This window comes from Flavilitoribacter nigricans DSM 23189 = NBRC 102662, assembly GCF_002646595.1.
Taxonomy (GTDB): Bacteria; Bacteroidota; Bacteroidia; order Chitinophagales; family Saprospiraceae; genus Flavilitoribacter; species Flavilitoribacter nigricans.
Genome location: NZ_PDUD01000036.1, coordinates 1 through 57,671 on the forward strand (window position 1 = coordinate 1; position 57,671 = coordinate 57,671).

General features: G+C 52.9%; 41 protein-coding genes (1 of these 41 running past the window's edge). 19 read left to right on the top strand and 22 right to left on the bottom strand.

From position 1 onward, the window contains the following. Positions 1-236 precede the first annotated feature (236 nt). A complete protein-coding gene (locus tag CRP01_RS29800; protein WP_099153724.1) occupies positions 237-839 on the top strand; it encodes a 3-keto-disaccharide hydrolase in 603 nt (200 codons plus the stop codon). Between the two features lie 650 nt (positions 840-1,489). Here the strand turns inward: CRP01_RS29800 and CRP01_RS29805 are convergent. After that, on the bottom strand, positions 1,490-2,947 hold the full coding sequence (locus CRP01_RS29805) for a sulfatase-like hydrolase/transferase (protein ID WP_170110600.1): 1,458 nt from the start codon (positions 2,945-2,947) through the stop codon (positions 1,490-1,492). 361 nt (positions 2,948-3,308) lie between these two features. Here CRP01_RS29805 and CRP01_RS29810 point away from each other — a divergent pair, with 361 nt between their 5' ends. Continuing rightward, complete coding sequence (locus tag CRP01_RS29810; protein WP_099153726.1) at positions 3,309-4,094, top strand: OmpA/MotB family protein; 786 nt, start codon at positions 3,309-3,311, stop codon at positions 4,092-4,094. A gap of 74 nt (positions 4,095-4,168) precedes the next feature. Here the strand turns inward: CRP01_RS29810 and CRP01_RS29815 are convergent, their stop codons facing one another. Then, positions 4,169-4,603, bottom strand: a complete 435-nt coding sequence (locus CRP01_RS29815) for a response regulator (protein ID WP_099153727.1) — start codon at positions 4,601-4,603, stop codon at positions 4,169-4,171. A gap of 284 nt (positions 4,604-4,887) precedes the next feature. On the opposite strand from CRP01_RS29815, the gene CRP01_RS29820 reads away from it, so the two are divergent. The 3 genes from CRP01_RS29820 (at position 4,888) to CRP01_RS29830 (ending at position 8,102) form a co-directional block, all read left to right on the top strand. Continuing rightward, on the top strand, positions 4,888-5,577 hold the full coding sequence (locus CRP01_RS29820) for an arylesterase (protein ID WP_099153728.1): 690 nt from the start codon (positions 4,888-4,890) through the stop codon (positions 5,575-5,577). A 53-nt stretch (positions 5,578-5,630) separates the two neighbouring features. Next, the gene (locus CRP01_RS29825) at positions 5,631-6,740 is read left to right on the top strand and encodes a lectin-like domain-containing protein (protein ID WP_099153729.1); all 1,110 of its coding nucleotides are present in this window, start codon (positions 5,631-5,633) and stop codon (positions 6,738-6,740) included. A gap of 273 nt (positions 6,741-7,013) precedes the next feature. Then, positions 7,014-8,102 (top strand): energy transducer TonB, encoded by a 1,089-nt coding sequence (locus CRP01_RS29830; RefSeq protein WP_233752796.1) that lies wholly within the window; start codon positions 7,014-7,016, stop codon positions 8,100-8,102. 70 nt (positions 8,103-8,172) lie between these two features. Here the strand turns inward: CRP01_RS29830 and CRP01_RS29835 are convergent, their stop codons facing one another. Further along, a complete protein-coding gene (locus tag CRP01_RS29835; RefSeq protein ID WP_099153731.1) occupies positions 8,173-9,462 on the bottom strand; it encodes a glucose-1-phosphate adenylyltransferase in 1,290 nt (429 codons plus the stop codon). 43 nt (positions 9,463-9,505) lie between these two features. Continuing rightward, positions 9,506-10,954 carry a glycogen synthase gene (locus tag CRP01_RS29840; RefSeq protein WP_099153732.1) on the bottom strand — a complete coding sequence of 483 codons (1,449 nt, stop codon included), beginning with the start codon at positions 10,952-10,954 and terminating at the stop codon, positions 9,506-9,508. A gap of 177 nt (positions 10,955-11,131) precedes the next feature. Here CRP01_RS29840 and arfB point away from each other — a divergent pair, with 177 nt between their 5' ends. Beyond that, entirely contained in the window at positions 11,132-11,536 is a 405-nt protein-coding gene (gene arfB, locus CRP01_RS29845) for an alternative ribosome rescue aminoacyl-tRNA hydrolase ArfB (protein WP_099153733.1), read from the top strand. A gap of 99 nt (positions 11,537-11,635) precedes the next feature. On the opposite strand, the gene CRP01_RS29850 is transcribed toward arfB, so the two are convergent. Then, positions 11,636-13,012 (bottom strand): FAD-binding oxidoreductase, encoded by a 1,377-nt coding sequence (locus CRP01_RS29850; RefSeq protein WP_099153734.1) that lies wholly within the window; start codon positions 13,010-13,012, stop codon positions 11,636-11,638. Between the two features lie 125 nt (positions 13,013-13,137). Continuing rightward, positions 13,138-15,306, bottom strand: a complete 2,169-nt coding sequence (locus CRP01_RS29855; RefSeq protein ID WP_099153735.1) for a T9SS type A sorting domain-containing protein — start codon at positions 15,304-15,306, stop codon at positions 13,138-13,140. A 231-nt stretch (positions 15,307-15,537) separates the two neighbouring features. On the opposite strand from CRP01_RS29855, the gene CRP01_RS29860 reads away from it, so the two are divergent. From CRP01_RS29860 to CRP01_RS29875, 4 genes are all read left to right on the top strand, one after another. Then, the gene (locus tag CRP01_RS29860; RefSeq protein WP_233752791.1) at positions 15,538-16,392 is read left to right on the top strand and encodes a ZIP family metal transporter; all 855 of its coding nucleotides are present in this window, start codon (positions 15,538-15,540) and stop codon (positions 16,390-16,392) included. 58 nt (positions 16,393-16,450) lie between these two features. Beyond that, the gene (locus CRP01_RS29865; RefSeq protein WP_099153737.1) at positions 16,451-19,486 is read left to right on the top strand and encodes a T9SS type A sorting domain-containing protein; all 3,036 of its coding nucleotides are present in this window, start codon (positions 16,451-16,453) and stop codon (positions 19,484-19,486) included. Between the two features lie 18 nt (positions 19,487-19,504). After that, a complete protein-coding gene (locus CRP01_RS29870; RefSeq protein ID WP_143473586.1) occupies positions 19,505-20,572 on the top strand; it encodes a TIGR03032 family protein in 1,068 nt (355 codons plus the stop codon). Between the two features lie 127 nt (positions 20,573-20,699). Next, positions 20,700-21,635: an alpha/beta hydrolase gene (locus tag CRP01_RS29875; RefSeq protein ID WP_099153739.1), complete on the top strand. Its 936-nt coding sequence runs from the start codon at positions 20,700-20,702 to the stop codon at positions 21,633-21,635. Between the two features lie 268 nt (positions 21,636-21,903). Here the strand turns inward: CRP01_RS29875 and CRP01_RS29880 are convergent, their stop codons facing one another. The 3 genes from CRP01_RS29880 to CRP01_RS29890 form a co-directional block, all read right to left on the bottom strand. Continuing rightward, entirely contained in the window at positions 21,904-24,321 is a 2,418-nt protein-coding gene (locus tag CRP01_RS29880) for an ABC transporter permease (protein WP_099153740.1), read from the bottom strand. A 195-nt stretch (positions 24,322-24,516) separates the two neighbouring features. Further along, a complete protein-coding gene (locus tag CRP01_RS29885) occupies positions 24,517-26,631 on the bottom strand; it encodes a M56 family metallopeptidase (RefSeq protein ID WP_099153741.1) in 2,115 nt (704 codons plus the stop codon). 5 nt (positions 26,632-26,636) lie between these two features. Continuing rightward, positions 26,637-27,056, bottom strand: a complete 420-nt coding sequence (locus tag CRP01_RS29890; RefSeq protein WP_233752792.1) for a BlaI/MecI/CopY family transcriptional regulator — start codon at positions 27,054-27,056, stop codon at positions 26,637-26,639. Between the two features lie 616 nt (positions 27,057-27,672). Between CRP01_RS29890 and CRP01_RS29895 the strand changes: the two genes are divergently transcribed. From CRP01_RS29895 to CRP01_RS29930, 8 genes are all read left to right on the top strand, one after another. Continuing rightward, positions 27,673-28,248, top strand: a complete 576-nt coding sequence (locus CRP01_RS29895) for a YdeI/OmpD-associated family protein (protein WP_099153742.1) — start codon at positions 27,673-27,675, stop codon at positions 28,246-28,248. 167 nt (positions 28,249-28,415) lie between these two features. Next, complete coding sequence (locus CRP01_RS29900; RefSeq protein WP_099153743.1) at positions 28,416-29,147, top strand: hypothetical protein; 732 nt, start codon at positions 28,416-28,418, stop codon at positions 29,145-29,147. 292 nt (positions 29,148-29,439) lie between these two features. Further along, positions 29,440-29,967 carry an RNA polymerase sigma factor gene (locus CRP01_RS29905; RefSeq protein WP_099153744.1) on the top strand — a complete coding sequence of 176 codons (528 nt, stop codon included), beginning with the start codon at positions 29,440-29,442 and terminating at the stop codon, positions 29,965-29,967. Next, positions 29,964-30,767, top strand: a complete 804-nt coding sequence (locus tag CRP01_RS29910) for a HEAT repeat domain-containing protein (RefSeq protein ID WP_099153745.1) — start codon at positions 29,964-29,966, stop codon at positions 30,765-30,767. The genes CRP01_RS29905 and CRP01_RS29910 overlap by 4 nt, the downstream gene beginning before the upstream one ends. Positions 30,768-30,882: 115 nt before the next feature. Continuing rightward, on the top strand, positions 30,883-31,752 hold the full coding sequence (locus tag CRP01_RS29915; RefSeq protein WP_099153746.1) for a DUF4097 family beta strand repeat-containing protein: 870 nt from the start codon (positions 30,883-30,885) through the stop codon (positions 31,750-31,752). A 60-nt stretch (positions 31,753-31,812) separates the two neighbouring features. Next, entirely contained in the window at positions 31,813-32,622 is an 810-nt protein-coding gene (locus CRP01_RS29920; RefSeq protein ID WP_099153747.1) for a DUF4097 family beta strand repeat-containing protein, read from the top strand. A gap of 188 nt (positions 32,623-32,810) precedes the next feature. Continuing rightward, positions 32,811-33,779, top strand: coding sequence for an aldo/keto reductase (locus CRP01_RS29925; RefSeq protein WP_233752793.1), 969 nt, complete (start codon positions 32,811-32,813; stop codon positions 33,777-33,779). Positions 33,780-34,008: 229 nt separating this feature from the next. Further along, the gene (locus CRP01_RS29930; protein WP_099153748.1) at positions 34,009-35,940 is read left to right on the top strand and encodes a sulfatase-like hydrolase/transferase; all 1,932 of its coding nucleotides are present in this window, start codon (positions 34,009-34,011) and stop codon (positions 35,938-35,940) included. A 33-nt stretch (positions 35,941-35,973) separates the two neighbouring features. Here the strand turns inward: CRP01_RS29930 and CRP01_RS29935 are convergent, their stop codons facing one another. The 6 genes from CRP01_RS29935 to CRP01_RS29960 form a co-directional block, all read right to left on the bottom strand. Continuing rightward, positions 35,974-37,428: a DUF1501 domain-containing protein gene (locus CRP01_RS29935; protein WP_099153749.1), complete on the bottom strand. Its 1,455-nt coding sequence runs from the start codon at positions 37,426-37,428 to the stop codon at positions 35,974-35,976. A gap of 98 nt (positions 37,429-37,526) precedes the next feature. Further along, on the bottom strand, positions 37,527-38,441 hold the full coding sequence (locus tag CRP01_RS29940; protein WP_170110602.1) for a bile acid:sodium symporter family protein: 915 nt from the start codon (positions 38,439-38,441) through the stop codon (positions 37,527-37,529). Between the two features lie 61 nt (positions 38,442-38,502). Beyond that, a complete protein-coding gene (locus CRP01_RS29945; RefSeq protein ID WP_099153750.1) occupies positions 38,503-41,352 on the bottom strand; it encodes a DUF1553 domain-containing protein in 2,850 nt (949 codons plus the stop codon). 264 nt (positions 41,353-41,616) lie between these two features. Further along, positions 41,617-44,358 carry a S8 family serine peptidase gene (locus CRP01_RS29950; protein WP_099153751.1) on the bottom strand — a complete coding sequence of 914 codons (2,742 nt, stop codon included), beginning with the start codon at positions 44,356-44,358 and terminating at the stop codon, positions 41,617-41,619. A 409-nt stretch (positions 44,359-44,767) separates the two neighbouring features. Next, complete coding sequence (locus CRP01_RS29955) at positions 44,768-46,570, bottom strand: S41 family peptidase (RefSeq protein ID WP_170110603.1); 1,803 nt, start codon at positions 46,568-46,570, stop codon at positions 44,768-44,770. Positions 46,571-46,688: 118 nt separating this feature from the next. Further along, complete coding sequence (locus tag CRP01_RS29960) at positions 46,689-49,097, bottom strand: TonB-dependent receptor (RefSeq protein ID WP_099153753.1); 2,409 nt, start codon at positions 49,095-49,097, stop codon at positions 46,689-46,691. Positions 49,098-49,230: 133 nt separating this feature from the next. On the opposite strand from CRP01_RS29960, the gene CRP01_RS29965 reads away from it, so the two are divergent. Next, positions 49,231-49,866 carry a MarR family winged helix-turn-helix transcriptional regulator gene (locus tag CRP01_RS29965; protein WP_143473587.1) on the top strand — a complete coding sequence of 212 codons (636 nt, stop codon included), beginning with the start codon at positions 49,231-49,233 and terminating at the stop codon, positions 49,864-49,866. Positions 49,867-49,879: 13 nt separating this feature from the next. Here the strand turns inward: CRP01_RS29965 and CRP01_RS29970 are convergent, their stop codons facing one another. The 7 genes from CRP01_RS29970 to CRP01_RS30005 form a co-directional block, all read right to left on the bottom strand. After that, entirely contained in the window at positions 49,880-50,476 is a 597-nt protein-coding gene (locus CRP01_RS29970; protein WP_099153755.1) for a hypothetical protein, read from the bottom strand. Between the two features lie 33 nt (positions 50,477-50,509). Beyond that, on the bottom strand, positions 50,510-50,884 hold the full coding sequence (locus tag CRP01_RS29975) for a hypothetical protein (RefSeq protein WP_143473588.1): 375 nt from the start codon (positions 50,882-50,884) through the stop codon (positions 50,510-50,512). 168 nt (positions 50,885-51,052) lie between these two features. Continuing rightward, complete coding sequence (locus tag CRP01_RS29985) at positions 51,053-51,460, bottom strand: hypothetical protein (protein ID WP_099153758.1); 408 nt, start codon at positions 51,458-51,460, stop codon at positions 51,053-51,055. A gap of 59 nt (positions 51,461-51,519) precedes the next feature. Next, positions 51,520-53,430, bottom strand: coding sequence for a membrane protein insertase YidC (gene yidC / locus CRP01_RS29990; RefSeq protein WP_099153828.1), 1,911 nt, complete (start codon positions 53,428-53,430; stop codon positions 51,520-51,522). Positions 53,431-53,936: 506 nt separating this feature from the next. Continuing rightward, positions 53,937-54,413, bottom strand: a complete 477-nt coding sequence (locus tag CRP01_RS29995; protein WP_143473589.1) for a hypothetical protein — start codon at positions 54,411-54,413, stop codon at positions 53,937-53,939. A 134-nt stretch (positions 54,414-54,547) separates the two neighbouring features. Continuing rightward, entirely contained in the window at positions 54,548-56,005 is a 1,458-nt protein-coding gene (locus CRP01_RS30000; RefSeq protein ID WP_099153760.1) for a DUF1501 domain-containing protein, read from the bottom strand. An 82-nt stretch (positions 56,006-56,087) separates the two neighbouring features. After that, positions 56,088-57,671 carry the 3' portion of a DUF1553 domain-containing protein gene (locus CRP01_RS30005; RefSeq protein WP_099153761.1) on the bottom strand. The gene runs 1,674 nt beyond the window's last position, so the window shows 1,584 of its 3,258 coding nt (coding positions 1,675-3,258); the start codon falls outside the window, past its right edge; its stop codon occupies positions 56,088-56,090.

A 57,671-nucleotide genomic window follows, 5' to 3' on the forward strand; every position in this document is an offset into this window, starting at 1 on the left:
ACCAGACGTATCCATTCTGGTATAGGAGGTATTTCTCCGAAAGAAATGTATTATCGATTAACTCAACTAAAACAGACAACCTAGCCCAATTCACTGTCCACTATTCTGAGGAGTTCCACATCACGAAGCCACGGACATTTAGTGCCCATTCACTTTTATGGCACGGTCTATCATGGAAGACACCCGTTCCGACGTCTTTTGAATAATCCTTCAACTCCACATTTAAAATGTATAAAATGAGAATCCAAATAGCCTTATTGCTGTTACTTTGTTTTGGTTGCGCGGTCAATAAGTCCGATAATCCAAAAATGAAATCCGTGTTCAACGGTAAAAACTTTGAGAACTGGATAGAACCGGAAAATAACATCTGGTGGACCGTAAACGACGGCATTCTGCACGTGAAAAATGGCCCGGATAAAAAAGGCTCCATCCTCTGGACGGAAGAGGAATTCGAAGACTTTGTGGTACAACTGGACTTCAAAATGGGAGATGGTACCGTAGATTCCGGCATTTTTATGCGGGGAGACGGGGCGGACGCTCCCCAGATCCAGATCGGAGAATCGGGCTCCCTGAAGCGGGATATGACGGCCTCACCTTACGTTCCCAAACAAAGCTACCCGGTAGAAGCCGAAGGGATCAAGGACATCCTGAAACCCAAAGACTGGAACACCATGAAAGCCCAGGCCATCGGGAATGTGTATACCGTCTGGCTGAACGGCAAAAAGGTCATGACCTATACCATGGAAAATGCGAAATTGAAAGGCCCCATCGGTCTGCAGCTCCACCCCAGCCGGGAGATGTCTATTTCCTTTAAGAATATTTCGGTGGCCAGGTTGTAGCACAAAATCGGAGCCCATAGGAAATCGAAACACCGATTCTAAATTTCGGTAATGCTGCGTTTTGGTTGCCAATTGTGGTTAGATTCTTTTGTGGCAGCGCACTGTTCAGATACAGGACGGTGCGCTGCACCTTGGAAAATTATAACTAACCAGGCTGAAGTGATTTCGGTGCGCTGCACCTCTTGAAACCTGATATTGATTGGGCTTTTGGAAATAGGACGGTGCGCTGCACCTCGGAAAATTATAACTAACCAGGCTGGAGCGATTTTGGTGCGCTGCACCTCTTGAAGCCTGATATTGATTGGGCTTTTGGAAACAGGACGGTGCGCTGCACCTCTTGAAACCTGATATTGATTGAGCTTTTGGAAATAGGACGGTGCGCTGCACCTTGAAAAAATTAACCTAACCAGGCTGGAGCGATTTTGGTGCGCTGCACCTTTTGTTTTTTAATTGTTGAATAAGAAATGTTTGCCATGGTGCGGTTAGTCCAAAATTGCCGGATCATCGTGGCAATTCACCCATCGCGTCATTAAAGCGAAAGGTGAGTAGTCTCCCGCAACACCAAACGTATACACGTTTCCACATTTCCACTGTTCCCGGGATTACGGCCTCACGATCAACCTAGTACCCAGCCGGGGACTAACCATCTTTCAATTACTAAACCCTTCCGGATGTAATTTCCGCCATTCACTTTTCAGTTTCTGGTTGCCCGTAGCCGGAGGCAGGTTCTCCCAATACGGTCCTTTAGCCTGGATGTCCTGCAGGCGATCGACTAGTTGTTGCCGGTATTGTTTCCCCATATCCAGGCTGGTATAATCGATATTTTGTTGTTGGCCAATATCGTGAGTGAGATTATAGAGTTCAAAATCTTCGAGGTCCATGGACTTGATGTAATCCATATCCGGCTGGGTGGTCGGGTGAGTATGGCGTGTGGTATCCAGATCTCTTCCGAGGATAGTATAATCTCCAATGCGCATGGCTATTTCCGGAGAAGTCCGGTAAAAGAACCAACTGAGCGGGCGCGTTCTTTCGAGCGTTTGCCCATTGATCAGTGGTACGAGGCTGGTTCCGTCCAGTGTATTGGTACGGGGGTGAGACTGTCCGCTCAACTCGCAGATGGTCGGCATGATATCGATGAGGCCGGCCGGTTCCGATACAGTTTGTCCGCCTTCGATCCGGCCTTTCCAGCGAAGAATGCCGGGTACCCGGATACCACCTTCGTACACAAAACTCTTACCGCCCAGCAGGGGACCGTTCGATCCATTCCGATAGGAGCCATTATCGGAAGCGAACAGGATCAGGGTATTTTCGTCTAGGCCCTTGTCCTGCAAGGTTTGCAGCAGGCGACCGATGGCTCGGTCCATGTTTTCAATATTGGCGAAGTATTCGGCGTCCGCTTTGGGGAATTCGCCGTATTGGGCCGTCAGATCCGGCGGAGAAGCAACCTTTTTGTGGGGTTCGTGAAAAGCCACGTACATCAGGAAAGGAGATGGATCGGCCGGAAGGGTGTCCATCCAGTTGATGGCTTCCTCTACCACGATATCACATGAATAACCGGCTACCTTCCCGAGTTCCTGTCCGTTGCGCACGAAGTTGACCGGATCCAGGTGGGATGGCTGAGCGTTGTTGCCCGTACCCAGGGAGTGATCGAAACCCTGATCGTGGGGTTGGGGCTGATTTAGTTCCGGATTTTGGGGCAGGCAACTGACGTGCCATTTTCCGAAATGCCCGCAGGCGTATCCCTTCTCCTGCAGGATCTCCGCGATGGTGATCTCTTCGGCCGGCAGGTGCATGGGGTGATTTTCGGCCAAATAGTTATACATACCCACCATGGAAGGAGAACGGCCCGTGAGTAGCCCCACCCTCGAGGGGGAACAATTGGGTGCGGCGGCATAAAAATCCGTAAAGCGCATACCTTCACGGGCGAGCTGGTCCAGGTTCGGCGTTCGGGCCGTGCCCCCGTAACAACTCAGGTCTCCGTAGCCGAGATCATCCGCCAGCAGAATAACGATGTTGGGCAGGTCGGTATTCGTCGACTCTCCACTTCGGGAGTTACAGGCCGCCAGCAGCATAAGTCCTGCGCTAAACAGTAAGATTTGACTTCTCATGTATTGATTTTTTTGCTTTCGTCTTGCCCTTTTGCTATAGCATATCCCGGGAATTTTGCCGGAATTCATGCCGGTGATCTCACGAAGAAGACGCACGGGGACTGGTGCGCCCTGAATACAGACCGGGGGATTCGGGTACCGGACGTACCGTGCTGTAATGGAGGGAACCATTCGACGAAAATCCTGCCACCGGGGTCAGATCGGGCAAAAGAATATTTTCGACGGCAATGGGGTTTAAAGTTTTGAACACCAATATTTTATTGCAGTAAGTTGTAATATGACAATTGGTGATTTTAACATATTCATACACTAAAAAGCCCGGATGGTAAGTTTTATAAGCCAAACCAGAGTTTGCATACTTATGAAAAAACAAATCATTTTCTACCTTCTCCTGGTGCTCTTCGGAGCCAGTTCCTGCGGCAAAAAGGTCAAGAACCTGGAGCGCGAACTAGCCCTTAAGGAAGAACAGGTGGAGCAACTGGAAGAGCAGATCCAGCACATGCAGTCGACCAATGCCGGTCTGCTGGACCGGATGGCGGATCTGTCCATTGTCAATAAATCCGGTGCGGAAAGTATCCAGCGATCCCTGGAGTCCATTTCCCAGCAATATTCTTTCATCCAGGACCTGACCACCAAAATTCAGTCCAAGGACTCCCTCAACCTGGCTCTGGTCATGAACCTTAAACGGTCTCTGGCCAATATAAACGACGAGGATGTCCAGGTGGAAGTGAAAGGTGGGGTGGTATACGTTTCGATCTCGGACAAACTATTGTTCCGTTCGGGTAGTTCCCGGATCACCAGTGAAGCGGAAGGTGTACTGGCCAAACTGGCGAGCGTCATCAATGATCACGATGATCTGAACGTGCTGGTAGAAGGCCACACGGACGATGTGCCGATCAATAATTCCTGTCTGGAAGACAACTGGGACCTCAGTGTGAAGCGGGCTACTTCCGTAGTGCGCAAATTGCAGGAGGACTACTACGTCAATCCGGAACGCCTGACGGCTGCCGGCCGCTCGGAATATCTACCGAAGGTGCCCAATACCTCTTCCGACGGGCGCAGCTCCAACCGACGGACGGAAATTATCATTACCCCGAAAATGGATCAATTCTTTAAGCTCCTGGAAGCGCCTCCGGTAGCGGATTAGCGCACCAGCTGCAATGAAGACTGAGGAACGGCCAGATCGTGATTCCCTCAGTCTTCATTGTTCCCTCTTTCATTTCATGCTCTCACCACACTGGGTACCACGTTGGCGTAAGTCCAGAAGTTGACGATAGCTTCCATGGCCCGGTCGAAATCCTCCAGGGTCAGCGGTTTTTGCACATAGGCGTTGGCGCCGTGCTGGTAACTGGAGAGCACATCCGTTTCTTCCCTCGAACTACTGAACATCACCACCGGTATCTGGCTGTACTGCTTTTGCTTACGCAGCAATTGCAGGATATCGATCCCACTCATTCGCGGCAGGTTCAGATCCAGCAGGATCAGTGAAAAAAGGTTAATACCATCTTTTTCCAGATAATCGAAAAACAGATCTCCGGTCTCGAAATGGAGCAATTCCGGGGAAGGGGACAACCTACTGATCGCGTATTGTGTTAGTTTAGCATCACTTAGACTGTCTTCCACTAAGATAATCTGTAACTTTTTAGGAGCTTGCATAATATTTGTTGGGACAATGTTGAATAAATTGTAATTGATGATCTAAGTGCTGCACCAGTAGTTGCCAGCGGGGTTAAATTTATTTATATTGTATGGGGTGGGGAAGGTACCAGTCAACAGTACTCAACCGAACAAAAATTATAGGGCTCTAATAAGAAAATCTATTCCTTTTGAATAATGGTTTCTGAAGTGTTGTACACGGTTGTGTGCAAATAGAAAAGACCTTGGTAAGATGGTAGGTGCTTCAAAGATATTGATTTTTCATTAATTTATTTATTTTATCTATGAAAGATAGATTTTTTTTCTTGTTGTTGGTGAGCCTGATATTTCCCGCCTGCGCCAATGAGGGAGCGGATAATGCGGATACAGCAACGGCTGCAGAGACGGAAATGGAGGCCGGAGTTGAGGAAAAACCCAGAAAGGTCATTTTTTTCGGAGATAGCCTGACGGCGGCTTACGGCCTGGATCCGGGAGAGGGCTTTCCGGCTATTATTCAATCCAAACTCGACGATGCCGGTTATAACTACAAAGTGGTAAATGCCGGTCTTAGCGGAGAGACCAGCGCCGGCGGCAACGAACGTGTCGACTGGGTGCTGCAACAAAGTGTGGATATCTTTGTATTAGAACTAGGTGGAAATGACGGACTTAGAGGGTTTGATCCCGAAGTAACCTATAATAATCTACAGGCCATCATTGACAAGGTAAAAGCCAAAGCGCCGGAGGCCCGCATCATCCTGGCGGGAATGGAAGCTCCGCCCAATATGGGGCAGGAGTACACGCAGGCTTTTCGCGGGGTGTACGGCCGCCTGGCGGAAACCAATGACTTGTCCCTGATCCCCTTCCTGCTGGATGATGTCGGAGGAATACCCGATCTGAACCTGCCCGACGGGATCCACCCCAACCGGGAAGGGCAGAAGATCGTAGCGGAAAATGTCTGGGAGGTTTTGCAACCTCTGCTGGAAGAAGTGGGCTGATGGCCTCCGGGATAAGCAGCCCACACCCTTTTTCGAAATGAAAACCAAGATATATGACCCGAATTTACCACTATCTACCGCTTTTGTTACTCCTCCAGACGACTTGGTTTTTATCCACACACGCACAATCCCGCCTCACCGCTGAGGATATGGCTAAATTTGTGCCGAGTGGGGATGCTTATATCAGCGGAGGAAACTGTTTTCGATTGACCGAAGCCATGGACTGGTCGCGCGGTTCGATCTGGTACCGCGAAGCGATCGATCTGAAATCCCCCTTCGTGATGGAACTCAACCTGGTACTGGGCTGCAAAGACCGGGACGGGGCCGACGGAATGGTGTTCATTTTTCATCCCTATCCAACCATGACCGGCCGGCCGGGTGAAGGCATGGGTTTCGGTGGTCTCCGGCCCTCGCTGGGCATCGAACTGGATACCTGGGAAAATGAACATCTGGGAGATCCGCCGCAGGATCACATCGCTATTCTTCAGGACGGCTCACCGGCCCACTGGTATAATCTGGCCGGTCCCAACATCGTACCCAATCTGGAAGATTGCCGTCCCCACCGCATCTATGTGAGCTGGAAACCGGACTACCAACTGTTGAGTGTGGCTATCGACGGCGTGGAGCGGATCCGCTACAAGGGGGATATTATCAATGAAGTTTTTGACGGTATTTCGGAAGTTTACTGGGGCGTATCCGGGGCGACCGGGCGGTATAACAACCGGCAGGAGATCTGTTTTGAGAAACTGGAGTTTGCGAAGGTGGCCCCCCTGGCTTACCTGATGCCCAGCCAGATCAGTCAGTTAAAAAAGCAGAACGGCCTATTGCTGGAACGTATCCAGTTCCCTTCCGGGCAGGTGCGCCTCAACGACGCCACTACCTTCGAACTGGATAAACTGGTGCGCTACCTCAAGGAAAACGATGCCTACGCAATCGAAGTAGCGGCCTTTACGGACAGTTCCGGCAGCGAGTCCGGCAACCAGCGCATATCGCAGGCCCGGGCGGAAGCCATCAAGCGCTACCTGATCGGTAAAGGAGTAGCTTCCAAACGGATATACGCCTTCGGTTACGGAGAATCCAATCCGATCGCATCCAATGCCACTGCGGAAGGACGTGCCAAAAACCGGCGGGTGGCCTTCAGCGTTTTCCGGATCGTACCCTGAACACTCTTCCGAGCTGTCCGAAAAGTTATCGAAAAGCAAATCATTGTTTCGTTGGGGGGCTTACATAAAAAATATAGCCCCTTATTTATGGATAATTGTACCTTTGCCATCCTTAGAGTCTATCCAAAAACCATCCTTTGGTCTTAAAATAACTACCTAAGGAACCTCATTTCGTCATTTTCGACATCAAAAACGGTTTCTGGATAGGCTCTTATTAGCTTTTGTTTTGAGATGACTTCACGTACTAAAAAGACAGAAAGAGTGGTGAAAAGAATGATCCATACCCTGTTCGCAATGGGGCTGCTGGTGTCCCTGCAGGCGCAAACGGCCGATACGACCGTTTATGTAGCCGTTGAAGAGATGCCGCGTTTTCCGGGCTGCGAAATGTTAGATACTACGGCGGCCGTCAAGGCGCAGTGTGCTTCCCAGGCCCTGCTTTCCTTTATGTACAGCAATATTCGTTATCCCCAACAGGCCCAGCAGGAAGGGATAGAAGGTACGGTTGTGCTGAGTTTCGTAGTGGAACCGGACAGTACCATTTCCAATCTGAGCGTGCGCAAAGATATCGGTGGCGGCTGTGGGGTTGAGGCCATGCGGGTAGCGAGTCAGATGAATAACATCGGAGTGCGCTGGTCTCCCGGTAAAAAGGGAGGTAAATCCGTTCGTACCCAGTTCAACCTGCCGATCCGCTTTAAGATCGAAGAGCCATTGCCTTATAACCTGGTGAACGGCGATACGATCTATATCCAGTTTGACGAAGCCTTGGCTTTTTCCGGTGGGCCGGACAGCCTTTCCAATTACCTGAACCGACGGCTCCGCTACCCGGCATCCGTGCAGGACACCTGCATTGTCGGTCAGTTGGAAGTAGACGTGTTGGTACACCCGAACAAAACCGTTCGTATTCTCAATATTACCGATTACAACGACCTTGGATTTGATTTCTGGTACGAAGCGGTCGCCGCTACTACTTCTACTTACGGTAAGTGGAAACCCGCGGTTTACGAAGGCCGTCAGGTACCGGCCTCCTTTACGCTGAATATGGCCTTTACGCCGGATACGGAGTCCTGCCAGTCTACCGTTGATCGCTACAACAAAGCGATGGCACTGGCTAATGAAGGCGCTCAGTTGTTCAACGACGAAAAACAGGAGGAAGGTCTGGCCAAAATGAGCGAAGCGGTAACGATGTTCCCGGATGATGCCAACCTGCTGATCCTGCGGGGGCAGGCTTATCTGGATATGAACCGAATGGAGGAAGCTTGTATGGACCTGTCCAAAGCGCGGGATATTACCCTGCTCGACTGGTACGATAATCTGTTGCCTTTTATCTGCCGGCCGCAGGAGGATACCGGCGCGAATAAATAATTGATCCGGATCCCGTTACCGGTTGGCTGTGCAGCTAACCGGTAACGGATATCCGGGATGCTGGCGCAAATTAAGCGCCCAGCCCTATCTTGGTGCCATTAGTGATGATCGCACCTTTCTTTACCACGATCACACCGTCGCGGATACAGTAAGTGTCTGTTTCCGTATCTCCCAGGGCCACACTACCGTGTATAATGACGTCACTTCCGATGCGGACATCCTTATCGATAATGGCATTCCGGATCTGACAGTTGTCGCCGATCCCCCGTTTGGGCGTGTTGCCCAGTTTTTCCATTTCATCCAGCGTTTCGTAACTGTCGTTACCCATAATGATCGCATTGGAGATCTCCGTATTGTTGCCGATCCGGGACCGGATACCGATGATGGAGCGTTCGATCTTTTTCGCGTGGATAATGGAACCTTCCGCGATAACGGCCTGATTAAACCAGGTACCGAAGATCTTGGACGGAGCCAGGAGCCGCGGCCGGGTATAGATGACGTTATCGTCGTCGAAGAGGTTGAATTCCGGAATGGCGTCCGTCAGGGCAATGTTGGCTTCAAAGAAAGAACGGATCGTTCCGATATCCTCCCAGTATCCGCCGTAGGGGTAACTGGCTACTTTGAAGTTTTGCTCGATTGCCAGAGGAATGATCTCCTTACCGAAATCGGTAGCATCGGGGTTCTCATTGAACAGTTTTTCCAGGAATTTCCGCTTGAACAGATAGATACCCATAGACGCCAGATAATGGCGGCCCTGTTTGGCGTATTTCTCTTCTACCGGAGAGGCCCATTCGGGTACGACCTCCAGTGGTGGTTTTTCGGTAAAGGTATCGATGAAACCTTTGTCGTTCACTTTCATGATCCCGAAGGCCGGCGCGTGTTTGTCGATCACCGGGATCGTGGCCACCGTCAGATCCGCTTTCTGCTTGATGTGGTAGTGGGTGAGTTCCTCCAGGTCCATCTGGTACAACTGGTCTCCGGAAAGGATCATCACGTAGTCGTGTTCGTGATTGGCCAGGTGGTGCATGGACTGGCGTACGGCATCGGCCGTACCCTGGAACCACTTGTCACTGGTCGGAGTCTGTTCCGCCGCCAGAATATCAACAAAGCCGTGCGTGAAGTGGTCAAAAATGTAGGTATTCTTGATGTGCTGGTTCAGGGAGGCAGAGTTGTACTGGGTCAAGACAAACATCCGTTTGATACCGCAATTCAGACAGTTGGAGATCGGAATATCGATCAGGCGGTATTTTCCACCGATGGGTACGGCTGGCTTGGAGCGCTGACTGGTCAGGGGGTAAAGACGGGTACCCGCGCCCCCTCCGAGAATGAGGGCTATCATCTTGATTTTGTTTGTCTTCATAATGCTGTGCTTAAAGTTCTTATGGAATAATTCGTTTTAAGTTCTAGGACTTAGAGATATTCATCAGCTCGTTGTATATGTTGTTATACTGAATGGCTGAATTTTCCCAGGAAAAATCAATCGTCATAATGTGACTGCGCACCTTTTGAAAGGCTTCCTGGCGTTGGTAGAAATCTACTGCCCGGTAGACGGCCAGGTGGGCGTCATCCAGATTGAAATGATCAAAACGGATACCCCGTCCGCTGCCGTCCGGCTCGCCAATATCGGGAACCGTATCCTTGAGGCCGCCAACGGAGCGTACAATGGGTAGCGTACCGTAGCGCATGGCGTACATCTGGTTGAGGCCGCAGGGTTCTACCTGGGAAGGCATGATCAGATAGTCCGAGCCGGCGTACAACTGATGGGCGAGGCCCTCATTGTATTCCAGTTTGGCGTCAAACCGGCCGGGAAACTCATAGGTCATCTCCCGCAGGGCATCGTGCAACCAGCGTTCTCCGGTACCCAGTACGGCGAAGGCCACGCGCATACCGCTGTAGAGGACCCGTTTGATGAGGTCGGGCAGCAGATCCGCGCCCTTTTCTCCCACCAGTCGGCCGATAAAAGTGATCAGCGGTAGTTGGGGATCCAGCTTAAAGTGCTGGAGTATGGCCAGTTTATTGTCCTGTTTGTAGGTGCCGACATCGTCCTTCAAATGATGCGGAATATACGGGTCCTTAGCGGGATCCCAGACCTGCTGGTCAATACCGTTCAGAATACCGCTGCATTTGAACTGTTCGTGGTACAGCAGAGATTCCATCCCATTGGCTTTCGTCTGCAATTCTTCGAGATAGGATGGTGAGACCGTCGTGATCCGCCAGGCACACTTGACGGCGGTAGCCATGGGGTTAATGTGGAAATGCCAGTTGAGCAGCCCGCGCGCTTCCTGGTCGAAGAAAGGCAGCAGGTAGAGTTTTTCCCAGCTGAATGCACCGTGGTACTGTCCGTTGTGAATGGTAAACACCGTTGGAATCCGGGCCAGGGACTGGTATTCCGGACAGTGCTTGACCATAAAGGGGATCAGCCCCGTATGGTGATCGTGGCAATGGAGTACTTCGGGTTTTCCCGGAGATTGTACGATCCACTGGAGAACGGCTTGTTGGAAACAGAGGGCCCGTTCTACTTCGTCTCCGTAAGGCTGCCCGTTATTGTCGGAATAAACACCCGGGCGATCAAACCGGCCGGGAATATTGGCAACAAACAGGGGAAATCCAAGGGTGTCCCCAACCTGTTTTTCGATGGTAAAAGCGTGGTAGTGATCGTGCAGCCGGACCGAACCCTTGTATACGGGGGTAAATTGCTGAGCCAACACCCATTTCGTATGGTACTTGGGAATGATCACTCCCGATTCCACTCCGATCTTATTAAGGTATTTAGGTAGTGCACCTACTACGTCCCCCAGACCACCGGCTTTGGCTGCTGGATAACATTCAGCACTAATGTGCAGTATCTTCATGCAAGTTTTGGATGTTTATCATGTTTGATGCCTTCGTTTTAAAGGTATTATTTTTGATTAAAATGTGAAAGTTTGTTTCTTTTTTTATCCATATTCGGATAAAATTTAGTGGATAGTTAACCTCAGTTACACCAATGACGGGAACTTTGACCTCCTTCCCTTTGTTTAAGCAGTGTTATGGATATTAATATTTTAAAAGCAGAACTCGATTTCCGGACCAGCCGCAGCTCAGGCAGCGGCGGGCAGCACGTCAATAAGGTAGCCACCCGCGTGGAACTCCTTTTCGATGTCGATGCTTCCCAGTTTTTGAACGATTCCCAGAAGGCGCGTATCAAGCGGAAACTGTACAACCGCATCACAAAGGAAGGGGTCCTGCTCCTGGATTGTTCGGAGACCCGCTCGCAGCACCGGAATAAACAACTGGTGATCGAGCAGTTCGAACATCTGATCCGGGAAGCCCTCCGGCCGCCCAAACGCCGGAAAAAGGTGCCCAACGCCCGGCAGGCAAATCCGCGGAAACGTCTGGAGAACAAACGCCGACATTCCCAGAAGAAAGCCCTGCGCGGCAAAGTAGAGTGGTAGATGACGCCATTCCGGGGAGGAATCAGAATCGGGATCCGGTAAAAACCGCGCCCTGACAACTACTCCCCGAAACCTTCACTTGTTCTTGGACCCTTCCTTTCAATCAATATCGATCACTTTACCCGGGTTCAGGATGTTATGCGGATCGAGTGCTTTTTTGATCGACCGCATCATGCCGATCGCTCCCCGCCCGAGTTCCATTTCCAGATATTTCTTTTTACCGACCCCAATTCCGTGTTCACCGGTACAGGTGCCCTCCATGGGGATGATCTTCCGCATCAGCTCATCGTTGATGGATTTCAACAATTCAATCTCTTCCGACTGTCCGACCATGATATTCGGTGAAATATGAAAATTTCCGTCGCCGACATGCCCGAAAAGCGGCAACTGAAAATCGATCTTTTCGAGGATCGCCTTCATTTCCAGAATGCACTCCGCCAGCCGGGATATCGGTACGCAGACGTCGGTCGACATCGTATCGCCGCCCGGCCGGATGGCCAGGATCGCGTGCGCCACATTGTAGCGGATCTCCCAGAGTCGGGCCCGTTCTTCCGGACTGGTCCCCCAGATCAGGTCTTTTCCGCCGTTCTCCCGAACGATCTGGTGGATGCGGCGCTGGTAGACGGGAGCCAGCTCTTCTTCCGTGTGCAGTTCCAGGAAGAGGGTAGGAGTTTCGCTGTAATCCGAACCGCTGAACCGGTTGATCACCTGCATGATGACCTCGTCCATAAATTCGAGCATGGCTAGCGGAAGGCCTTGCCGGATCATGGCAATGGCCGCATCGATCGCCTGCTGCACGGAGGCAAAGCTCACGACGGCCACTCCCGAAAACTCGGGCAGCGGGTGCAGAATAGCAGTCACCTCGGTAATGATCCCCAGGGTACCTTCCGAACCGACCATCAGATGGGTCAGGTCATAACCGGCTGAGGTCTTTTTCACCCGGCTGCCGGTCTTTACGATCTCTCCGGTCGCCGTCACCACCTGCAGGGCCCGGATGTTTTCCTTGGCGGTGCCGTAGCGTACGGCATTGGCCCCGCTCGCCCCCGATGCGGCGATACCGCCCAGACTGGCGTCGATGCCCGGACCGGCGGCAAAGAAAAGGCCATGCGGATCGAGTGCCTTGTTGAGTTGAAGTTTTTTGATACCTGCTTCCACCACGCAGTCGCGGTCGATGGGATGGATCGACCGGATCCGGTTCATCCGGCTCAGATCAATGGTAATACCGCCCCGATAGGGAATGATATGACCTTCCAGGGAGGTGCCGGCCCCAAAGGGAACTACCGGCGTTCGGTTGCGGTGACAGACTTTGAGGATCTCGGCTACCTCTTCTGTCGATGTAGGGTAACATACGGCTTCGGGCAGGCTGGCCGGATGCCAGGAAATGTCCCGGCTATGCTGGGCGAGCACTTCGTCTGTGGTTTGGACGTGCTCGCCCAGCATCCCCCGGAGCGTTTGGACCGTCTGGGTATTGGGCATGGCGTTGCAAGGTTTTACGATCTCCGTCCAGATGGGATCGTATGGCTAATACCGGACTAAAGTACGGAACTGCCCGCTCATTGAAAAATACTTTTTCGCAGCGCAAATACCCGATACCTTTGGGATCAGTACTTTACAAAACGCAGCTGTTCCCGCTTGCTTCCCTGTTGCAGATGCAGATAGTACATCCCGGCCGCAAGATCTTCCAGCGGGAGTTCAAACGTGCCGTTGGCCCCGTTGACCCGGTAGCTCCGGATCAACTGGCCGTGACCGTTGAACAGGCGAAGGCCGGCCATCTCATCCTGACCGGATGCCCAGGATGCCCGGATCAGATCGCGGGCCGGGTTGGGAAACGCCCGTAGCGCCCGGCTTTGCGAAGGAGCCACAAAGTCTACATAGATCACCGGATGGTATTCCACTTTTCCGTCTATGTCCACCTGGCGCAGGCGGTAGTAATTGGCGCCGTCCAGGGGAGACTCGTCAATGAATTCGTAATCCTGGGCTTCGGTGGTGGTACCGACGCCCGCTACCCGGCCGATCTCGCGGAACTCGAAATCGTGGTCGGCCCGTTCTACTGCCATATAATCATTATTCTCTTCGGTGGCCGTCCGCCACTGGAGTTCGATGACGTCATCTACGCGTTTCCCGGTGAAGGAAAGGAGTTGGATGGGAAACACCGCGGTAATCTCCAGATCACCCGAAGGCGCATTGTAATTCCCTACCGTTGAGGCGGGGGTGATACTCAGCCCCGGAGTGGGTGGCGTAACGAAAGTCGGTGCGGCGATCAGATCAAAAACATTGCCGATCGCGGGTGTATACGCAATGAATTCGGGGGCTACCGTTCCGTTGATGGTAGCGGTGCCGGTTACAATGATCTGATCGTAGATAAACAGATCTTCAATTTCCATGGAAAGGGTGCCGTAGCTGATGAAGTCTCCGACGATGACCAGCGTCCCGACCGAATTACCGGGCGCTACCGTTCCTTCGTTGATCAGCGCCTTGCCTTCCGCCAGTAGAATTCCCTCATCGTCCCCATCCGTATTATCAACCAGGAAGTGCCCCATCAGGGTGCCGAAATTAGTGAAATCACCACTGGTCCCCCTGAGGTCAACGATATCGATCAGGGCGCCAAAGGTGAGTATGGCTCCGCTTAATACATTGAAATCGATCGGTCCGGAATAGATCCCGCCACCGGTAAACGTTTGCAGAGCCGTGCCGTTAAAGTTGATCTCGCTGTTGGCACCGGTGCCCACCGGATGGCTGATGGTGCCTCCGGTATGCTCAAAATTCCCGGCGATATTCAAAATGCCGCTGTTGGATCCGTCGGAGATCGCTAAAGCCCCGGCGGACATGCTAAAGTTCGCGCCCACCTCGAAAGTGCGGGAGACATCCATAGAAGCCAACAGCAGGTTGCCACCGCTGAGGATCAGATCCCCGGGTACGCTGAGCTTTTCCTGATTAAAAGCTATCTGACCGGTACCGGTATTCCGGAACTCCAGATTACCCAGTAGTATCATTTCGGCATCGCCGAAGGGCAGGTCGCCGGTGACTCCGGCACTGTTCCAGATGAAGTTGCCGAAGGTTTGGTTGAGGCCGGTGGGCACATTTTCCGTTATACCGCTCAAAAAACAGTTTGAGGTGGCATCCCAGGTTGCGGTCGGGATGATCCCACCTTCCCGGGCGTGATCGTAGCTGCCGCCGGGGTTGAAAAGGAAGGCGGTAGCGAGGCCGTTAAAATCGATAGTATTCTGGTTCTCCATTGTCCCGTTCACCGTGATTTGGGCCGTTGCCGAGCCGCTTAGCGAACCACCGGTACCGATCAGGCATTTACCATTGATCACCAGCGTCCCGGCCAGGCTGAGGGTACCGTTGATCGTCAGGTCATTTTCATTGGTACCGTCATTTACGGTGAATTGGCGGCCGCTGCCGATGCTTAATTGGCCTCCCGATTCAATAGTTAAAGTAGTTACGGTCAGGGCCGGCCCTGTGGTGTTGGTGACGGAAGTGCCACTCTGGATCGTGATCTGTCCAGCTTCAGCTTTTGGCACCCCCTGGCCCCCTGTTGGTGTAAACCAGTCAAATCCGTCAAATCTTTGCCAGGTAGAACGGGAATTCCATTCTCCATCCTGAATAGACCGATAATCCCCAGTAGTCTGTGCGGACAAATTAATCGCAAAAGAACTCAAAAAGAGAAATGCCAGCAGGGGCAGGTAATTTTTCATCATCCGGTTTTGGGAACGTTGTGGCGTGGCTTTCCTCAGCAGAAAGCGGGACTCTAATTGTGTGGTTTTCATAATAAGGTGTTGAAAAGTTAGATGTATACTTAAAAATGATTCTTCAGTTGTGGAAATAGCCGTTTGCCCGATACCTGGTGACTGACCAGACCGATCCCGGGGGTTAAAAGCTGTTGTTGAGTAGTTTTAGTGTATTGGGCGGCAATACGGGAAGGAGGAGGATGAGGATGTCACTTTATCGGCCGGAAGTTATGTAAATTTTCCCTCAAGTAAAGAAGGCAGCGCCGAAAAATGATAAATTCTTTGTATGTTTCCCGTACGATGGAACAGATACAAGAACTTCTGGCGGGCCTGCATCCGGCCGAACAGGCACTGGCGGCTACTTTATTTACCTGGTTTGTCACGGCTCTGGGAGCCGGGCTGGTATTCTTTTTCAAGGGGATCAACCAGCGCGTGATGGACGCCATGCTGGGGTTTGCGGCGGGAGTGATGATCGCTGCCAGTTTTTGGTCCCTACTCGCGCCGGCCATTGAAATGAGCGAAGAGGTGAGTAGCCTACCCAAATGGGTGCCGGCTTTGGTTGGTTTTATGGGCGGCGGACTATTCCTGGCCGGGATTGATAAGCTGTTGCCCCACCTGCACCCCAACTTACCACTAACCGAAGCGGAAGGCCCCAGCACCTCCTGGCGGCGCAGTATCCTCCTGGTACTGGCCATTACCCTGCACAATATTCCGGAGGGCCTGGCCGTAGGCGTCGCATTCGGTGCGGTCGCGCACGATATGTCCTCCGCCACCCTGGGCGGTGCGATCGCTCTGGCCATCGGTATCGGACTGCAGAACTTTCCGGAAGGGACCGCCGTGGCCGTTCCGTTGCGGCGGGAGGGAATGACCCGGCGTAAAGCCTTTTGGTACGGCCAGCTTTCCGGCGTGGTGGAGCCCATTTTTGGTGTGGTCGGCGCGCTGATGGTCATCAGTATGCAGGAAGTATTACCCTATGCATTATCCTTTGCGGCCGGTGCGATGATCTTCGTGGTGGTGGAAGAGTTGATCCCCGAATCGCAGCATTCGGGCAATACGGATCTGGCCACGATGGCCACTCTCCTTGGGTTTTCGGTAATGATGACCCTGGACGTAGCACTGGGGTAAGCTGATTTTTCCCAAAATTCAATATCTTCGTCCCGTATTGTTTTAACCGATCTTTCTGATGAAAAATAAGACTTGTTTTAACTACCGTCAGGTACGGTATAATTTCCGTAAGCTGGCCGCGCGCCTGCACCGCTTGCTCAAAAGCGGACGATTTTTTTCCATTCCTTATCGACATCGTACTGCATTGCTCCGGCGCCTGTTGCGCTACGCCCGGCGTCTTAGTGTCCCGGCTTCCTTTTCCGTATTGTGTAATTTTAATCCGCTGACTGCTGTCGCCCAGCCCATTGCGGGGCCTGACTTTGTGGCGAATACCTACACCGAGGGTAACCAGGGGAATAGTGTATGTGGAATGGATGCGCAGGGGAATGTGGTGGTGGTCTGGCTGGGATCAGGCACCGCCAACGCCACCAAGGATGGTATCTGGGGCCAGCGGTTCTCTGCCCTGGGGGAACTGGTCGGTACGGAATTTCCGCTAAATATGCCGGGCGAAACCGGACATTCCGAACTGAAAATGGCCATGGCGGATAATGGTGATTTTGTGATTACCAGTACGCAATCCAAACCCTCCGGAGACCAGTTGGACATCTACGCCCGTTGCTTTTTTGCGGATGGAACGCCAAAGGGCGATGAATTCCGGGTCAATACGACAACGGCAAACGATCAGAGCAACAGTGCCGTAGCAATGAATGCGGACGGCGATTTTGTGGTAAGCTGGCAAAGCGCAGAAAACGCCGGTGCAGAGACGGATGTCTACGCCAGGATCTATAATGCTAACGGATCACCGAAGATCGGAGAGGTCCTGGTCAATACGGTAACCGAAGGGGATCAGCACAGTCCGACTGCCGGTCTGCACGATGATGGAGATTTCGTCGTTGCCTGGAGTGGCGCGGGACCCCCAACGGATACGGGGATCTACGCCCAGCGCTTCAACGCATTTGGTACAAAAATGGGCGGAGCGTTTCTGGTTAATTCTGACCCCGCCACCCCCAGCTTCTTTCCCCATCTGGCTACCGGTAGCGATGGCAATTTTATCATTACTTACAGCAAAGGCCAGGATCCTTCAACTGAAAATGAAGTATTTTTCCAGCGATTCACCTTTGTCGGGGAAAAGCTTGGCCCGGAAACCAGCGTAGGTTTCCATAACGATCCTTCGGCGCAACAGGCCCGGATCGGGATCGATGATTGTGGCAATTTTTTCATTCTCTGGCTCCATGAGGACCCGCAAACATCCGGGAAGCAGCTCTACGGCCAGTATTATAACCGGGAAGGCATCCCCTACGGTCCGATAACTACGGTAAATGATAGTCCGGAAGCGGGCATCTTAGTTGCTCCGTCGATCGCTATGGGGGCAACCGGAGATTTCGTTGCGGTTTACAGCAGTGATGACGGGAATGCCCTGACGGATGTACAGGCCCGGATATTCGCCCGGGAAACCCGGCTCACCACGGGCACTGAAACGAGGATCAATTCCTACACCAAAAATGACCAGCAAAATCCGGATGTGGCCGTCGACGGTCTCGGCAATACTTTCGTTGTCTGGGAAAGCACCGATGGTCAGGATTATCCCGGGCCGGGCGTATTTGCCCAGCGCTACGGTGCCGACGGAATGCGGTCCGGCCCGGAATTCCAGGTACACACTACTCCTCCGGCTTTTCAGACCTTACCTGCGGTTGGTAGTAATGCCTCCGGACAGGCCGTAGTCGTCTGGCAGGGTAAGGATCCGGAGGACGATCTAAGGATTATCGTATACGGACAGCGCTACCAATCCGACGGTAGTACCGACGGAGATGAATTTGTGATCGCGAACGTCAGCTCCAGCCCGACCGAACCGGCCGTCGACATGCAGGATGACGGCAGTTTTATTGCGGTATGGGGCGCGGATGGAGATACCAATACGCCCCTGGATGTCGACATCTACGGCCGTCTGTACGATCCTTCCGGCAACCCTCTGGGGCCGGCTTTCAAGGCCAACACCGATACCGTTGAAAACCAGGTTTTCCCCGATGTGGCTATGGATAATGACGGGGATTTTATTGTGTCGTGGCACAGTCGCTATTTCTACGTTAAGGCTCAGCGATTCGACAGCAGCGGTAATAAAGTTGGTGGAGAAATCGCTGTCAATGACCTCAGTTTCAATTATCAGGGCGAACCGGTGATCGGTATGAGCGATAACAGCGATATTGTCGCTGCCTGGAGTTCGTCGGGAGTGGACGGTTCGGCGCACGGTGTATTGACCAAAACATTTGCGGCTGGAGAAGTACCCGGCAGCGATCAGCTGGTCAATACCGAAACGGAATTCGACCAGTCCGGTACGGCCGTCAGCATGGACGGAGCCGGCAATTTCGTGATCCTGTGGCGAAGCGGCGGCCCGGGACTGGCCCATTCCGGTATCCAGGGACAGCGTTTTGCCCAGAACGGCCAACGGATCGGTGAAAACTTTAAACTGGATATCGCTTCCGAGTATGCTAAACACGAACCCGTGGTGGCGATGGATCAGCAGGGAGGTTTTACCGCCGTCTGGACAAGCTTCGATCAGGACTGCAGTGGTCGGGGCATCTTCGGCCGTCGTTTCACCAATGAGGAAGCCGGCTGCCCAAGCGGTAGCCTGGTTTTGCAGGGTAACGAGTCGGTCGGTGCCGAACACCTTTCCGCCCAAATGATCAGTTCGGTACAGGAAATCGGGGCCGGTGCATCGGTAGACTATCAGGCGGGACATTCCATTCGCTTACTACCCGGGTTTAGCGTGGCGCAAGGTGCGCAGTTTAGCGCGCGGGTGGCGGATTGTGAACCGGGCGTCAGTATGCTTCCGGCAAACGCTCTCCCCGCTAATACCGCCGCTCCGCTAGCTGGTACCCATTCCCCGGAGTCTGGTTTCAGTATTTACCCTAATCCCGCCGGCGAACAGATCCAGTTAGACTTACCGGCAGCCCTGACTATCCAAAAGATCGAACTCTGGAACCTGTTCGGTAAAAAAATGGGAACTTACGGACCTGCTACCCGGACTGTCCCGCTACAGGGATTGAGCCCGGGAAACTATCTGCTGATCGTTCATACGGCTACGCAAAGTTTACGGCAGCACTTCGTCAAGCAATAATTGTCAGAATTCAATAGCATGAGCCAGCCCCTGCCTCCATTTAGCTGCACCTTCAGCCCCAATGTTCCCGAATTACTGAGGGAGCTGAACTGTACGATCGCGCTAACCACCCATCAGGCCGGGAAGTTGATCTTCCTAAGCCCCAATGGGCCGGAGCAATTGATGCAGTTACCACGGGATTTTGATCTGCCAATGGGTTTGGCGGTAGCTGACCGACGCCTGGCTCTGGCAACGGCAACGGAAGTTGTGGTGCTGGCGGATGCGAGTGGTCTGGCTCCCAATTACCCACCGAACCCGGGGAAATACGATGCGCTGTACCTACCGCGGGCCGTATATTTTACCGGTCCGGTAGACATTCATGACCTGCATTGGGACCAGGGTGGAGACCTGTGGGCCGTGAATACGCGTTTTTCCTGCCTGAGCAAAATTGATGCACACTATAGCTTTCGCCCGGTCTGGTCTCCATCCTTTGTCCGGGAACTGGTGCCGCTGGACTACTGTCATCTCAATGGCCTGGCTTTTCGTGACGGTCGCCCGCTTTACGTCAGCATGCTGGGTGCTTCCAACGAAGAAGAAGGCTGGCGGAAGAACATTTATAAAGGAGGCCTCCTGATGGACATCGAGACGAATGAAGTGATATTGGATGGCCTCTCCATGCCGCATTCTCCACGTTGGATAGACGGGGCACTGTACGTGCTGTTATCCGCCAGGGGGCAATTGATCCGTTTGGATCCCGGCACGAAGCAGGTGGATGTCATTGCCCAGTTCCCTTCTTTCGTACGTGGACTGGCCAACAGGGGAGATTATCTTTTTGTCGGACTATCCCGTATCCGGCACCGCGCTTCCATCTTTCGCGAATTGCAGGTAGCCGGCGGTGGGGAAACCTGCGGCATCGAGATTGTTCATTTACCGACGGGCCGCCCGGTGGGGCAGATCCGCTATCGCAATAGCGTGGAGGAGATCTACGACCTTCAGATCATTCCGGACCGACTCCGGCCGGGTATCCTCAACCACCGTACCGAAACCCACCGATCCGGGTGGAATACCCCAGATCTGGATTACTGGACCGCCGCCCGCCCGCAATAATTGCGATCATAGAACAACCCGTCACCCAATCTCCCCATCACCCATCACCCATGCAGTAACAAATTAAAGTCCCACAATTTGCTTATTCTACCGAGTCTTGTGAAATTAGCTGCAAAGTCAAAACGAAATGAATAAATGCCAACTATCGGGATTGCTGTCGGCAATTCTACTATTGTCCGTATGGAGCAGTCACGCTCAGGAGTATATCCCACTCTGGCCCGACGGGAAAATGCCCAACAGTAAGGGATTGGCGGTGCAGGACACCATCGTCAGAGAACGATTTCAGCAGGTGGGCGAGCCGGGCATGTACGCGCTTTTCCCTTCCAGCGACGAGAACAACGGGAGTGCCGTACTGATCATTCCCGGCGGCGGATACCACCATGTCACTTATAATTTCAGTGGTTTGCAACTGGCCAAATGGCTCAATACGCTGGGTATCTCGACATTTGTACTCAAATACCGTCTGCCGCATTCTCCGGACCTGAAAGTCCGCCACGAAGGCCCCATTCAGGACGCCGAACGCGCCATGCAACTGATCCGGGCCCATGCCGAAGAATGGGGGATCGATAAAGAGCGGATCGGTGTACAGGGCACCTCGGCCGGAGGGCACCTGGCGGCCGTACTGGGCACCGAACCGCAAGATCTGGCGGATATTGGGGACGAGGTAAGCCGGGAATCCTACGCGCCCAACTTCCTGATCCTGGTTTCACCGGTCATTTCCTTTGTGGACAGTCCGCACCGGGGGAGCCAGCGAAACTTTCTGGGGCCCGAACCGGCGGCCGGCCTGATCGATACCTATTCCGCCGAAAAACGGGTGTCGGAACGTACGCCTCCCGCTTTTCTGGTACACGCGGCAAACGATACGTCTGTGGATCCGATGAATAGTTTGCTTTTCACGCAGGCCCTGATGGAGCACGATGTTTCGGTGAGTTTCCATTTGTTCCCGACGGGCAAACACGCGATCGCTATGCGTAACAACCCCGGTGCGACCGACCTCTGGACTGCCATCTGCGAAGCTTGGATGAAGGAGAAAGGGTTCATTCGCCTGGTATCCAAGCAATGAGAAGTAGATTAAGGCTGAAGTCTAAACCTTTGGACAAGGAGAATGGAAGACATGGTGAAGGGGCGCAATGCAACGCTCGCAACTCCTCTCCTTGCCTCTCAATCTCCCTGTCTTTGCTTGATTAATGCAAATTTTCTAGCAGTGTATCCTGGTCACTCCGTATTCCTTATTTTGTCCAGTAGTAGGGCTGAAGTGGACCGGAAGGCAGCAAAAGAAGACCGGTTTTTAACGGCCACCCAATCCATCTCAGTTTGGTTGGATACTATTTTTATTCGTTGCGCAATGACTGTACCGGGTCCGTCAGTGCTGCTTTGAAACTCTGCGAGCCTACGGTCACAAAGGCAATCGCCAGAGCCAGTACACCGGCGGCGGCAAATATCCACCACTCCATATCGATCCGGTAAGCGAAGTCGTTGAGCCAGGATTGCATCAGGAACCAGGCAATAGGCGTGGCGATCAGCAAAGCGATCAGGACGAGTTTCAGGAAATCTCTGGACATCAGCGCCACGATACTGCCGACACTGGCCCCGAGGACTTTCCGGATACCGATCTCCTTGCGTTTTTGCTCCGTCGCGTAGACGGCAAGCCCGAAGGCCCCGATGCAGGCAATGAAGACGGCCAGTACGGTAAAGATCAGGAGTAATCTACTGAGTTTCTGCTCGTTTTCGTACATGGCCTGGAAACCGGCATCCACAAACTGGTAATCGATCGGATAACCGGTTTCAAATGCATCCCATTGGCTTTCGATGGCGGCAAGGGTTTCGGAAAGATCACCGGAATTCAGACGTAATACCATTTTCCAGTAGGAATCCGGATAGATCTGCAACACCGTGGTTTCCACGTTTTCGTGCATGCTGTTGTAGTGAAAATCCCGGACCACGCCAATGATGGTCCCTTGCTTAATGGTATCCTTATCCATCCACATTTTCCATTCCAGCCGTTTTCCGATGGCTTCTTCGGGCGTGGCGGCAATATCCAGTTCTTTCAATGCCGTTTCGTTGACGATAAAGGTACCCGTAGCGTCGGTTGCAATGGACCGGGAAAAATCCCGCCCGGCAATGATCTCCATACCCATGGTCCCGATATAATCGTGGTCCACATTGAAAATGCGGGCCGGCAAACTCCGGCGGTTCTCACCCGGTACGATGATGTTATCACCGGATACGATGTCACCCGGAATGCCGAAGCAGGTACTGGCGGAAGCCACGCCGGAGATCTTCAGAAATTCCTCTTTGGTATTCTCCATATTCTTGAACATACTCCCTTTCATAGGGAAATGGATCAGCTGTTCCTTTTCGAAACCAAGATCGCTCTGGTTCAGAAAATTCATCTGCCGCAGTATGATCAATACGCAACTGATCAGCAAAATGGAAAGGCTGAACTGGGTGGTTACCAGTGCTTTGCGCAGCCAGTTGACGTGGCCGGAAGGTTTGCTCAGACCGCCTTTCAGTACCGCAGCGGGGCGGAAGGCAGCCAGAACGAAGGCGGGATAACTACCGGCCAGGAGACCGATCAGGAGCGTCAGCCCCAGAATGATCAGGGGCAGGTAGGCGTTGGAAAACAGGGAGAATTCCAGACTTTTATCCGTAAAATTATTCAGAAAAGGCAGGGCGATCCGGGTCAGCGGCAGGGCGATCAGCATGGCGATGGATACGATGATCGTCGCTTCGGCGAGGAACTGCTTGCGCAACTGGTTCTGTTGGGCGCCGGTGGCCTTGCGGATCCCCACTTCATTGGCCCGTTTGGCGGCCCGGGCCGTACTCATGTTGACGAAATTGATGCCGGCAATAACCAGCAAAAATATCCCAACCAGGGCCAGTCCGTTCACGTACCGACTATTGCCACGGACAGCCGCGTCGTTGTGGATATTTCCGGAATGGAGATGGATATCCGTCAGGGGCTGAAGAACGGGATAGTAGTAGAAACCGTGTTCCTTGGTCTGGGGATGGGCGTGCTGCTCCACGTAGGCCGAAAGTTTGCGGGTAAAGGTCTTCGGATCGGTTCCGGGGAAAACCTTGACGTAATTGTAGAAGTCCTGCCAGACCCAACTATTGATCCTTTCCTCGGGCACCTGGTTCAATAGGTTTTCGAAAGAGAGTAGATAGTCAAAATCCAGATGGAAATGGGGTGAACGCGATTCCAGCACGCCGGTCACTTTTACCTCATCACTATTGATCTTGATGGTCTGACCGACCGGGTTCTCATCCCCAAAATACTTCCGGGCCAGCTCCGGACTGAGCACAATGGTGTTGGGTTCGCTCAGGGCCGCAGTAGGAGTTCCGTACCGGAACGGCAGTGCAAAGAGATCGAAAATACTATTCTCGGCAAAGAAACCGTCAGCTTCCAAAAAGCTGTTATCCTGATGGGTAAACAACAGCTTCTGCCGGATCTGATACAGGCGGGTCGTACGCTCCACTTCGGGAAATTCGGCCGCCAGGGTCGGTGCGTAGGCGGGCGAAGTGCCGGCCCAGTGAGCGGCACCGCCTTCGCCGCCCCTTTCGGCGGTAATGCGGTAGATACGATCCTTATCGGGATGGTACTGGTCGAACTGCCATTCATCCCAGACAAAGAGGCCGATCAGAAAGCAGACCGAGATACCGATGCTGAGGCCGGCTACATTGATGAGGGTAGTACTTGGATTGCGCCGGGCCTGGCGCAGGGCGATTTTCAGGTAATTACGTAACATGTCGGATGGGTTTTACTGTGGTTACGTTTACCGCAAAAATTAAGCCGGAAGGTGCAAGGTGCTGATTGTTAGCTAATTGATGGTGGAGGTGGATGCTGGGTTTGTTCGGAATTGAACAACGGTTGTCCAGTTTCGGACTATGAAAATGATGTCATGATCCGGCAAAGCCGGATCACAACATCTGGAATAATCCTATCATTCATTGTGGCTCGTCGAGTAGCTGTTCTGCGTACCGATACTGCGGGAGTTTTCATCTATTTTAAAGACGAATTGCCCATTTTCCGGTACCTCGAAGCCATATTTTTTCAGCATCGTCCGGTACTTCTGAGCCTGTTGCCCGGATAGTGCCTTACCGTTTACGGTGACCTCATCTTTAGTAGCAACGAACATAAGCTGCTTATCCGATTTTTTGCCGAGCCCATCCGCTTCTAGCGCACTGAAGAATTCTTTTTCGAAAGCCGCCATCAGGATATCATGGGCCGTCATTCGGTCATCGTGAAAATCCATGCGCACGTCGTGTACGCTCATCCGGGCATCGTGGATGTTCATTCGGCCGTCGTGGGCACTCATGCGCAGATCGTGCACGCGCATCCGGTCTTCGTGTACCTCCATGCGGCTGTCGTGATCGGCCTGCTTTTTTTCGTGGTCTTTGATGGTATTTTCAAAATTCTTGATGTAGTTCTCGAGATCGCTTTTTACCACGTTTTCCGCTTCCTTAATGGCATTCTCGTGTTCCTTGATGGAGTTCTCAAAAAATTTGATGCCTTTTTTCAGCGCTACCGCTTCGGCAATATTGTCTCCGGCAGCCTGTTGCTTAATTTTGGCTTTCCAGTCGTTGTAGAACGCCTTCATCTGATCCTGTCGCTGTTGCCAGGCACCGAGATAGTCATTTTTGACCTTGGCCTGCCAGCTATCCAGGCTGGCCTGAAATTTTTCGATGGTGCCGCGCAGGAATTCGTGATCATCGGATTTGGAGGCCAGTTCCGATTCCAGTTTTTCCAGCGAGTAAGGAAAATCCGGAGGTGCGGGAAGCGTCGGTTCGTTGCGCATGGCCGGAATATTCGGTTTGTAGGGAATGGTGTCGGAAGGCTCCGTCCCAGGATTGGTGGCCGCTGGTGCTGCCGGCAGATTGGGCAGTGTGGGCAGATCGGGAGTAGTAGCGGTGAGTGGTTCCTGGGGTAGGGCAGCTGACTCGATGGTCGTAATGGTTTCCAGCGGAGCCGTAAGGGCTTCCGTTTCCGGAACAAAGTCCGGTTTTTCCGGCATTTTGGCCCAGGAGGCCACGCCGATCGCCAGTAATAAGGCCAGCGAAAGTCCGGCTTTTCCGTAGTCGGTACGGTAGCTCGCCGGAGCAGCTATACAGATCCTTTTGATCCGGTCCAGTAGGTGATGTTTCTTACCTTGTAAGGCCATAGCTAATGATTTTTGTTGACGTTTTTCTTCCATTAATAATAAAGTCTGAGCGTATAGTCGGGCGTTACCACAAACGGCAACAGCTATATCGTCACAACATTGTTCGCGTTCCTGCTGGATCTGGTTGGACAACCACCAGTATACCGGATGGTAAAAAAGGACCATCTCCAGCGCGGCGATCAGCAGGTTCATCAGGAAATCGTGGCGGCGGATATGCGCCAGTTCGTGAATGATGATGGCTTCTACCTGTTCCGGGGCCAGACCGTTCAGCGTGCCCAGCGGCACCAGCACAACGGGTTTGAGATGACCCAGGATCAGCGGCACTTCCGTCTTTACGGATTCCAGCAGGCGGACCCCCTTACGAATACCCATTTTGGCGCTCCAGTTATGTACCTTATCCTGCCAGCTGCTATCGGCCGGTCTGGAGCCGAAACGCCGTAGTCGGTAGGTGTAGATCAGACCTCCCAGCCAGCGAAAGGCAAAGAAACAGACACCGGCCAGCCAGAGGTTGACCAGGTATCCGGAATACAACTGGATAAATTCATGGACGGATGCACGGAAGGAAAGACCGGCTTCGGTGCCAAAGTCTATCGGCGTCTGCTGGTTCGCTGGCAGCGCTCCGGCGGTCTCCTCCGTACCGGCGGCCATGTCCGCCTCCAGCCATACGGTTGTTGCCGGGGATTCCGGTAGATACAGGTAAAAGGTGAAGGCCATGCTGCCCACCAGCAACAGGAGAGCGAGGCAAAGTATATTGTAGCGCAACCTGGGAGCTTGTTTTTTGAACAGCACCAGGAGCGGAAGCGTCAGCACGAAGATCAGCGTGCCCTGCCAGAGGGAATGCAGTAGGGTCCAGCCGAGAGCTTCGGCCCAGTCGGGTTGAAAAAGATTCAGATACATAGTGCTTATTTTGGCGCGTTGTTATCCAGTTCATCCAGAAAATTCCGGATCTCATCCAGCTCTTCCGGGCTGGTTTCGTGATTGCCCAGCAGTTGCATAACCAGTTTGGAGGAGGATCCCTTAAAGGTGGTCCGGATCATATTGTCCAGCACTTCCCGTACATTTTCCTCTTCGGAGATGGTTGGGGTGTAAATGTGACTGACTCCATCGAGGGTTCTTTCCAGGAGCCCCTTCTCATGCATGACCTGCATCATCTTCAGCGCGGTGGTGTAACCGACCTTTTTACCGCTTTTCTGGGCGATCAACTGTTCGTGCACCTGCCGGACCGTAGCCGGACCGAGCTTCCACAGGATCTTTAGAATGGTCATTTCCCGCTGGGTGGGTTTGGGTATTTCGGACATCATACGATTTTTTTCGTAGGACAAAGGTGTACGATTTTTTTCGTATGTGCAAGTTTTGGTACGATTTTTTTCGTAGGCTAGTGGTTTTTTAATGTTTCGGAGAATGGAACAGGGGGGCTAAAACAGAGGAAAACCCGGACGGGCTATACCGTTTAATACCAAGGACAGGGGATTTTTTCAAAGGTTGTAATTCGGTAGCCGAAAAGAGGGAAGGAATTTGTGGAGCCTGTTATACTTGACAACATGTGATTTTGTGCAAATGAAGATCCCCCTTAGACCTTCGGCCAACTCCCCAGTCATACGGCCCTTACCGGGGTGGAGCACAATCATCCATTAAGCAAGGTGTTATCCTCCTCGGGAGGAGGTGCCCGCCCAGAACGGGCCCGTATGGGCAGGGCGGAGGAGGAATATCAAATGCATAAAATCTGACGTTGTGTAGTATAGTTGCCTGTCAACAGTTCAAAAGCAAATTATACTCGCTTAAAAATAATTCATGCGAATCGGGGGGGAAAAAGTCAGTCGGGACAAAGTACAGATAGCCCGTCCAATAATTCGGCACGCTAGGCCGGGAAACGGCAAAAGGAGCCGGGCAAATAAGTAAAGTATTGATTATACCCCGGGCATCCTTTATCTTGGAGGAATGGAAATTACCGAAGTTTTTTATCCCATCAACCGCGACGAATGGCGGAACTGGCTGGCGGACAATCACCGGACCGAATCGGAGATCTGGCTGCAGCGCTACCGGAAAGCTACCGGCAAACCCAGTATTTCTTACGATGAAATGGTCGAGGAATGTCTCTGCTTCGGCTGGATTGACGGCGTCGTCAAAAAATACGATACCGAAAGCAATGTGCAGCGCATCACGCCCCGCCGGAAAAAGAGTTTTCTATCGGAACTGAACCGGCAGCGCGTCTGGAAACTGCAGCGGGCCGGGCTGATCACTCCGGCCGGCATTGCGGCCATTGCGGATCAGATCGGCTCTCCGGATGATCCTCTGGAGATACCGGACTGGATCCTACAGGAATTGCAGACGGACCCGGAGGTCTGGGAAAAATTCCAATCCTTTTCCCACTTTTATAAACGCCTGAAGATCGGCTGGATCAAAGAATGCGGAACCACGCCCAGTCGGATTCAGGAGGCACACAAACGCTTAAATTATCTCATTAAAATGACGGCCCAGGGCAAGCGATACGGGACGATACCGATTGACGAATAAGCCGGGTTTCCCGGTATTAAGGGCATATTAAAGTTTGAAAAATAAAGCTACCAAATAAAATATTGCGGCACGGAAAGTCATTATAGATCGATCATAGAGAGGGATTTTTGCGTTATAATAATAACGACACGCTTATTTAATCGGCTTTGCCGCAAATTATCGTAAACATGCTTAATTTTTCAATAAACCGGTTCAATAAACTGGTATTCAGTTGTTTATTTGCCCTGATTTTGACCGCCTGCACGGATAGTCAGAACACCGTTGACGAAAACACAGGTGCCGATCCGACGCTCAGTGAAACCGAAATAACTGCCTCGGAAGAGGTAGGAGACCTGGACTTCAGAACATTCGCCAACCAGGAATACAGCTTCTCTACGGAGATCCCCGAGGCGTGGACCGAGTCCACAAATCAGTTGGGAGAGGGCCTGCCAGTCATTAATTTTGTGCCACAGAGTAAGGCAGCGGAAACTGATCTGCCGATCAGTATGCAAACCGCTACCAGCCTGAGCCATATCGATGTACATCCGAAAGGACACGATTCGGGTTATCCCATCGGTAAAAACCACCGTCTGGCTCTGTACGAAGGAACCGTTCCCGCCAGCAGTATCTGGGACCACGAACGCTCCCGCGTATACGTACTGGGTAACGGAGAGGTGTGGGCGTACCTGCTTTATCCGAAATCTACACCGACCGGCTGGGAAGAAGATGGCTTTATCTTCGCTCAGATCGCAATCGAGAACTTTTCCAGTGAATGCTTTGACGACATTACCAACCAGTCTAAAAGTATGGAGAAATGTAAGCCACTGGAAGGTGACGAAGTGCTGTATTACGGCCGGGTGAATGCCGAAGACCAGGCTTACGTTAAACACGCACTGCAATCGCTGGAACTGAGAAGTTAATCCGCCGGCCCGTACCGTATAGGGTAGGGGCAATGGCTGACCATACTACCGCCGGATAATTTTTGAACGCTATCCTTGTTCGGTGAAAGATAAAAATAGCTCATCAGGGGCCGTGGAGATCATCGTGATCCCACGGCCCCTGATCATTTGTGCAAATACCCGCTCAAAACTGCCCACCGCAGTATTTTTTGAAAAAAATCCTACCTTCTCTGCAACTTTCCCCAAAAGGCGAAGTTTTCCCGCTTGAAAGACATACACACAGACATTGGAAATACTGGAAGACAAAAACTTAATGCTGCGGGTAAAGGAGGGGGATCTCAGTAAGATGGGACTCCTCTACGAACGGCATAACCGCGATCTGTTCGGTTACTTTTACCGGCTGACGAATAATGCCACCAGAAGTGAAGATCTGGTGCAGAAGGTATTCTATCGCCTGTTGAAGTACCGGCACACTTACCGCGGAGAAGGCAAATTTGTCTACTGGATGTATTCCATCGCCAAGAACACCTGGCTGGATCTGCTGAAGAAAAAGCGTATCATCGATTACCGGGACGACGCATCCTCCTACGAGGAATTTCCCAACCCCGAAAAAAATGCGGAAGACCTGTTGATCGCTACGGAAAGAAAAAACCTGTTGAAGACCGCGCTGCAGCAGATCTCCCCCGAAAAAAGAGAAGCGATCGTACTGAGTAAGTTTCAGGGCCTGAAGTACCAGGAGATCGCTCAATTGTCCAACTGTACCGAAAATGCCATCAAGTCCAGAGTACAACGGGGCTTGCTGGAATTGAAAGACATTATGTTAAAACTGGAAAGCCGATGAAAAACGATCCCAAAAATTCCTGCCAACCGGCACTGGACGCTTTGTTGGCACAAATGGAAAACGAAAACTTCCAGCCGGCCGAAGTGGAAGCCCTGTGCCGGCAATTTCCCGACTGTTCCGAATCGCTGCGGTCTACCTACGCCATGTGGGAGTCTATAGAGGAGATCGATGTACCCGAACCGGGCCAGGCGATGCACGCGGGTTTCTACAAGATGCTGAATGATTTCCAGACCGAGACGACCCAAACCGCAAGCCCGCGCTTTCAGTTTGACTGGTGGACCTGGAACGGATTCAGCCTGAAATGGGCGGTAATCGCCGGTGTATTTGCACTCGGCCTGTTCAGTGGCAATTTTTTTCGGCCGGAAACGCCACAGGAAATTGTGCTGACCCAGCACGAGGAGAATAACCAGGAAGTAGACGTCAGCTACGCCAAACTCACGTCCTCGGAATCGGCCTCCGATCGGCTGGAAGGCATCCAGATGGCCAAAAAAATGGAACAGCTGGATAACCGTATTATCGAAGCGCTCAATCAAACGCTGCTGCACGACCGAAACGTCAACGTCCGGCTCAGCGCCATCGAAACGATGCTTCACTTCGCAGACAACCCCCAGGTACGAGAAAACCTGATCCGAGCCATTCCGCACCAGACCTCGCCGCTCGTTCAGATGACGCTGGCCGAGGTGATGATCGCCCTGAAAGACAAGCGGGCGGTGCACGAGATCCAGGAATTACTGCAGGAGCAGCAACTGGAACTGGAGGTGCAGATGAAGATGGAGGAGACGATTGAGACGTTGTTGTAGTTACGACGGTCGACGGTTGACGGCCGGCCGAACTGCAAAATTTTGTAGATCTCTCCTCTCTTTTCAAGCTTTTGTAAATCTCTTTTTACCTAAAAAAATACCAAAATAAATCACCATGAGAGTACTGTTATTATGTATTGCGTGCCTGGCCACGCTGGGGAGCTGTATGGGTCAGGAATTCACGGACCGCTCTTCCTTTGAAGTAGATGTTAGCCAACTGGATCGTTTTCACCTGTACAATCGGCGGGGAGCCGTGACGGTGAAGGCGACAAGCGGAACCAAGGCTACCATGCAGGTCACCCGCCGGCTGAAGGCCAAATCGTCGGCTAAACTGGAAGCGGCCAAACAGGATATTTACATGAATAAAAAAACCGACGGCAACAGTGTGATCTTTTACATCGAGCACCCGGATCTCAAACTGGAGTTCGACGATGAAGGAAAATATGCCTGGTACAACCACCGCGACAAGAACGGCTGGAATTGGAACGACGACGATCGGGTAGAAGTGGAGTTCACCATCACACTGGAGATCCCCGCCCGTACCAATCTGGTGGTGGTCAATCACGAACATCCACTGAAAGTGAACGGCATGCAGGGCGACCTGGTAGCGCGTAATCACCACGACGGCGTACTGGTGGAAGGGCAGGGCGGAAATGCCGATGTACATTCCCACCACGGCGATGTGGAGGTCTTTTACACCAAAAATCCGACCCGGGAATGTAAATACGATACCCACCACGGTGATATTCGCGTTCATTATCAGAACGGACTGGCGGCCAACGCCTCCCTGTACAGCTATCACGGTGAATTTTTCACCGAGTTCGACTGGATGATGCAGCCGCTGGCGGTATCCAATGAAGGCGGTGGTAAAGGGGCGAAATACAAGATCGCCAGTAAAAGTGGCACCAATGTGAAAATTGGATCCGGAGGCGCCATGCAACGTTTCAGAACGCACCACGGCGATGTCTATCTGCTCAGCAAATAAAGAAAAAGCAGTGGTCTGCTAAACCAGATTAAATAAATACAAAAACAATAAATCAATATTATGAAATGGATCAATAAAAACCTGTTGCTCGCACTGGCGGTACTGTTTGCCGGTTCTCTGGCGGCCCAGGATCAATTTTCTAAAGAATACAGCATCCCCCTCAGCAATCCGAATGCTCCGGGCAAACTAAAGGTGGATCTGTATAACGGAGGGATCACCGTAGAAGGATATTCCGGCAAGGAAGTCGTGATCACCATGAAAACCTACGCCAGTGAGGAGGATAACGAACGCTCCAAGGAAGGCCTGCGTCGCATCCCGAACACGGGTGTAGAGTTCGAGATCGTAGAGGATAACAATGAAGTGGAAATTGATGGCAATCACCGCGGTCGTACGGATTTTATCGTGAAAGTCCCGCAGAATTTTGGGCTGTCCATCAGCACGCACCACAACGGCGATGTCGTCGTGCGCAACGTGAGCGGAGAGATCGAGGTGGATGCGCACCACGGAGGAATGGAACTGGAAAACGTCAGCGGTACGGTGGTGGCAGATACGCACCACGGAGGGATCAAAGTGGTCTTTAATTCCGTGAAATCCGGCTCGCCGATGGCCTTCAGTACCTACCACGGCGATGTGGACATTACCTTCCCGGGCAATACCAATGCCTCGGCTAAAATGAAATCCGATCGTGGCGATATCTTTGCCGATTTTGATCTGAAAACGGCCACCCCCGAACCGCAGAAAATGCAAACCACGGAAGGCGGGCGACGGAAGATCGAGATCAGTAGCTGGATCTACGCCAATATTGGTAGCGGCGGTCCGGAGTATATGTTCACCACGCACCACGGGGACATCATCATCCGCAAAAAATAAAATGAAGGTTTGAAGAGAGGGAGTGTGCAGCAGATTGCCGCAACTCCCTTTCTTGTTGGTGACTGCTTTCTACCGTCCATCCGCAGCCTCAGTAATGGTTGGACTAATTCAGGATCGTCCAACGAACAAATGGCCCGCTACCTGTTATATTAATGTGCCAATTGTTTATTTATCCTGAAATTCTAGATATGAACCATTCTGATATTCCAACTTTAACTTTCGAGAACAACGACCGCATGCCCGCTCTGGGCCTCGGTACCTGGAAATCCGGCCCGGGTGAGGTATACAAAGCCGTACGCGAAGCGATCCGGATCGGATACCGGCATTTTGATTGTGCGGCCCGCTACGAAAATGAGGACGAGATCGGCAGCGCTCTGGCCGATGCCATGGCCGAGGGCGAAGTAAAACGCGAAGACCTGTGGATCACTTCCAAACTTTGGAACAACGCCCACCATAGGGACCACGTGGTACCGGCCCTCCGGGAAAGTCTGGAGAAATTACAACTCGATTATCTGGACCTCTACCTCATTCACTGGCCGGTAGCCCTGAAACCGGAAGTAATCTTCCCCTCCAAAGCTGATGAATTTCTCAGCCTGGAGGAAGTCCCTCTGCTGGAAACCTGGCAGGGTATGGAGGATTGCCTGATCCAGGACCTGGCTCGTCACATCGGCGTTTCCAATTTCAGTGTCAAGAAGCTGAGAGGATTGCTCCGGGAAAGTCGCTTTAAACCCGAAATGAACCAGGTAGAAAGTCATCCTTACCTGCAGCAGGACGAATTGCTGTCCTTCTGTCATCAGAACGATATCCATTTTACCGCTTATTCTCCGCTGGGTTCCATGGATCGCCCGTCGAGACTTAAAAAGGACGAAGAACCCATCCTGCTGGAAAATAAGGTCATCGTAAATATTGCCGAATCGCACGGCTGCACACCGGCGCAGGTGCTGATCGGCTGGGCTTTGCAGCGCGGGACCTCGGTAATCCCGAAATCCACCAATCCTAAGCGCCTGCGGGAAAATTTTGCCGCTGCTTCCATCAAACTTACGGATGCCGATATGGAGGCGATTGCCGGCCTCAATCACCATTACCGTTTTATCCACGGGGAATTCTGGACGCCGGAAGGTTCTCCTTACACCATCGCCACTTTGTGGGATGAATAAGCATACCGGTTAAAGACCGCTGCTGCGTAGTGCTCACTGGTAGATCTGCTATCAGTGAGCATTTTTTATAAAGCCCTTAGCAATCGATTTGCTTTCCCCCACAGCACAGGATGGTCCGTCGGTCGAATTGGGTAATTTTAAAAAGCCCAAAGGCGCTGGGGTTAGATATAGAGGAAAGCACACTCCATCACCGGAAGGGCTGAAAGCTAAGTCCGTAAATTCTATCCATATGATCACCTTTTATTCCGACAACGGGAAGCAATACATATTTTGGCTGGGTTTGTTGCTGCTGACCGCCTGCAATTCAACGGAATCCGTTCCCGAGGCATCGACCCCGCCGAACATCATCTGGATCATCGCCGAAGATATCAGTCCGGCCTTTGCCTGTTACGGAGACAGCCTGGCGCAAACACCCAACATCGACCGACTTTGCCGCGAGGGTATCCGTTTCGATAATGCTTACGCGACGGCTCCGATCTGCGCCCCCTCGCGCTCCTGTCTGGTCAGCGGTCGTTATGCGATCTCGATGGGTACCCAGCATCTGCGCAGCGAGATACCCTTTTCTCCCAACCTGAAAACCCTACCCGAAGTACTGCGTACCGGTGGCTACTTCACCTCAAACCGCAATAAAACGGACTATAATTTTTCCCCGGAAGGCCTGTGGGAACACTGGTCGGGCAGTTACGCACCCTGGCGGCAGCGTACCGATGACCGGCCCTTCTTCAGTTTCATCAATGTGGGACCTTCGCACGAAGGCAGTGTGAACCGACTGGCCAGTTACGAGGAGAATGTGAAGGAACTGAGTGCGGAACAGCGTATTGATCCGAATCGTGTAAACGTGCCGCCGTATTATCCGGATACGGAGGCCAGCCGGGAAGTCTGGGCGCATTATTACGATATGCTGCAGGTGCTGGATAAAAATGTAGGACTGATCCTGGATTCTCTGGAAACGGACGGCCTGCTGGAAGAAACCGTCATCTTCTTTTTCGGCGACCACGGTTTTGGTATGCCCCGCTACAAACGGTGGCTGTACGATACGGGCCTGAATGTGCCGCTGATGGTCCGCATACCCGAGAAATACCGCCATTTGCAGCCGGACGGTATGGACAATGCAACGGATCAATTGGTAAGCTTTGTCGATTTTGCACCGACCGTCCTTAATCTCGCCGGCCTGAATATTCCCGAAACCATGGAGGGACAGGCCTTCCTGGGTGACCGGGTACCCCGGGAAAGAACCTACGTTTTTGCCGCGCGGGATCGCGCTGATGATATGTTTGAGATGTCCCGCGCCGTGCGTAACGACCGCTACCTCTATATCCGGCACTTTATGCCCCACCTGCCGTACATGCAGTCGGGCTTCATTTATTCCGATGTAAAAGAAGGTTTTCGCGCCCTGCGGGAAGCCCGGGCGGCGGGCCTGAACAACGAACTGCAGGAAAGCATGTGGCAGGCAAAGCCCATTGAAGAACTCTACGATCTGCAGGAGGATCCGGCCGAACTCCGTAATCTCGCGGATGTCGCCGAACTGCAGGAGACCAAAACCGAACTCAGCGGACAATTGCACCAGTGGATGCTCGATCACCGGGATCTGGGACTGTTGACCGAAGCGGAATACATGATCCGCTCCGCCGGAAGCACACCTTACGACTACGCCCGTACGGGCGATGATTACCGCGTGGAAGAGATCCTGGAAACAGCCGAGATGGTTGGCCGGATGGGAGAAGAGGCGCTGGTACCGCTTTTACAGAATGCCGATAGTGGAGTACGCTACTGGGCGGTTATGGGACTGATCCAATTGGCTGAGCTGTCTCCCGCTGCTGTCAGCGCGCTGCAAAAGCTGCTGGCAGACGATTCGCCCAGTGTACGTATTCTGGCCGCGGAAGCGTTGTCTTATGCGGGAGATGATCCCCAGGCCGTGCAGACACTCGGAGAACTGGTTGCGGATGACCGTCCCTGGGTGGCACTGGAAGCCGCGCGCAGTATTCAATTGATCGGAGAAGATGCCCGACCGCTGATCCCCGTTTTGTACCAGGTACTCGAAAAGAACCTGGGCCAGCCGGATGCTCCCCGGAAATACAAAGACTTTAATTACGCCGCCTTCACCAGTTGGGCGCTCGAATGGGCCCTGCAGGAAATGGGGGAGGACATTAAGGTGAATTAAGCGGATCGCACCGGAGCTGCGCTATTCCGCTCCTCATGCCAAAATTTCCTGTACCACCCGCCCGTGCACATCGGTAAGCCGGTAATCCCGGCCCTGGAAGCGATAGGTGAGGCGCTCGTGATCAATACCCAATTGGTGCAGGATAGTGGCCTGAAGATCGTGCACATGCACCCGACCCTTCAGTCCGAAAAAACCGATCTCATCGGTTAGCCCGTGGGTGAAGCCGCGTTTGATGCCACCGCCGGTCATCCACATGGTGAAAGCCTCATTGTGGTGATCCCGGCCGAGGAAACCCTTGCCGGTTCTGGCTTCCATCATGGGGGTACGGCCAAATTCACCGCCCCAGACCACCAGCGTATCGTCCAGTAGCCCGCGCTGTTTCAGGTCGATGATCAGGGCGGACATTGCCCGGTCGACGTAGCGGCAGCTATTGCGGAGTCCGTTGCCGACACCGTTGCCCGGTCCGGCCCCGTGGGTGTCCCAGCCGCGGTCGTACAACTGCACAAATCGCACACCCTTTTCTACCAGTCGCCGGGCCAGCAGGCAGTTGTTGGCAAAGCTCACTTCGCCGGGCGTTACTCCGTACAGTTCCTTGATATAATCCGGTTCGTCGTCAATGAACATCACGTCGGGAACGGAGGACTGCATCCGGAAGGCGAGTTCGTACTGCGAGATCCGGGTGAGCGTTTCCGGATCGCCCGATTCCTGGTATTCGAGTTCATTGATCTGGTTGATCACATCGATCGATTCCTTGCGGAGTTTGCTGTCTACACCCGTTGGGTTATTTAGGTTCAGAATTGGATCTCCTTTGGAGCGGCACTGGACTCCCTGGTGGATACTGGGCAGGAAACCACTGCCCCAGACCCGCTTGCCGGCACTCGGACCACCGCGGGATACCAGCACGACGAAACCCGGCAGGTTCTCATTTTCACTGCCCAGCCCGTAGGTCACCCAACTGCCCATACTTGGGCGTCCGGTGCGGGGCGATCCGGTATGCATCAGGAACTGGGCCGGCGCGTGGTTAAATTCATCGGTATGGACGGCCTTGAGAAAGCAGACCTCGTCCACCACTTTGGCAAATTCCGGCAGGTAATCCGATACCCAGGCCCCGGACTGACCGTACTGTTGGAAAGTAGCCTGGGGCCCCAGCATTTGCGGCAGGCCCTTGATGAACGCAAACTGTTTGCCGTCCAGCAGGGAAGGCGGACAGTACTGGCCGTCCAGCTTTTGTAGCTCGGGTTTGTAGTCGAACAGTTCCAGTTGGGAAGGAGCGCCGGCCATATGCAGATAGATGACCTGCTTGGCCCGGGGAACAAAATGGGGGAGCTCCGGATCGGGAGTGAACGGACTACCTGTCTTCCCAAATACCGGAGTTCCGAGTAGGGAATGCAGCGTAAGGGCCCCCAAACCGGACATACAGTCTTTCAAAAAATGCCGGCGGGTATGGTAATGGGCCTTCCTGAACTGAGCTTCCTCGTGAATTTTCATATAGGTACCTTTTTGTAAAATGCGCTCGCGATCGATCGTTGAATTCCTTCATCCCTTACGGGGATTATCTTCTCTTCTTTGTGACGCTTCTTCTCAAATTAGGAACTGACTTCAACGGCACTTCCGTCCATCAGCTCCGGTTCGGATGTTTCCAGTTCTCTTTTGCCAAGCTGCCACATCAGCACACCGCCCGTTACAAACATCCAGATGGAATAGGCCACGGTCGGGATCGCCATTTCTATATTCAGCAAAATAGTGGTGGCGATCACAAACGCCAGCGTACCGTTCTGGATGCCGCTTTCAATGGTAATGGAAATGGCATTTTTCAGTTTCAATCGGAATAGTCGGGCGGTGAGATAGCCCAATCCCATGGTGGCGATATTCAACAGCAGCGTTACCAGCCCCACTCGTTTCATGGAATCGCCGATCATAGAAAAATTAGCGGCCACCACCGCGATGAAGACCAGAATGAAAATGACGGTAGAGGCAATGCGCATGGGGCGTTCCATCCGGTCGGAAAAACCGGGCCGAAAGCGCCGGATGATCATGCCGATCGATATCGGAATCACCGTAATGACAGTGATCTGCAGGATCGTGCTCAGCACCGGCATCTCAATCGGCGTACCGTTGCCGCTACCGAAATAATCCAGAGCAAAAGAGAGGATCAAAGGGATCGTGATGATGGTAATAAAACTCGTGATGGCCGTCAGGGTGACGGAAAGGGCGATATTCCCCTTGCACACCTGGGTGATCAGGTTACTGGTCGGCCCTCCCGGTGAAACGGCCAGGATCATGATGCCAATGGCCAGGATCGGTTCCAGCTGAAAGACGACCGCCAGCAGGAAACCCAGGATCGGCAGGAAGATCAGCTGATTGGTCAGGCCGATGAGTATGGCTTTCGGGTACTTGACGATCCGGGTGAAATCGGCCGGTACCAGCGTCATACCCATACCCAGCATGATAATCGCCAGGGAAAGGGGGAGAAACACTTGGGTTAGTAAAGTAATTGACATGATTTGTAGGTGTTTTGCTTCAAAAATGTAGTTGCCATGACTGCGGATCATGGGCAACCGGTTAACTTTTTACGATCAGTTCGTCCAGATTGAACAGGGCATTGGCGACGATACACAGGGCCGCCAGTTTCGTCTTCTCGGTTTCATTGTACGTAGATTCCGGTACCAGGGCATCGCGTTCATCGGGATTTTCCTGATAATGTGTGAACGACCGTTCGTATAACTCCTCCAGTAACTTTAACTTGGAAGCATCTGGAGCCTTGAACAATAATTGCCGGTAAGCCTGACTGATCTGTTGTGGTGGTGTTTCAAATTCCCGGAATAGCCGCCGGGCAAAGGTTCCTGCCGCTGCAAAATAGATCTCATCGTTCAGCAGGTTAAGGGCCTGTAGGGGCGTGTTGGTCCGGATGCGCTGCGAACTGCACAGGGCGCGGTCCGGACTATCAAAAGTGATCATATCGGGGAAGGGATCGGTCCTTTTCCAAAAGGTGTAGAGTGTACGCCGGTAGCGGTCTTCCTCCTGGGTGAGCACCCAGTGGGGGATTTCCCGCGGGCTGATGCCCAATTCGGGCAAAACGATACTGGGGCCACCGATCTTTGGATCCAGCAAACCGCTCAGAGCGAGGATTTGATCCCGGATCTGTTCGGCGGAGAGCCGCGTGCGACCACCCCGGGCGAGCCAGATATTATCCGGGTCCTGCTCCAGTTTTTCGGCGCTCGTCTGACTGGACTGGCGGTAAGTAGCGCTCAGGACCAGTTCCCGGATGAGACTTTTCAGGCTCCAGCCGTGATCGACCAGCAGGCGGACGGCGAGCCAGTCCAACAGTTCGGGATGCGAGGGTTTTTCTCCCTGAGAACCGAATTCCTCCATCGAAGCCACCAGGCCCCGCCCAAAGATCTGTTCCCAGATGCGGTTGACGATCACCCGGGAGGTCAGCGGAGCTTGCGGGCTCACCAGCCAGCGGGCAAAGGCCAGCCGGTCCCGGGGAGGATCCTTCATGCCTTCGGTAAACAGGTGGGGAATGCCGGACCGGACGGTATCTCCGGGCGTCAGCCAGTTGCCTCTTTCGTAAACACGGGTGGTGCGGCTGCGGTCGGGCGGCAGGTCGCGGATGATGGGGGTGGTTTCCGCCGGTACTGCGGCCAGTTCGTCCAGCTTTTGCCGCAAGTCCGCCGGGTATTGCTGCAGGGCGGGATCCCGCTCGTAGTAGGTGATCTTGTCCAGATAGAACAGGTGTTGGATATAGGTATCTCCGAGCCCAAATTTGTAATAGATCCGGTGTTTTCCCTCGGTAGGGGTGATGGGCGTGATGAATTCTGCATAATCCTCCGCATCGGTGGGGCGGTTACCCTGCCAGCCGGGCCACTCTCCGCTTTTGGTGACCTTCACTTCCCCGATCTTGGGCCCGTCCAGCGCACCCAGATGAATGGAAATCGTACCGGCAAAATCCAGCATGGAAGCGGTTCGGAACCCGATTCGTTCTACATCGGTGAGGTCCACCTCCCGAAAATAGATCCACGAGCTGTCCTGGATCTGCCACAGCATTTCCTGATCCGGACGGATCAATTCGATCAATGGGCTGGATTTGGTGTATTCTTCGGCTTCAACCGTCCGGTAGCCCAGGCCGGTGAGCAGCTCGTCCTTTTGGTCGTGCAGAAAACCGGACGTAAGCGGCTGATGCTCGGGTTTCAAACGAGTTTTGATCCATGTAATGATCTCTTTTACCTTTTCAGCATTTTCCGGGCTGTAAGTGTATAGTTTAGGTTGCTCGCTGTAGATGTCCCGGTCTTCGGAATTATTGAAAAAAGCCATGGAGGTGTAAAACTCCTCGTGCAGAAAGGGATCGTAGGGGTGGCTGTGACACTGAACGCAGGCCATGGTGGTCGATTGCCAGACTTCGTAAGTGGTGCCGACCCGTTCGATCACCGAAGCGACCCGGAAGGTCTCATCGTCCGTACCCCCTTCATCGTTGGCGATGGAATTGCGGTGGAAAGCCGTGGCGATCAGCTGATCCTGGTCCGGATTCTCCAGCAGGTCGCCGGCCAGTTGTTCGATGGTGAACTGGTCAAAGGGCATGTCTTCGTTGAAGGCCCGGATCACCCAGTCCCGGTATTTCCAGATATTGCGGTTGGAATCTTTTTCGTAACCTTTGGTATCCGCATAGCGGGCCAGGTCCAGCCACATGGTGGCCCAGCGTTCACCGAAGTGGGGCGAAGCCAGCAATTGATCCACCAGCTTTTCGTAGGCATCCGGCCGCTGATCGGCCAGAAATGCCTCGGCTTCCCGGGGAGTGGGCGGTAGTCCGGTGAGATCGAAATACAGCCGGCGCATCAGATCTACCCGGGGCGCTTCGGGATTGGGCGAAAGGCCGTTCTCGGCCATCGCATCCGAAGTAAAACGATCGATATCATTAAGCGCCCAATCCTGATGGGCTGGGCTGGGGGGAATGATCAGGGCATCGAGCGGCAGATAGGCCCAGTGCTTTTCCCAATTGGCCCCTTCGTCAATCCAGCGGGCAATCCGGTCAATTTCACTATCCGACAGAGGGGCTGCGTCCAGCGGCATACGGTGCTCGGGATCATCGGAGATCAGCCGCCGGTAGAGTTCACTATTTTTATGATTGCCCGGGATGATGGCCGGTCGGCCGGATTCGGTGTCTCCCAGGGCCGTGTCCTCGAACAACAGGCTGAAGCCGCCCATCGCGCGTACCCCGCCGTGACAGCGCATACACTTTTCGTTCAGGATCGGACGGATGTCCCGATTGAAGCTGATCTGGTCAGCTGGATCGGATTGACAGGAAATGGCGTACAAGATCGTGCCGGCGATAAGTAGGGCCCACGCAAGCCGGTTTTGCGATATGACTCTTGACCAGAGAGAAAAATTAGTCCGGGAATATACCTTCCAGCTCATAGCCCTTTAAAACTTAGTGATAAAGAACAATTTACAATAATTGACGAGAACTACTATTATGGACTGTTCTGAAAGTGAAATACCTGACAAGCCGGGAGATAAAAAGGAAAGACGCCGGTCGATTTACTGGATCGGGGCGGTGGTCGCGGAATAGAAAGGATAGGATAAGGTCGGGTAGGGATTGTTGTATCAGTACTGAAAATAAAAAAGCCCGGCGGAAAAAATTCCGCCAGGCCTCCCCCTTACTAAAATCAATTCTTTTGTTTACAGTCTTATTAGTTTTTCGTTGAGTAGTGCTTTACCGGATTGAGAAATGCGGAGGATGTACATTCCCGCCGGATAGTCGGACAGATCGAGATCGAACTGACGGTTGCTTTCCAGGTCGAGCGGACGGCTTTGTAGTCGGTGCCCCGCCTGGTTGAAAAGTTCCAGCTGCCCTGCGCCCGGCAGATCATCCGCTCCGAGCTGAATGTTAACCCGGTTGGCCGTTGGGTTCGGGTAAACCGAAATGCTGGTATTCAAGGTTTCGGTTACCGGCAGCTGGCTTTGTTCCAGCAGCGGGTTGGCGGCGGCCTGCCACTGCTCGAAAGTGCGGGTAATGATCACCGCAAATTCCGCCCGGGTTACCTTGGCGTCACCTTTGAACTCCGCGAGTACCGTCGGGAACAGATCAAATGGGCCCTGCTCGATGTAGAAGAAGGCATTGATCAGGTTGAGGTTAAGGGCCGCCTGTACGTGGCCTTGTAAAGCCGCCGGGATGGTGGACGCATCCGTGATTTCGGCACTTTCGCCGTTGGCATCAGCCGTAAGCGGTTCTCCCGCCAGGGATTCGGCGTAAGCCTGCAGACCGAGGCTCTGAATGATGGTGTAAGCCAGTTCTGCCCGGGTCACCGTAGCGGAAGGTTTGAATTGTCCGCTGCCGCCGGCACTCACCAGTAGTGAAGCTCCGGAGTGGTCACCGTCCCGTAGGGCAGCGCCGGTAGCCATCACCGATTCGGCGAGTAACTGCTGACTGCCGCTTACATCCGAAAAGCTGAAACTGCCGTCGGTAGCAAGATACTGCCGGACACCCTGACCGATAGATAGGTAATCCGCCAGCTCGATCCGGTTGAGCTTGTCGTTGGGGCGGAACCGGTTACCCTTTCCGTCCATCAATCGGCTGCTGATCGCCAGTCGGATCGAGGATTCGGCCGGGTGACCGACCACATCGTTCAAACCGCTGATACTGGAGATCACGCTTTGCCGGAGAGCGACATCAACCGTTTCCGGCAATGCTATGCCATTCAGGTCTTCGATCGCCAGGGTCCAGGTACCTGCTTCCGGGTTGCTGACCGCTACCCCCCGGCTTACCGAGAGGGTAAAGGTGACCGGTATACCCGCGCTGTAGCGCAGACCGCTGGGTGAATAAAGTGCCAGGTTGAGGAGGTTGCCGGTGGTACCCAGCAACCCCAACGCCCTGGTTTGTGCTTCAATGGCCGTGGTACCTTCAGCTACGTTGAAAGTAACTTCGTTGCCATTGATATTTAGAGGACTGTAATCGATCGTGTAATTGGTGCTGACCGTAGCGGTGTTGACCTCGGATACAAACTCCCGGCCTATTTTCAACATACCGCCGTAACCGGCTTCGGCACGGTAGGCCAGATCCACTGCCGCATAAGCATTTACGTATCCGGCGCCTACTTCCCAGTCTGCATAACCCGGCATATTGGTCGCCGTTTGTTGCAGGATGGCTTTTACATCGTAGGGCGTCAGTTGCGGATTGGCGTCCAGCAGCAGTGCTACGATGCCCGCTACGTGCGGTGCGGCCATGGAGGTGCCGTCCAGCGTAGTGTAGTACGGTAAATGAGCCGGATCTTCAATAGTTTCCAGATCGTCCGGGGTGCCCAAGGCTCCGGTTGGAGATGGTGCCCGGGTAGAAATGATGGATACACCGGGAGCGGTTACGGTTGGGCGATCTTCCCAGACGAAAGTCTGTCCGTTTACGACTACCGTACCGCCGTTACCTTCAACACCTCTGGAGGAGAAATCTCCCAGGCGTCCCTGCTTGTCACCGGCAGCTACGCAAATGACCCAGGGTGCTTTTTTATAGTTGCCGGTGATCGTTCCCGACGCGGAACCGGAGTTACCGGCCGAGAAAACCACTACGATGTTGCGGTCTGTACATTTTTTGGTAGAGATATTGATCGGGTCGTTGGGATCAAATGGGGTGCCGATGTCGCTGGTCGTTCCCCAGGAATTGGTGATCACCCGGATACCGTATTCGAACTGGTGTGTCAGGGCATAATCGAAACCCGAAGCCACATCCAACAGCAGGAGGGCCAGTCCGGAGCCGTAGCCGACCAGGTCTGCGCCCGGAGCAACGCCTTCGTATTTTCCGCTGGAAGCTGCGCCCGTTCCGCCGGCAATACCCGCCACGTGGGTGCCGTGGCCGCCGGTAGCGTCCGTATTGGGAATATTTTCGAGCGGGGTGACGGGAAGAATACCTGAAATGGCGTTCAGGTTAGTGGCTCCCGTTGCATTTTGAACCAAATGACTGCCGTATTGCAGGTCCGGGTGGGTTCCATCGATGCCGCTGTCGTTCACTACCAAGCCGATACCGTCACCACTGACCGGCAAACCGCCGTTATTAAAAGTGAAGGTGGCGTCTGTCCGTACCTTATCCACACCGGTGAGTACGGTTGCCCGGTTATTTTCCCAGCTAACCGGCCGGTTTAGATAAATTGACCGGACACTGGGATCCTGGGATAATGCCTCAATCTGTCCCGGAGTAGCGATCACCCCGGCAATGGGCAGTGAACGGAACGTGATCCCCTGGGTGATGCCGATCTGCTCCAGCAGAGACACATTCGAGGTGGTCGGGGCGGCTTCTCCGTGGAAGCTGACGATCACCTGTAAGTTTAGTGGGTTTTGGGAAAGTGCATTGGTCAGATAAGGATCAATGCTCACCTGCCCGAAGGAAGTTAGTGTTATTAGAAGCGAGAAAAAAAGTAGTAATGTGTTTTTCATTTAAGTTCGTATAATTTGTGTTTTATGGTTTGGACAGTACAAAGATGGGGAAGAGAGCGGGGAAAGCTCCCGCAAACTGATATGGTGAATAATATGGAGAAAAAAATTATATGATGATTTTGCACGATGTGAAAACCCTTAAAGGAGAAAGAGATTGATCAGGCGGTAAATAGACTGGTTGGAATCGATTGGTACCAAAAAAAGCCCACTATTCGGATTTTTTAGCTCCAAATAGTGGGCTGATCGGTGTGTTTCGGGAAGAATTCCCGCAAAAAGGATGAAATTTTGCCGCTTTTGCACCCGCACGTTTTGCCGTTATCGCAGCTTTGGTGCTTTCGGTTCTCTGATCAACGGCCGATCATGCGGATATTTTAGGGGGGATTTCGGCCACAGTTCGACGCCTAGAGGTTTATTGCCCCCGATCGATCAGCTTCAATATGGTATTCAGGTCCGGATCATTTCCTGAGATCAGGTCTTCCACCGTCCAATTGATCGGAATATCCGGAACGATGCCGCCATCCGGGGCTCCGTCCGGCGTATAGGAGCCGAATATCGGAATATCCACTTCGATCTGCGTATTGGGCAGCTTGGTAAAAAAGATCATCCCGCCGTTCATACCCCGCTGGTTGCCTCCAGTGGTCCGGCCGACCAGGGTACCCAGGTGGTACTTTTTCATATAAGTGGCCATGTAATGGGTGGCAGAACTATTGGCCGCATTGGTGATCAGGTAGGTTTTACCCTTGAAAGCGTTCTTGTCGGGTTTGAATTGCTGCTCCCGGCCGCTCACCGGTTTACTGAGGTAATTGCCATCGGCCTGTTGGACAACCTTTTTACCCAGATCAAAAACGGAGTCATCCCAGGTATTAATATAAGGTCGCAGGTCATCCGGAATACGTTGGAAGGCAGTTTTCATTGCCGGATTGTGCATCGTCACCGGTTTTTGCAGGAGCCGTTGCAGGATAAATTTATAGACCGCATCCGCACCACCGATATTATTCCGGATATCGATGATCAGTTGGGCATCGGGGCGGCTGCTGAGTTCCTGGAATGCCTCTTCCAGAAATTTTTCCCAGTCCATTTCCATGTGCCAGGTAACAAAGGTGCCCAGGCGGAGGTAGGCCACCTCCTCGCGCAGCCAGGAAAAAGACCAAAGTTCGTCATCAGTTTGGGTAAAGTCCGGATAGCGCTCCCGGAGGATGCGGTTGCGCTCCGATTTAGGGAGGGTGCGGACTTCCGTTTTAAAGGATGTCCCGCTTGGGTGGTCCATCACCGATAATTCCAGCCGATCCCCGACCGGGAATTCCAGAGGAAACAGTATATCGAAGTATTCAAATTTTTCCCGACCATTTAATTGCAGACTATACCAGCGTCGGGCATCATTGCCACCGTCGGCACTGATGTAGGGGAGGAGGCGCTCCAGGATCTCCCGCACCGGTATGCCGTTGATCGTGAGCACTTCCACGCCGCGTCGCAGGCGTTCCTCCCCGGAGGCATTTTTATCGATGAAGATCCGACCGTCCATTATATTAAAGGTGACGGGCAGTCTGTCCGGCTGGTAAAAGAGCGCCTGTTTGATCAGGGAGGGTTGATTCCAGGGGTTGGTAATGGTATGGCTACATTGGATACCGGCAATGAAACGGGTAATATGTTTGTAGGCGCCGGGCAGATCATTTTCGGCCAGCATATTTTGCTCCAGCTTTTGGTAGGCTGCTTCCAGTTCCGCTTCCGTTATATAACGGTGCAGGTTGGGGTGGATGGTAGCAAGTGCCTGCTGCAAAACCGCAATATCTTCCCGGATCGCTGCCGGACTGAAGCGAATCTGCTGCAATTCGGCGGGGGAAAGCCAGTTATGGATATCGAAGGTGGCTTCGACCGTCAGTTGGTCCCGGTCCAGCTTCATTTGGCGGTTGTCATCGCCGTTGAGTTCAAATTCGGTGTCGTTTTTGACAAACTTGTACTGTAGGACCGGTTTATCGGTTTCCAGTTGCAGGGAGCCGGTAAATATCCCATCTCCGTCTTCGTCGGTCAGAAAAAAGGTCTGTTCCCAGGAAAGGGGCGCAAGATCACCACGAACCCCAATGCTCGCGGGACCTTTCGGTGATGGAACTTTCACAGCAAAGTCTATCTGACGGATCTGAGACGATACGGAATGTCCGCACAGCATGGCCGTCAGCATGAACCAAAGAGAAAACCGGGATCTAAGCACAGTCATATTCATCATGATATTTTTTGGGCTTAAATCTCGGTTTTCCCCGGCGGGGTATCGGCTCAGATCAAAATACAAAGGACTCAAATGATCCAAAAAGTGTGCAGATCATAAATTGAGCACTCTAAAAATCCAGTACCAGGCCGATAATTGGCAATACCGATGAATTTTCCTGCTCAATGATCACCAGGGTATTCGGACTGATCACATTGCCCATTTCATCGCGGTCGAGCCCATATTGCGGTTCTTCCGGCAGGTTCTGATTAAAGGCGTTCTGGAATTCCAGATAAACATCCAGGGCGAACTTCCGGAAGTTGAACTTCTTATCGATCCGGATATCGGCCTGATTAAAGGAGGCTAGGCGTTCGCTGCCCAGGCGACTGTAATCGAGGATAATTGCCGGATAACGCTCCAGGGTGGCCGTTTCATCCACCGGTACGAAAGGAGATCGCCCGGCGTAGCGATAGCGCAGACTCAGCTCCCAGTTGCGTTTGAATTTATACCCGCCGGTAAAGGTGATCAACTGGCGGCTGTCCCAGAGGGAAGGCAGATAGGTATCCCCGCCGGCGCTGAATTCGCTGCGGAATAGGGTATAGGCCAGGATACCGTAGAAGTTTTTAGTGTACTGTTGCTGGAAGAGGAACTCCAGTCCGTAAGTGCGCCCTTTTCCATCACTGGTAATGGCCTCGCTGCCGAATACTTCAAACCCGGCGCCTTTATTGGCAAGGGAGACCTGATCCAGGATCGAAACCGGATAACGATCGTAGTTTTTGTAGAAACCTTCCAGGGTGATCCGGGCGGAGGTATTGAGGTTGTACTCCAGACCGGCAACCAGGTGATCACTGCGAATGTAACGGGCGTCGCGGTTGACCAGCATTCCTTCGTTATTCCGGTAACCTAATATGGTGTAGGGCGGTATTTTGTAATAACGGCCGACCGAAGCATTCAATCGCCAGCGTTTCGCGGGATCCAGCGCATAGGAAAGCGACAGCCGCGGGGAAAGGGTCGTCAGTAACTGTTGTTCTTCATTGGTAAAGGTATTGGCGTCGCTGCGCAGCCCCAGTGATATATCCAGCCGGTTGTTGAACACCGAGCGGGAGGCCTGGGCGAAAAACCCGTAACGCCAGAAGTCGATGGCCGACGTGAAGTTAAGATCGTCCACCAGGTTGACAGTCTCATTCGAATAATCGGCCTTCTGGAGGACCAGACCGGCGCTGAGGATCCAGTCGCCCCAATAGCGCGTTTGCTCGTGACGGAGTTTGAGCTCGCTTTCCCGGGAGTCGTTGGAAAAGTACAATCCGCTCTGGCCGACATTGTCCGTAAAGCGGGAAAAGCCATTATTCAGTACATTATTGCTGAGAACCGTCCGCATGGAGCCGGAGCCGTCCTTCAGTCGGCGATTCCAGCTGATGCCCGTCGTGACGGACCACTGTTTGATAATGGGAACCTGATCGAGCGTGGCCTGTTGTTCCGGTTCGAATTCTTCCAGCTCATTCACGCTAAAATCGTCGATGGATCCGATCCCGATCAGACTGATGTCGTTGTAATCATCAATTTTGTGATTGATCTTATACTGATAATCCCAGTAATCGGGCAGAATAGGTAGTCCGATCAGTTTGAAGAGAAATTGGAGATAACTCCGGCGGCCCGAAACGAGGAAGGTTGTATTGCTGTTCTCCCGGCCGCCTTTGAACAGGGGGCCTTCCAGGGTAAGGGCCGTTTCGCTCGCGCTGACCCGGATGTTGGTGCGGAAGCGCTGGGCATTTCCGAGGCGCTGGTCGAACTGCACCACGCCGGACAGCGGATTATCGTAGCGGGCATCGAAGGCGGAAGTGGACAGATCAACCTGTTCCACAAAGGAAACGTTGATCAGACCAACCGGCCCGCCGGCACTGCCCTGCGTACTGAAATGGTTGATATTGGGGATCTCGACCCCGTCCAGGTAATAGACATTCTCGTTGGGAGCGCCACCCCGGATAATGATATCGTTGCGAAAGCCGCCGACCGACCCCGCCACTCCGGGAAGGGACTGGACCACCTTGGCGATGTCGTTATTGCCGCCGGGGTAAGTAGCGATCTCCACGGCAGAAAGCGTCTGGGAAGACAGCGGGGTCACCATATCTTCCCGGGAACTGGCGGAAACCACCACTTCATTGAGTTGCTCTACCGCTTCCTGCAGCTCGAAATTCAGGGCGGGGTTACCGGCCGAACGAATGATCACGTTAAAACGCGTGTCCTTCTGGTACCCCAGATAAGTGGCGGATATCTGATAAGTTTGGGTAGGAATATTGGTGATCTCGTAGAAACCGTCCAGATCGGTCACGGCCCCCAGTTGAGTCTCTTCAATGGATACCGCCGCGCCGATCAGCGGTTCACCGCTCCGTGCATCCCGCACGTAGCCCGAAAGGGATCCGGTGTTTTGGGCGGATAGCCAGACCGGTCCCGTGAAAAATAAAGTGATCGTAAAGATCAGCGCGGATACAAACGATGTTTGAGTACTACCGGACTTCCGGATGAAGCGAATTTTTAACATTCTGGCGATACTTTTGTTGTAGAGCTTATTTAAGCACAATTGGTCGGGGCCTAGCTCCCAATTTCATTTCAATTTATATCCAGAACCATTATCTTATGGAATTGTTTTTAAATTAGTACAAAATTGTAATAATTTGAATGACCCACATCTTTTGCGGGAACTGGTAGATCATTATCTGGAGTACGCCGGGAGTAATCACAAACAGGAATTGCCGGAGTTTGCGGCCTGGTTGCGCGACCGCACGCAGGCGAAAGCAGGTACGGAACTGTCGCCGCAGTTGCAGGATGCGGTGAAGTATAAGGGCCTGGTGCTGGCGGTTGCCGAACAATGGGGACGCCTGTCCCAGTTTGCGGCCGTCTGGAGCAAAATGGCATTTGCCACCCTGCCGATCAAGACCTTTGCGGAATACGGACTCCTGAAGTACATCTCGGAATTAAATAACCCGACCAAAACGGATCTGGTGGAAATGTCGATGCTGGAAAAAAGTACCTGCTATGAGATCATCCGCCGCCTCCAGCAAATGGATCTGGTGGAGGAAGATCGCGATGCCGCGGATAAACGCATCCGCCGCGTGCGACTGACGCCGGCAGGGCAGGAAGTGGTCAGTGGGGGAGACGAACAACTTTTGAAGATCTCCCGTGTGCTGGTCGGAGACCTCGACCGGGAACACCAGACCCAGCTGTTAGGGATCTTAATTCAATTGAATGATTTTCATTTTCGCCTGTACCAGCAGGATCACGAAGTGGTGCGGAAAGACTATTTTGAGTGATCTACTCACAGCTTTATTGCCCTTTCTCGTGATTGCTCCGGTTCGCTTGTTTCACTTCCACCGTTTCAATAGTTCCCCAACCAAGGCAACCCAGTCGGTAGGAAATATGTACAGCCACGGGATAATTTTCGGAGGCGTCGTAATACCGGTCAGAAATATACACCTCATCGGTGATCCGGCCATTGCTAATCTTGATGCGAGGAAATTTTCGCCAGGGGCCTGATCCACGTTTAAGAGGGCCTGCATTTAAAACGATAAAATTCTCAGCATGCACATCCTCTTTCGTAATTAGGTAGTTCGTACCTAGCAGGACACTATCCAGGAAACCGCCGAACATAATACCGCTTCCCAACAGGATAAATAGGAAAATGGCTAATTGATAAGCTTTTAGCCGAAAACCGCTGATGTTTCGATAGGACTGTTTACTATCCAGTTCCAATTGCCTAAATAAATAAGTAGCTCCGATAAGAGTCGGGATTAGCAGTAACCACCAGGTCCATAGCTGATTTCTAAGAGTTAGCTCCCGTAGATAAAAATTCAGAAGATGGGACAGGCATCCCAGACCAAACAGGCGTTTTATACCTTTTTCGGTAAAAAGATTTTTGCTCATCCTTCAGAGTCTGATTCAGCGAAAACTACGTTTTTAAATAAAAATCGTACCCGTCCGGGGCTCCTTACCTTCACCTTCGAGGCGGTATTTCAGATAAGGAACTTCGGCCGTAGTATTGATCTCCACAATCACTATATTCTGGCGTAGTGCCCGCATAAAGGCCGCTTCTTTGGAATAAACCGGCATATTGATCCCGGCATCTCTTAGACTTTGCTCGCAGTCTGTGCCTTCGCAAAAATCGTTCTGGGATACGTAGGCATGGGGAAACTGTTCGATAAAGTTCCGCACGGGCTCTTCCCGGGCCAACTTTTCAAACAACATTTCTTCGATGCGGAGGGAATCGTTTACTGCCGACTGGCAGGCGGCGAATAGAACAACAGAGAAGGAGAGGAAAATTAGTGTGCGCATAATTCAGGGTTTATCTGGAAAGATGCAACCGGCAAAGATCCTGGTGGCTGGGCGGCCTCAATTCAACAGACCGTCAGGACACCGGTCACCGGAGCGTACTCCACCCGTGAAAGATAGGGATAAATACCGCGCAAAGCAATACAATGGAGTTTCTAAACGGTAGGGAGATCAAGCTTTGCCATCCTGCATGGCCAGGCGGTAGGCCATGACGGCCAGGATAATGGTAATGGGAGTGAAGATAAGCGTTTCGGATCCCGAACTGGAAGAGAGGTTACCGGCCGTATTCAATAGCAGGAAAACGAAAATTACCCACATGGCCGTTTGCGAAAACCCCTGAAAGCGGGGAGATTGGATATAACCCACCCGGATCGCGATCATCAACATCATCAGGGCACTGACCACAATGGCCCCGATCTCCATCATCACCACCTGGGAATTGGTTTCCAGATTTCCTCCCCAGATCATTCCCGGATTGATGATTCCGGAGATCACCAGCAGGTGAAAAACAACCAGTGCGCCGAGAGCCACCAGCAGAATATTGGCGGCAAGTTGGAGGGAGATGTATCGCTTGAACATAATTAAAGGGCCTTAGAAGAGTAGCGGTACCCGGCAGCAGCTGCCGGATACCGAAAATACTATTTCCGTTTGCCGGATTTTCCTTTCTGTGCCTGTCTTTCGGCCTGAACGCGCTGTTGCTCTTTCATGGCCGCTTCCAAACGTTCCTGGAAACCGGATTTTTTCTTTTTAGGTTTTTTCTTGTAGGCTTCCAGTTCCTCCTGGATCTTATCCTGATTGATGATGTAGTTCTTGGTCACCACCGTTTGGGTGATGTTGAACAGGTTACTGAACAGGAGATAACAGGTCAGACCGGCCGCGAAGCTGTTGAAGAATCCCAGGAACATGATCGGCATGATGTACTGCAGGTACTTCATCGCCGGATTGGACCCGAAATCCATATGCTTGGTGTTGTAATAGGTATAGATCAGCGTCGTTACCGCCCAGAGCAGGGTAAACAAGCTCAGGTGAGCCCCGAAGAAGGGGATCTCGAACGGCAGCCGCGCGATCACATCGTAGGAAGACAGGTCAGTCGCCCAGAGGAAGCTGGCCTGACGGAACTCGATAGAGGCCGGGAAGAAACGGTACAATGCAAACCAGATCGGCATCTGTAAGACCATCGGCATACAGCCACCGAGTGGGTTCACCCCGAACTCGCGGTACAGCTTCATGGTCTCCATCTGCACCTGTTGCTGGTCGCCTTTGTATTTTTCCTTCATCTTCTCGATCCGCGGCTTCAGTGCTGCCATCTTGTTTTGCGAGTACAGCATTTTGTAGGTCAGCGGATACAGGGCCAGTTTAACCAGGAAGGTCAGTACCAGAATGACGATACCGGCGCTGCCGATAAAACTGGAAAGGAAACTGAAGATCGGGCGAATCACCCAACGGTTGACCGTTCCGAAAATACTCCAGCCGAACGGAATGATATCCTCCAGGTCCGGCCCGGCGGCCCGCAACAGGGCATATTCGTTGGGACCGACATAGAAATCCATATTGAACGACTCGCTCGAACCGCGTCCGAACGGAATGTCCACCTGGGTATTCAGCACCTTCAGATCATCGTTGGTCACATCGAGCATCTCGGTTTCCAGCAGGGCGCCGCTGAAGGCTGTCTCGGCGATCAGACTGCTGTTGAAGAACTGATTGGTATTACTGACCCATTTCAGTTTTTGGTCATCCAGTTTTTCAATATCGTCCGACGTACAGGAACAATAATCCGGATCGTCATCGACCGGCTTGTAGTAGGCCGTAGAGTAATTTCGCTCGTAGTTGGTGTTCAGCTCGATCTTATCCAGGTAGTTCAGCCATTTCAGCTGCACTTTTTCCACGTTTCCGGACAGCACCTGGTCCATTCCCTCGAAACGGATGTCGTAATCGATGACGTAGGAACCTTCCCGCAGGGTATATTTTTGTTCGAAATAACGGTTACCGCCCGCACTCGCCCGGAAGGTGATCTGGCGGGTGTTCAGATCGACCGTGGGCGTAAAAATGAGGTCATCGGTATTGACCCCACCACTGGGAACGTTGGCCATTGGCAGATAATAGCCGAAGCGGTTCTTTTCATCCTCCAGCAGTTTCAGCGGCACTTTGGTCTGTTCCCCCTTTTCGTCTTCCAGCACCTTGAAGTAATTCTTCAGCATGACGCTCGTGATCCGGCCACCCTTGGAATTAAAGGTGACGGACATCAGGTCATTTTCCAGACGGTAAACTTTCCCATCTCCGGAAGCGGCAGCCGCAAATGGGCCGAAAGTACCGCTCAGTTGAGCCTGTCGGAGGGAGTCGTTAACAATTTGGAGGGTATCACCACCGATAGGAACCGTCGGTTCGATGCTGGTGTCTATCTCAGCGTAGGGCTGATTTTGGGCCAGGGCGATTGAATCCTGGCGGCGTTTTTCTAATTCTAATTGTTCCGGCGTCGGTGCGTTAAATTGCTGCCAGAGTACCAGCAACAAAAAGATCAGTACAAAACCGATCACCGTATTTCTGTCCATTCCCATCAATAGTCGATTAGATAAAAAAAATGAGCCGTTGGGCCCTCTTTTTAAAAACAGGGCAAAGGTACAATTTTACGGAAGCTTACAACAATAATCCTAGATGATTATTGCCTGTTGTAGGACTAAGAAGAGCTGGTCGGGGATGGAGGACGGTAGCATCGGCCAATTCCACCGGGTTTTGGGGACAAATTATCCGGAAAATCCGTTACCGGATCAAAACCGGTTTCGGAGGTTTGGACACATGAAAAAAAGGAAAAAACATTGCTCGTAGAAAAGGTACTAATAAGCCATCAAAGGCCCGGTTGATACCCGGGACGGCTCCATTTTCACTGACTACGAGCTTCACTACGGGTAGCCGAAAGTTCTTCCTTTTAAGATTTAAAACTTTGATTAACGGAGGTTTACACTCCTGAAAAGGTCTAGATCAGGCACAAAACGGTCTAAGGCACAAAATCGTGGGGGACGATCTTGCGTGAATTGAATATGCAGTGATCCGGGATGGCCTATCGATTCGCCAGGTGTTCCCGAATGGCCATAACGACCTGTTCCTTCAGGAGATCTTTCTGCATTTCTTCCACCTTGGGTAAAGTCTCTTCGTAGTGAACGGCCAGTTGGCGATCTTCCTTGGCGTAGTCAATACGAATGTAGGGATGGTGAAAATGCAGGACCTGCTCGAGATAGAAGAGGTCATCAAACACGATTCTCATGATCGCGTTGGGTCTGGAATCGATGTTGCCTCCCAGACTCAGAGTTTCAATTTCACCCTTTTTGACGTCCTTGTCGAAGATCATCTCATCGTTTACGTAGACCTTCAGGTTGCCGTCGAAAGAAGTGTGGTAAAGTACCTGAACATTCTGTTGCATATACGCCTTTTTGATCGGCATAATGTTGGTCGTAATGATCCCCTGAAAGGGCACCTGGCCGAATAGGGTCGAGCAACTGAATAGCAGGCAGGATAAGAGTAGTGTGTAGGTTCTCATAAGGCTAATGGATTGGGTTTCTTCATATATATAACCAGCCAGTCTGACAATGAGTTCAGCCCGAACAGAAATTCGCCCAAATTTGTCGCACCTTTTACCGTTTTATGCCCTTTTCCTACATTTTTCGCCCCTTTTTAGGCCAGAATACCCCGTACTACCTTTCCGTGAACATCCGTCAGCCGGTACCGTCTTCCCTGGTGTTTGAAGACCAGCCTTTCGTGGTCCATTCCGAGCAGGTGCAGCAAGGTCGCCTGAAAGTCGTGAACGTGTACGCCGTTAACCGCCACGTTATAACCCAGATCATCCGTCTGGCCGTACACCAGTCCGGCTTTCACCCCGGCCCCGGCCATCCACATGGTGAAGCAGCCCGGATGGTGATCCCGGCCGTAGGATTCGGCGGTGAGCCGTCCCTGGGAGAAACTGGTGCGCCCAAATTCCCCGCCCCACACTACGAGCGTATCCTCCAGCAATCCCCGTTGCTTGAGATCCTGAATGAGCCCGGCCGCCGCCTGGTCCGTGGACAGGGCCTGCCGACGCATGCCTCCCGGCAGACCGCCGTGGTGATCCCAGCCCATATGGTAGAGTTGGATGAACTTAACGCCTCGCTCCGCCAGCCGGCGCGCTTTAAGGCAATTGGCGGCAAAGGTGCCGGCCTGGCGGGCATCCTCGCCGTAGAGTTTGTAGATGTAATCCGGCTCGTGGTCTACCTCCACCGCTTCGGGTACCGAGGTCTGCATTCGGAAGGCCATTTCGTACTGTTTGATCTTGGAATCGATCTCGGGGTCCGCCCAGCGTTCTTTTTGCAGTTCGTTGAGCTGCCGGATATGGTCCAGGGCCCGGCGCCGGTCCTGCAGATGCACCCCTTCCGGATTATTGAGATACAGTACGGGGTCTTTGCCCGAACGAAACTGTACCCCCTGGTGGTGAGAAGGTAAAAAACCATTACTCCAGGCCGATGCGCTCAGCGGCTGGGCACCGCCCCCTTTGCTGACCATCACGACGAAGGTCGGCAGATTCTCATTATCCGACCCCAGGCCGTAGCTCAGCCAGGATCCAATGGACGGACGTCCGGCCAGTTGCGAACCGGTTTGTACAAATAATACGGCCGGTTCGTGATTGATGGCTTCCGTATACATGGAACGCACGATGCAGAGATCATCCACGATCCTGGCGGTATGGGGAAAGAGTTCACTGACCCAGGCCCCGGCGTGACCGTATTGTTTAAACCCAAATTTGGATTGCACCAGCGGGAAGGTCGATTGCCCGGATACCATACCCGAGTTGCGCTGGGTCTTTTTGATGTAATCGGGGATCTCTTTGCCGTGCCATTTTTCCAGGGCCGGTTTGTAGTCGAAAGATTCCAGATGCGATGGGCCCCCGCTTTGGAAAAGGTAGATCACGCGTTTGGCTTTGGCGGGGAAATGCGGCCCGGTCGGGTCGTTGGCTAAAGTGGGTTTATTTATCAGGGTGTTGCCTGAACGCAGGGGATTCATCAGGCTGGACAGCGCCATGGCCCCCAGACCCAGCGTGGTTTTCCGGAAGAAATCGCGGCGGGATTGAGCGGCTTGTATGTCTTGGATTATTTTTTTCATGTTGTTGTATTTGAGGTGTCGGGGGTGTCAGGTGTCAGGTGTCGGGTGTCAGGGGTCAGGTTTCAGGGTGCCGGGGTTTGGTTTATCTTAGGGTGTAACTGTCGGTGGTGTTCATTACGCTGTGCATTACGGTGGCAAGGGCGGCCAGATCGTGGTTGGCCTCCGCCGGCAGTTCACCAATTTCCAGATAGGCCGCGGCGGCTTCCGGTGATTCAGCGAAGCGTTCCTGCTCCAGTTGGTAATAGCTTAGGAGCACGGCCTCTTCTTTTGCGCTCGGCGGCCGGCCGGTCAGGTGTTCAAACCCGAGAGCCAAAGCCGATTTTGGATCCGGGCCGGTATCCGCCCGCAGATTTTCGGCCAGCACCCGGGCCGCTTCGATGTATTGTGGATCGTTCAGCAGGACCAGCGCCTGCAGGGGCGTGCTCGTAGCTACGCGTCGAACGGTACAGGCACTGCGGTCCGGAGCGTCAAAAATGAGCATGCTCGGCGGGGGCGAGGTCCGTTTAAAAACGGTATAGAGGCTTCGGCGGTACAATCCGTCTCCCGGTTCCTGCAAATAGCGGTAGCGCCAGCCTTTGTTGGTGAGCTCATCCCACAAACCGTCCGGCTGGTAGGGATAGACGCTGGAACCGCCGCGCCGGTCCACCAGTAGTCCGCTGGCGGCCAGTACATTATCCCGGATCATCTCGGCGGGTAAACGGTAACTGGGGCCACGGGCCAGCAGCGTATTGTCCGGGTCACGTTCCAGCTCTTCCGGAGTGGGAGAGGAGGACTGCTGGTAGGTGGCGGAAAGTACGATCTTTCGGTGCAGCGCCTTGATGTCCCAGTTGTTTTCCCGGAAATCAACGGCCAGCCAGTCCAGTAGTTCCGGATGGGTTGGCAGTTCACCCTGGTTCCCGAAATCTTCCGCCGTACGAACGATCCCGCGACCGAAGTGCATCTGCCAGATCCGGTTGACAAAAACGCGGGCCGTAAGCGGATGGTCCGGATCAAACAGCCATTGGGTAAGTCCCAGCCGGTTGCGGGGCCAGTCTTCACTGAAGGGGAGAATGTCATCCGGCACGCCGGCCCGGACTTCCGGCCCGGGCGAACTGTACAGACCGCGCTCCTGGATGTAGGTTTTTCTGGGTTCCGGCAGATCGCCCATCACCATGATCTCCGGTATGGGGGTGATGCTGTCGTTCAGTTGCCGTTGGAGCCGGTGCAGCGCCTGCCGGTTCTGCGCCGTTGCCGGATCGTGGTGCAGGCGGTAGTGATCCTCCAGTTGGGATTTCTTACCGGGCAACTGGAGCAGCTCGGTCAGACTTCCCGGATCACTTTGGTATAAGACTTCGAGGGAAGACAGTTCCCGGGCGTATATTTTTAATTCATCCATGCCGCCGTCGCGCAGGGTCTTGATAAAATTGCGTTCACCCAGTTGGAAACCAGCGAAACCGTAGGTATGGATATTCGGTTCGAACAAAATGCCCTTGTAGAGGTGATCGTATTCCACGTTGAGGGCGATCGGTTTTCCGTTCCAGTAGATCCTGATCCCATCGGCGCGGCTGGAGCCATCGTAGGTTAAAGTAACCTGGGTCCAGTCTCCGGCGGGCAGGGCTTCCTTACTGCGGACCTCTATAGCGTTCTGGGGATAGGAATGGGCAATGATGAATTTGAGATGATTGTC

Excerpts from the sequence above, each read along its gene's own strand:
- CRP01_RS29800 (WP_099153724.1), top strand. The coding sequence starts at position 237 with ATGAGAATCCAAATAGCCTTATTGCTGTTACTTTGTTTTGGTTGCGCG.
- CRP01_RS29805 (WP_170110600.1), bottom strand. The coding sequence starts at position 2,947 with ATGAGAAGTCAAATCTTACTGTTTAGCGCAGGACTTATGCTGCTGGCG.
- CRP01_RS29810 (WP_099153726.1), top strand. The coding sequence starts at position 3,309 with ATGAAAAAACAAATCATTTTCTACCTTCTCCTGGTGCTCTTCGGAGCC.
- CRP01_RS29815 (WP_099153727.1), bottom strand. The coding sequence starts at position 4,603 with ATGCAAGCTCCTAAAAAGTTACAGATTATCTTAGTGGAAGACAGTCTA.
- CRP01_RS29820 (WP_099153728.1), top strand. The coding sequence starts at position 4,888 with ATGAAAGATAGATTTTTTTTCTTGTTGTTGGTGAGCCTGATATTTCCC.
- CRP01_RS29825 (WP_099153729.1), top strand. The coding sequence starts at position 5,631 with ATGACCCGAATTTACCACTATCTACCGCTTTTGTTACTCCTCCAGACG.
- CRP01_RS29830 (WP_233752796.1), top strand. The coding sequence starts at position 7,014 with ATGATCCATACCCTGTTCGCAATGGGGCTGCTGGTGTCCCTGCAGGCG.
- CRP01_RS29835 (WP_099153731.1), bottom strand. The coding sequence starts at position 9,462 with ATGAAGACAAACAAAATCAAGATGATAGCCCTCATTCTCGGAGGGGGC.
- CRP01_RS29840 (WP_099153732.1), bottom strand. The coding sequence starts at position 10,954 with ATGAAGATACTGCACATTAGTGCTGAATGTTATCCAGCAGCCAAAGCC.
- arfB (WP_099153733.1), top strand. The coding sequence starts at position 11,132 with ATGGATATTAATATTTTAAAAGCAGAACTCGATTTCCGGACCAGCCGC.
- CRP01_RS29850 (WP_099153734.1), bottom strand. The coding sequence starts at position 13,012 with ATGCCCAATACCCAGACGGTCCAAACGCTCCGGGGGATGCTGGGCGAG.
- CRP01_RS29855 (WP_099153735.1), bottom strand. The coding sequence starts at position 15,306 with ATGAAAACCACACAATTAGAGTCCCGCTTTCTGCTGAGGAAAGCCACG.
- CRP01_RS29860 (WP_233752791.1), top strand. The coding sequence starts at position 15,538 with ATGATAAATTCTTTGTATGTTTCCCGTACGATGGAACAGATACAAGAA.
- CRP01_RS29865 (WP_099153737.1), top strand. The coding sequence starts at position 16,451 with ATGAAAAATAAGACTTGTTTTAACTACCGTCAGGTACGGTATAATTTC.
- CRP01_RS29870 (WP_143473586.1), top strand. The coding sequence starts at position 19,505 with ATGAGCCAGCCCCTGCCTCCATTTAGCTGCACCTTCAGCCCCAATGTT.
- CRP01_RS29875 (WP_099153739.1), top strand. The coding sequence starts at position 20,700 with ATGAATAAATGCCAACTATCGGGATTGCTGTCGGCAATTCTACTATTG.
- CRP01_RS29880 (WP_099153740.1), bottom strand. The coding sequence starts at position 24,321 with ATGTTACGTAATTACCTGAAAATCGCCCTGCGCCAGGCCCGGCGCAAT.
- CRP01_RS29885 (WP_099153741.1), bottom strand. The coding sequence starts at position 26,631 with ATGTATCTGAATCTTTTTCAACCCGACTGGGCCGAAGCTCTCGGCTGG.
- CRP01_RS29895 (WP_099153742.1), top strand. The coding sequence starts at position 27,673 with ATGGAAATTACCGAAGTTTTTTATCCCATCAACCGCGACGAATGGCGG.
- CRP01_RS29900 (WP_099153743.1), top strand. The coding sequence starts at position 28,416 with ATGCTTAATTTTTCAATAAACCGGTTCAATAAACTGGTATTCAGTTGT.
- CRP01_RS29905 (WP_099153744.1), top strand. The coding sequence starts at position 29,440 with ATGCTGCGGGTAAAGGAGGGGGATCTCAGTAAGATGGGACTCCTCTAC.
- CRP01_RS29910 (WP_099153745.1), top strand. The coding sequence starts at position 29,964 with ATGAAAAACGATCCCAAAAATTCCTGCCAACCGGCACTGGACGCTTTG.
- CRP01_RS29915 (WP_099153746.1), top strand. The coding sequence starts at position 30,883 with ATGAGAGTACTGTTATTATGTATTGCGTGCCTGGCCACGCTGGGGAGC.
- CRP01_RS29920 (WP_099153747.1), top strand. The coding sequence starts at position 31,813 with ATGAAATGGATCAATAAAAACCTGTTGCTCGCACTGGCGGTACTGTTT.
- CRP01_RS29925 (WP_233752793.1), top strand. The coding sequence starts at position 32,811 with ATGAACCATTCTGATATTCCAACTTTAACTTTCGAGAACAACGACCGC.
- CRP01_RS29930 (WP_099153748.1), top strand. The coding sequence starts at position 34,009 with ATGATCACCTTTTATTCCGACAACGGGAAGCAATACATATTTTGGCTG.
- CRP01_RS29935 (WP_099153749.1), bottom strand. The coding sequence starts at position 37,428 with ATGAAAATTCACGAGGAAGCTCAGTTCAGGAAGGCCCATTACCATACC.
- CRP01_RS29940 (WP_170110602.1), bottom strand. The coding sequence starts at position 38,441 with ATGTCAATTACTTTACTAACCCAAGTGTTTCTCCCCCTTTCCCTGGCG.
- CRP01_RS29945 (WP_099153750.1), bottom strand. The coding sequence starts at position 41,352 with ATGAGCTGGAAGGTATATTCCCGGACTAATTTTTCTCTCTGGTCAAGA.
- CRP01_RS29950 (WP_099153751.1), bottom strand. The coding sequence starts at position 44,358 with ATGAAAAACACATTACTACTTTTTTTCTCGCTTCTAATAACACTAACT.
- CRP01_RS29955 (WP_170110603.1), bottom strand. The coding sequence starts at position 46,570 with ATGACTGTGCTTAGATCCCGGTTTTCTCTTTGGTTCATGCTGACGGCC.
- CRP01_RS29960 (WP_099153753.1), bottom strand. The coding sequence starts at position 49,097 with ATGTTAAAAATTCGCTTCATCCGGAAGTCCGGTAGTACTCAAACATCG.
- CRP01_RS29970 (WP_099153755.1), bottom strand. The coding sequence starts at position 50,476 with ATGAGCAAAAATCTTTTTACCGAAAAAGGTATAAAACGCCTGTTTGGT.
- CRP01_RS29975 (WP_143473588.1), bottom strand. The coding sequence starts at position 50,884 with ATGCGCACACTAATTTTCCTCTCCTTCTCTGTTGTTCTATTCGCCGCC.
- CRP01_RS29985 (WP_099153758.1), bottom strand. The coding sequence starts at position 51,460 with ATGTTCAAGCGATACATCTCCCTCCAACTTGCCGCCAATATTCTGCTG.
- yidC (WP_099153828.1), bottom strand. The coding sequence starts at position 53,430 with ATGGACAGAAATACGGTGATCGGTTTTGTACTGATCTTTTTGTTGCTG.
- CRP01_RS29995 (WP_143473589.1), bottom strand. The coding sequence starts at position 54,413 with ATGAGAACCTACACACTACTCTTATCCTGCCTGCTATTCAGTTGCTCG.
- CRP01_RS30000 (WP_099153760.1), bottom strand. The coding sequence starts at position 56,005 with ATGAAAAAAATAATCCAAGACATACAAGCCGCTCAATCCCGCCGCGAT.